The following is a 56,800-nucleotide window of genomic DNA, read 5'->3' on the forward strand; positions in this document are numbered from 1 at the left end:
CCGCCAAGCTCAGCTCGGCGTGTTGAACCAATGACCGGATCAACCGTTATTCAGACAGTCCCCGAAAAGAACCAGCCCTGTCTTAGACAGGTTGACAACTACCGTGCAACGTGTGCAGGTGGCTGGAGCGTGTGTCTTTGTGTCAGTTGGGTTTTGGTGACCATCCGAGCTTTGGTCCGAGATGGGTGGCGATGTCCGTGATGATCTGGAGGTAGTCGGCCTCGTCGAAGGAGAACGGCAGCGCGAAGGCGACCTCCTGCGCCCGCAGGAAGCCCGCATGGGAGAACAGGATCTCGGCGATTTCGTCGGACGATCCGACGATGTCCGGCGCGAACATCATCTGTCGCGGTCCTTGCGGCGACAATGTCCGGTCGAAGCGGGCCGCCGCGTACTCCTTGTATTTTCGGACCTGTTCCGCCGTTGCGGAGTCCGTGGGTATCACCACCAGACCCTGTGAGACGCGGGATTTTTCGGGGTGGGGATGATTGGCCCGGTACGCGTCGATGTGCTGGCCTTGGATCGTCGCGAAGTCGCGAGAGTCGGTTCCCTCGGTGTTGACGACCGAACTGGTCAGATAGTTGAGCCCCTGGCGACCGGCCCAGATGGCCGAGGAGAGCATGCCGCCGTACCAGAGCCGATCGATCAATCCGGGTGAGTGTGGCTGAACGATTCGGGAGAACTGCTCGATACCCACGGTGCCCTCGAAGTCGCTCACCGGCACCCCACGGATGTGGTCCATCAGCCGCAGGACCCGATCCTTGCTGAAGTTCTCGAGGTCGTACGACTCCGGATACAGCTTGGTCTTGAAGTCGTCGTACCGCATCGGCGTACCCACGGAGACGCCAGGATTGACCCGGCCGCCGGAGAGCAGGTCGACGGTCGCGAGGTCCTCGGCCAAGCGCAGGGGGTTCTCGAGTCCGAGCGGGATGACCGCCGTGCCGAGTTCGATCCGCTTGGTGCGCTGGGTGGCAGCCGCCATGACCGCCACCGGAGACGAGATCCCGTATTGAAGGTGCCGGTGTCGCAGCCACACGCTGTCGAAGCCGAGTTCTTCGGCCAGTTCGATGGTGCGCAGGGTCTCCTCGTGGCCGGTTCGCGGGTCCGCGGGGTCAAAGCGCCCGATGGTGAGAAAACCGAGTTTGTCGAGGGTCTGACCTGGCTGTGGCATGTTTCAACCTCCGGCATGCGTCGAATCCGGCTGGCCCGCGATTCCGTGTAAGACGATAGTCGTCGTCTGCTCGACCCAGTCATCGTCGAGGTCCTCGTCCGGACGGAGCAGCAATCGCAGGATGGTGCTCCCGCCGATGACCTCGAGCAGTCGGTCGGGGTCGATGCCCGCCCTGACCTCACCACGCTCCACGGCTCGGTCGAGCCGAAGGCGCATCGCGGCGAACACGCCGTCTTGAAAGCGTTGCATGACAAGCTTGTTGAGCATCGGATCGGCACCGACCTCGCCCAGGAGTCCCGGCAGCGCCGCGCGGGTCACCGGGTCGGTGAAGATCGACCGGGACCCCGCTATCAGCGCACGGATGTCTGTGGTGAGATCGCCGGACTCCGGGATGAGGGTGGTCACCGGGGCCGGGAACGCAGCCTCGTGGACCAGCTGGGCTTTGCTGGACCAACGACGATAGAGCGCGGTTTTCGTGGTGCCGGCGCGTTGGGCCACGGCGGCGAGAGTCAGCGCCGAATAGCCGATCGAGACGAGCAGTTCCGCGGTGGCCCGCAGGATCGCTTCATCGATGCTGCGGTCGCGCGGGCGCCCGGCGGGGGTCTTGTCATCAGGTGGGGTCTCTGCTTTCATTACGCTACCAACCGTATCGTAATTTGCGTCACACTTTCTATGTGGTGTGCAGGCTTCCGGAAGGGCATCGTGGCCACTGAACAACCGCTTGCCGACATGAAACTCCAACGTACGAGTCGAGATGCCTCCACACTTCCAGATCGTCTTGCCGCGTGGCTGTCGACGGTGCTGCCCGGAGGTGTGGTGCCCGACGTCGTGGTAGACAGCGGCATCGACTCCAACGGCATGTCGTCGGAGACCATCGTGCTCGCCGCCACGTGGGAGACCGACGGCGAGAAGACCACCCACCGCTATGTCGCTCGGGTCACCCCGGCGGCTGAGGACATCCCGGTGTTCCCGACGTACCGGTTGGACCATCAGTTCGAGGTGATGCGCTTGGTCGGCGCGTTGACCGACATCCCCGTGCCCCAGGTGCACTGGATGGAACCCACCGGCGATGTGCTCGGGACGCCGTTTTTCTTGATGGATCACGTCGAAGGCCTCGTGCCGCCCGATGTGATGCCGTACACGTTCGGCGACAACTGGTTTCATGATGCAGACGTTGAACGGCAGCGCAGACTGCAAGATGCCACGGTCGAGATCCTCGCCGGGTTGCACTCGATCCCGAATGCGTCCGAGACCTTTGCCTTTCTCGGCGAAGGTGGCGGAGGTGATACCGCGCTGCGCCGTAACGTGAACTGGTGCAAGTCCTGGTACGAGTTCGCGGTACCCGGTATCGGTAGATCACCGTTGCTGGACCGCGCGTTCGAGTGGCTGGACGACAATTGGCCGACGACGGCCGATTCGGCCGACCCGGTCCTGCTCTGGGGTGACGCCCGATTCGGCAACACCCTCTATCGGGATTTCGAGCCGGTGGCGGTTCTCGACTGGGAGATGACCGCACTCGGGCCCCGTGAGCTCGATCTGGCCTGGATGATTTTCTCGCATCGAGTGTTTCAACACATCACGACTCTGATGGGACTGTCGGGGATGCCCGATGTCCTTCGCGAGGAGGATGTCGTCGCGACATACACCGAACTCACCGGGGTCGAAGTCGGCGACCTCAGCTGGTTCTATGCCTATGCCGCGGTGATCTGGGGTTGCGTGTTCATGCGCACCGGAGCGCGGCAGGTGCACTTCGGCGAGATCGAGATGCCCGACGAGGTCGACGGGTTGTTCCACCACCGAGCACTGCTGGAAGAGCTCATCGCAGGAAACGCTCTCTTCTCCACCGGCGAGGGAGATGCCAAGTGATCGGTCCCTTGGATGAGTTTCCCATCCACCAGACGCCGTTGCCGATCGGTCTGGTCGATTCGAGTGATCGAAACTTCTACGACCGCAGCTATTTCAACGCCCACGACCGCACCGGCGACATCTTCGTGATCACCGGTGCCGGGTACTACCCGAACCTGGGCACCAAAGATGCCTTCGTTCTCGTGCGCCGCGGTGACGTCCAGACAGCTGTGCACCTCGGCGATGCGATCGATTCCGACCGCCTGAACCAACGCGTCAACGGCTACCGTATCGAGGTCGTAGAGCCCCTCCAGACACTCAGGTTGATCCTGGAGGAGACCGAGGGCATCGCCATGGACATGACCTGGCAGGGATCGTTCGACGTTCTGCAGGAGCAGCCGCACATCATGCGAACCGGCAGCAAGATCACGTTGCAGGCACAGCGATTTGCGCAGGTGGGCACCTGGAGCGGCGTCGTCTCCGTCGACGGGAGCGACATCGCGGTCGACCCGTCGACTTGGGTCGGGACCCGCGATCGATCCTGGGGCATCCGCCCGGTGGGAGAGCCCGAACCCGCGGGACGGCCGGCGGACCCGCCGTTCGAGGGCATGTGGTGGCTTTACGTGCCGATGCGTTTCGAGGAGTTCGCGATCGTCTTGATCATGCAGGAGGACCCGAATGGTTTCCGGATCCTCAACGACTGCACTCGCGTCTGGCCAGGCGGCCGGCTCGAACAACTGGGCTGGCCGAAGGTCACGATCCGCTATGCCTCCGGTACCAGAGTGCCGACGGGCGCGACCATCGAGTGCACGACGCCAGACGGGTCGCCACTGATCTTGGAGGTCGAGTCCCGGCTCGCGGTGCCGATACATCTGGGCGGTGGCTACGGCGGCGATCCCGACTGGATTCACGGCACCTGGAAGGGGGAGAAGTTCACCGAACGGGTCACCTATGACGTCACCGACGAGGCGAACGCGGGACGGATCATGTTCGGCGTCATCGACCACGTGGGCCGGGCCGTCTGCAACGGGCCCGGCGCCGACGGTGTCGAGGGGTTCGGACTGTTCGAGCACGGCGCGTTGGGCAGGCACGACCCGTCGGGCTTCGCTGATTGGTTCACGCTGGCGCCGTGACCGATCGGTGAGAAGTCGGGTGCCATCTGGTCTACCTCTGCGACGACGAATACCGAACCCGGTCGACGAGGAGAAGAGAATGCGCACGCTCGCCATCACGCAGAACATGACCCTGGACGGATCGATCGAGATGCCCACGGATTGGTTCGATCCGACCGTTGACGATCCAGGCCTGCGCGAGGAGATGCACCTGCAGGATGCGGCGGCGGATGCACTGCTGGTCGGCAGGCAGACGTTCGTCGACTTCCGTGGTCACTGGCCGGCGCAGGAGAACGACACCACCGGCGTCACCGACTATCTCAACGGCGTTCAGAAGTACGTCGTGTCGTCGACTCTGACCGACCCCGAATGGCAGAACTCGACGATCGTAGCCGGAGACCCGATTGCTGCCGTCCGCGAACTCAAGCAGCAGCCGGGTGAAGACATCGTGCTCACCGGAAGCATTCGGCTCGGGCATGCACTGCTCGAGGCCGGATTGGTCGACGAGTTGCGGTTGTTCGTATATCCAGTGGTGCAGGGGCGTGGCCGGGGGTTGTTCCCGGATGGTCGCGAGGCCACCAACGTGACCCTGCTTCAGTCGCGCGCTTTCGAGTCGGGAGTGGTGCTGCTCCGATATGCGGTGGGTTGACGCGATCCCGGTGGGATTCCGTTGATCCGCCTGCCAATGGCGGCCAGTTGACGCAGTTGCGCGCGGCTGAGCCGATCCACGACCAGCTCCCGTACGTTGGCGGCGTAACCGGGGGCCGTCTCTACGACCTTGTCCCAACCGGCTCCGGTGAGTGACGCATTGGTGTACCGGCCGTCCTCTGGGCACGGCCTGCGCTGCACCCATTCTCTCTTCTCGAGCCGCGTCACCACGTGAGACAGCCGCGACAACGAGCCGTTCGCCAACTCGGCGAGCGTGCTCATCCGCAGCGTGCGATCGGGGGCCTCGGACAACGAAGCGAGGACCTCGTATTCGAAATGGGTCAACTGCGCATCGCGCAGCAGCTGCGCGTCCAGGGCATGAGGCAGCCGCGACAGAAGGATCGCCACCTGGATCCAGGCATCCATCTCTTCGTCGTCGAGCCAGTTCGGCTCGGGCTCGTTGCGCATCGCTGAAGTCTAGTCCGAGAAGTTCGCTTGATCCATCATTTGACGCTTCAAGTCAATATCCCTACGATTCACTTGACACATCAAGTCAATCAAAGAATGAGGGCAATCGAGACATGAACAACCCCATCATCCGAAGCACCGGAATCCTGATCGCGCGCATCGGCATCGGAATCGTGTTCCTGGCTCATGGCCTGCAAAAACTCAACACGTACGGATTCGACGGCACCAAGGCGAGCTTCGAGGGGATGGACGTACCACTGGCCCCGGTGTCGGCGTTTGCCGTCACCTGGCTCGAGATCCTGGGTGGTATCGCTTTGATCGCGGGTCTGCTGACGCCCATCGTCGGAATCCTGTTCTTCCTGGACATGCTGGGGGCGTACTTCTTCGCTCACATCGATGCCGGCCTGTGGGTCTCCGATGGCGGCTACGAATTGGTGCTGGCTCTAGGTGCGGGCGCACTGCTCCTCGCGGTCGTCGGCGCAGGCCGCTTCAGCGCCGATGCCGTGCTCGGAACCAAGGTCGGATGGCTCGCCACCGACGGCACCCGTACCCGGGAGACCGTCAACGCCGGTTGAGCACGGTCGGAGGGCGCAGCCGCGGGGTTTCGTTGTCCGAAATGTGGGTATCAATCGGGGATGAATCCGCAGGCCGACGTCGGCACACCCTGATGTCCGTCGACGGCAAAGAACAGACGCCGGGCGATCGCGACGACAACGCGGGGGGACAGCAGACCCCGCTCAACGAACCTCCGCGGCTCCGCACTGACGACAACCGGGCCGCGTCCAGACTCGAACTCTTCTACGACCTCGCCTACGTGCTGGTCATCCATCAGCTCGCGATCGCGTTCACCAAGGACCTCACCTGGCACGGAGCCGCGGTGTTTGCGGGCCTGTTCACGATCACGTGGTGGTCATGGGTGACGATGACGTTGTACGCCAACCGATTCGACACCAATGACGTCATCTATCGAGTCCTCAAACTCAGTGCGACGTTCGCGGTTGCGGTCATGGCGGCGAGTGCGGGATCGGTTCCGTCATCCGGGGTCGTGGCCTTCACGATCGGTTATGTGGCCACCCGCATCGTCCTCGCTGTCTTGTACGCGCGGGCCTGGGTGCACATCGTCGACTCCAGGCCGACCATCAACCTGTACTTCGCGACCACAATTGTCAGTGCACTCCTGTGGACGACGTCGCTGTTCACCCCCGGTCCGATCACGTACGGACTGTGGGCAGCCGGAATTCTCATCGAGGCGTCGGCGCCGTTCGCGGCCACCCGCTGGGGCCCGGACATCCCGCTGCACCTCGATCATCTGCCGGAGCGGTTCGGGCTCTTCGTGATCTTGGTCCTCGGGGAGTCCGTCTCCGCGATCGTCTTGGGAATGCATGACACCCACTGGGCACTGTCCTCGATCGTCGTGGCCGCGTTGGGATTCACCATCGCCGCCGCAATGTGGTGGATGTATTTCGACATCGGAGGGGCCGAAGCCAAGACGCTGCTGCAGTCCGATGACGATGCGCACAGCAGCGGCCGGGCGGACTCGTACATCTACGGTCACCTGCCTTTGACGTTGGGCGCCGCTCTGCTCGGGGTGGGCATCGAGCAGTATGTTCTGCATCCCGTCGGCGAGCTCACCTCTGGTGGTCGCTGGGCGCTGTGCGGTGGTCTGGCATTGTTCGTCGCCGGGGTCTGCATGGTGCTGGCCGGAAGCGCGCGGACGTGGCGAGCGGTCTTCCCGTGGCCTGCGGTGGCCATCCCGGCTGTCGTGGCTGTCGGATTCATCGACAACGCACTCCCGTTCGCCTCTGCCATCTTTCTGGCCATCGGATCCACCATCGCCGTGGTCACCGGCATCATCCGACGAAGGCAGAGCGCCATGAGAACCACGGAGACCTGATGTATCGACGCACTGACCGCGTGGCGACCCGGTGAAGTGGGTAGCCTGACCCGGTGGGGATTCTGACGCCGCTGGCGGTCAAGATAGGTGCGGTCTCGTGGATGCCGAAGATGCTTCCGCTCATCGAGAAGTGCGATGTGCGGCTGCAGGGCGCGACCAAGGGCCGGGTCAGCGTTCTCGACATAGCTGGGCTGCCGAACATCGTCCTGCGGGTACCCGGCCGCAAAACCGGAAACGTGCGGTCGACGCCCTTACTCTGTGTCCCACAGGACGGTGGCTGGTTGATAGCCGGATCGTACTTCGGTAATCCCAAGCTGCCAGTGTGGGTGCTCAACCTCCGCGCGTGCGAGACGGCCGAGGTGGTCCACCGCGGGAAAACGCGCACCGTCTCGTGGCGTGAGATCACCGGGACGGAGCGCGAGCAGGCGTGGCAGACGCTACTCGACACCTGGCCGAACTTCGCCATCTACGAGCAGCGCACGGAGCGGCTGATCCCCGTCTTCTTCCTGGCCCCCGGACTGTCCAAGTCGTAGGTCGGGCAGGACCGGGCGGTGGACATCAACGAGGTGACCGATGAGCTCTATGGTCTAGATCCGGGCGACTTCGTACAGGTGCGTGACGCCCACGTGAAAGAAGCGCGAGCACAGGGTGATCGAGCTCTCGCCAAGGAGATATCGCAGCTGCGCAGGCCGACGTTGGTCGCCTGGATGGTGAACGTGCTCGCCCGCGAGCACTCCGATGACGTCGAGAAGCTCCTCCAGTTGGGCGAGGCGCTGCGTGATGCCCAGCGCCACCTCGCCGGCGATGACCTGCGTTCGTTGACCACGCAGCGGCAGAAGGTGGTTCGAGCGATGGCTCGACAGGCCGGTGAGTTGGCCGTCGACCACGGCCACTCCGCGAGTGAGAACGCGCTCCGAGAGGTCGGGCAGTCGTTGCATGCCGCTCTGGCCGACCCCGACATCGCCGAACAGGTGCGAGCGGGTCGTTTGGTGACCGCAGTCAGCTACAGCGGGATGGGACCGGCTGGGATGGCGGTGGTCGGGGGACGCGCTCGGAAGCCGAAAGCCGCACCCGCAGAGAAGAAGAAGCCGGACCCGGAGGAGATCACAGCGGCGAAGGAGCAGGTCGCCGCGGCCGAGAAATCCGAGCGCGAGGCCGATGCGGCGCTCGAGACGGCCCAGGCCGACGCCGAGCACGCCGCCGATTCGGTGGCTGCCGTCGACAAGCGAGTCGACGAACTCCGGGAGCAGCTCGCGCAGGCAGAACAGGAAAGCCAGTTTGCGAACCGGGCTCATAAGGCCGCCACCGATCAGGTCGAGGCAGCGCAGAGGGATCTGACCTCAGCGCGCGAGGAGTCCGAAAACGCACGCCGGGACCTCGAGGCTCTGGAACACTAGATCAGCGGCCGGCAAGCGCGGCGACCTGCGTGATGGACTCGCGCATCTTGTCCGCCGACACCCGCGGCAGTTTTCGCCGGGCGAGGTACTCGGGATCTGTGACGCGCGACCAATCGCACGTCTGTGTCACGCGCGTTCCGTCCTCGGTAGCTGTCAGCTCCCACTCCCATCGCACCCCGACGGGCGGCCGATCAGGGCGCGCAGGCATCCAGGCGATCACCCTGTCGGGTTCAAATGCCACGACGTGATTGACGACCTCGTAAGGTCTGCCCGACTCATCACGCATCGCAATGGCGAATGTCTCTCCCTCACCAGCGATCCGGGCTGGTGCGTGGGCCAGCTGTAGCATCCCGGAGCCGTCGAGTTCGACGTGTTTCGCCGGATCGGTGAGAACGCTGAACACCGCGGACGGCGTCACAGGTACTTCGACGCTCACCGACAAGTATTTATCTGCCACATCGTCGACCCTACTGTCACAAATCCTTCCCGGGCACAAATCCTTCCCGGGCACAATTCCTTCCCCGGGCACAACTCCCTACTGCGCGGAACTCGGGGTCGAGCGCCGTTCGTACCACTGGGCGACCAGCGTCGAACCGATGCCGTGGATCACCACACTGCCCAGCACCGTCACCGTCATCGCATACAGGGTGTCGTTGGCGATCCGGCCTTCGAGCGCGTTGTATGCCAACAGCCCGAACACGATGGACGCGGTGCCGCGCGGGCCCAGCATGCCGATCACCAGTCGGTCGGTCCGGCTCAGCGTCGTACCCAGCAACGAGAGGTACACCGGCACGATCCGCAGGACGGTCAGCGCTGCGACCGCGAGCACGATGATCTGCCAGACAAACCCGAACTCGAGTACCAGGACTGCAGTGCACCCGAACACAAACCACATTGCCAGAGCAGCGAGCACACTCACATCGTCGACAAGACTGAGCTCCGACTCGGTCGGCAGAGTCGACCGCGCCGCCTTGTAGGCGATACCGCAGATGAATGCAGCGACGAAACCGTTGCCTTGCAACTCGGTTGCCGAACCGTAGGCCAAAAGGGGAAAGATGACCAGGCTGATCCGGATCGATTGTTCGGTCGCGAATCCCCGCGCCATCGATTGGTTGGTCAGCCAGGCAGCGACGACACCGACCACGCCACCGGCGACGATGGCGTAGACCGCTGACGGCACCGCGGTTTCGAGTGCATCTACCCGACCCTCCGCATGTGAATGATCACCCGCGAGGGTCAACGCGAAGACGAACAGCGGTGCAACGATCCCGTCGTTGTAACCGCTCTCGATGTTGAGGACGTTGCGCACGCGCACGGGTATTCGTTTGTCCCGGACCATCGATGAGGTGGGCGCGAGATCGATCGGGATGGCGATGCACGCGATGACCAGCAGGACTCCGATCGACAGACTCGGCAGCAACGCTGCTCCCGCGAGCAGGGCTGCGCCGATCGACAACGGCATCGCGACGAGCAGCAGTCTGACCGAGGTTCGTCGTTCGCCGGCAAAATATCCGCCCTTGACCTCGGTGGCATCGACGAACAGCAGAACCGCCAGGATCAGTTCCACGACCTTTTCGGCGGCAACGGTGTTGAGCGTCTGACCGATGTCGTTGCGAGTGCTGAGCCCGATGGCAATGCCGGCGGTGACCATCAGCAGTGGTCCCGAGATCCGGAACCGCGCCAGGCGTCCGGCAACAAGCGACCATCCGACGATCACCACCAGGGCGATGAGTACGGAAGTGGTCACGATGGTGACCCGTCTCCGTCGCCCCTGAGCACCTGACGATCGTATATGTGGTTACTCAGGCGGGTCAGTTGCCGGCGAGCTTGGCCGAGTTGCTCGTGCAGTACAGGGGGACACCGATGTTGATCAGAGTCCGCGACTTGGATTCGTCGAGACCTGTCTCGTCGGAGATCTTGGTGACCGTGTCATTGAGGCTGGTGCCGTTCGAGAGCTCGTCGCACGCGGTCTGCGCTGCGGCGATCTGGTCTTCCCGACTCCCGAAAGTGGCGTTCTGGGACTCCAGCGCCTGGATGTAACCGTTGTCCTTCACGTCGCCGGCGGCGGTGGAGGCGTTGTCGACGAGTTGTTCGGCACTACTCCGGGCCTGGTCGGTCGCATTCTGTACGTCTTCGCTGCTGCATGCCCCCACGAACAGCACAGTGCCCAGGAATGCGATCACTGCCACAAGCTTTTTCATGTCAATCCCGTTTCGTCGTCGAGTACTCATGAGAACGATAGGCGATTGCCGGGCGGGCGACGACGTCGATCGCCAGCAGCGCGAGTACTGCGACGATTACCGTCACCATGACGACGAGCCCTGAGGGATAGTTCCAGAAGACGAGCACGATGATCGCCACCGCGACCACGGCAACCCGCAACGGTGTCCGGAACCTCGCCGCAGCGGACTCGATCGGATGCGGAACACGGCCCGCGGCATTGCCTCTGGCCGCGTTCAGGCCACGGCCGAAGGCCTCACGCACCGCGGCAGCGGATCCGGATGACCCGGTGAGGTATCCGACCACGGCGATCACCACAGCGAGGACGGCAACTGCACGCAGCGTGGTACGCAGCGGTACGAGGATGGTGTCGATGAGGACCCCTGCCGCTGCGGGAGAGAGCACGTCCGCGGGGACCGCATCGAGATACATCGACCGCCCGATACTGATCGCGACGGCCAGCAGCGCCATGGCGACGGCGAGTGCGATCCCGAAGAGTGAGAACGCCTTTCTCCGGGAACCCCTGGGAGCGGCCCAGATCGCTGCAGCGCCGACCAGGAGTGTCAAGAACGGGAGGATCACCGATGCCTTGTCCAGTGCAGACACCGCTTTCTGAGCCTTGACCAGATCGGGAGACCGGAAGATGACGAATGACTTGTTGATGTCGGGGATCTTGTCGGCAAACGAGAACCCGCGATCTTTCAAGGCATTTCGAACGTTGTCGATGATCGGGCCGAGTTCGATGCTGACGGTGCCGTCGTCGCTGATGGCGATCTCGTCTTTCGTATCCCCGGTCAGAACCGCCGCGAGTCGTTGATGGGCGCGTCTGTTCGCCTCGATCCACAACGTTTCGAACTGATCGGACCTGACCAGCGCCGTGACTGCTTGCCGGATGAACGACTGTGCTTGTGAGGTGAGTACCGGCGCGAGACCGATGACGGCCGGCGGCACGTTGGGTGCGTTCTGGGTCAGCGCGGTCAGTGCGTCCTTGGTGACGTTCGCGATGTCGCCGCGCGCCATGATCTCCGCAGTGATCTGGTCGGCCAGTTCATCCTGCAGAACGGCGTTTCTCGCCAGCGGAGTCACGGTTGCGACGTAGCGGTCGGTGTCGAGGACCTCGCTGCGCGCAAAGCGCGCCAGCACAGCCGAGAACGCCAACACCGCAACCAAGATCAACAGCAGACCGGTCGCCGTCCACCGCAGTCCGCGCCGTTCGTTCGACGCTGCCGCCGCACCCGGGACTCCGGACGCAGCCTGACGCTCGGCGAGTTCGCGCCTGAGACGTTCTAGTTCGGCGCGCTCGGTCGGTGTCAACGGTTCGTCGGCGCTCGGAGCCACCATCGGTCGGCCTCATCTCATCGGTCGGATGCGCCACCGCGCGGCCGACGTCGCCGATCCGGCGGCTCCGCCGAACCCCCTCGGGAACGCGCTTCTGAACTCTGACCCAGGAGCGGCGCCGCCACATCATCCGAATCGGATGAGTAGATGGCGAGCCTCAGTGGCCGGGCAGCACGCAGACCGAGTCGATTCCGAGGACATGGTTCAGGCGCCCGAACGCCAGCCACGACCCCAGACACATGCTCAGTTCAACGATGTGTGTCTGGTTGTATGCCGCGGTCATCCGCGACCAGAAGTCCGTGTCGAGGCCGTGATGGTCGAGCGCATAACGTTCGGCGTATTCGGCGGCCAGTCGCGTGCGGTCGTCGAACGCGTCCGTGGTCCGCCAGTTCTGCACGGCCTCATCGAACGTCGACTCGACCTTCTCGCCATCGCGTCCGGTCCGCCAGTCCTGACAGAACACACAACCGTTGATCTGCGCGATGCGCAGCCGCGCGGCCTCGAACTCACGGAGACCGAGTGTGCTGTCGGAGTACACCTTCAAGGAGAAGTTGGCGGCTGCTCCGCCGATGCCGGGGACCATCTCACCCCAGACATAGTTGATGGGATCCTTGCCCTCGGGAACGTCGATGATCATGCCGGTGCCATCCTCGTGAGTTTGCCGACCGCCGGGACGAGCGGTACGTCGAGTGCGTCATAGAGGCCGGGCCCCGCAGACCTGAGCCAGCCGATGGAGTTGACCAGACGTCCTACCGCGGTGGCGTTGCCACCCGCCGCACGGTTGCCGCCCTCATCTGTGGCCTCCACCGAGATCTCGATGCGCGGGCGGCCTTCGATGATGACCTTGTGGGCACCGTCTCCACCGTCGGGCGGCATCGGCCAGTCTGTGGCACAGGATGGATGGATCCGGGTGACGTGTTCGATGACGATCAACGGCTCACCGCCGACGATTCCCTGCACCTCGAACCGTATGGCACCCTGCGTGCCGGCCTCGAATGTCCCCATGTGCGCGGTTTCGACACCGGCCTCGAGAGGGCGCCGAAGGAGTGTCTCGCGGATTTCGTCGATCTCGACACCGAGTGCGCGGGCGATGAGCCTGATCTGCCCGCCCCACACCATGGTCGGAACCGACGGCGCCACCATCGGTGGCTCGTAGTCCATCGGTTGACCCATTCCGATGAGGTATCGGACGGAGTCGGGTTGGTCATAGGTGGTGTAGTCGAAGATCTCCTGGCAGCGAACCTGCTCTACCGTCGAGGCGAGCCCGCTCGCAAGTATGGGCAGGATGTCGTTGCCCCACCCGGGATCGATGCCGGACACGAACAGCGAGCCACCGCCGTCGGCGATCGCCGCGAGGACCGGGTCCCGCAGTTCCGGCGGCGCAGAGGTGGGGTCGTACAGGGCATAGAGAGAAGGACTGACCACGGTGGCCCCGGCCCGGATGGCGCGGGTGATGTCGGTCAGTGCCTCATCGGGGCGGATGTCGCCGGACGCCGCGTAGACAACGGCGTCGGCGATGGCAAGTGCCTGCGAGATGTCGCCTGTCGCGGCGACTCCCAGCGTTCGTCCGACATCTGCGAGTTCACCGGCATCGCGTCCGGCCTTTGCAGTGTCGTGGACGACGACGCCGACAAGGTCGAGACCCGGATGGGCGTCGACGGCGCGAATCGCTGCGCGACCGACGTTCCCGGTACCCCAGACCACTACTCGAATCGAAGTTGAGCTCATGATCCGACGATATAGAACACGTTCCAGTTTTTCCGGAAGTCGAGATTATCGGAGTCGGTGGAGGTCTGGGAGCGGGTCGACGTCCGAGTGGGACTCAGCCGGATCGGCGCGTAGCTCGTCAACGGAACAAAAAACGAAATCTGATTCAGGATCTCACCCGTTCGAGAAAAGTGCAGACGACTGAATGGAACATGTTCCCCTTTTGAACGTATTCCGACTTACGGCCGATGGGTTATTATTCCGGGGTAAGAACTATTGGTTGGAAAACTCAGCGACTTGCGCGACCTTGGATGGACTGGTGTCGAAATGCGTTCCGAAGATGCGCAGTCACTTGATCGAGTGACAGACATTGGGGCGTGGAGCATGATTGGCTGGTCGGCGTTGGGGGGACGACATTGATGAGATCGGATTCGGGAGCAATCGAATTGATCGCCACACTGCGCCGGTGCCAAGCTGCAGGCGACGCGGACGCCCTCTACTTCTGCGCGGCATGGCTGCACGGGTGCGGGGATCGTGACGCGAACTCTGCGCTGTCCTTGCTCGTTCACGACGGCGACCTGGGAACCGAGGCGATTGACGCCGCGCTACGTCAGCTGGCCCGACAGCGGTTTGAGGACCTGGTGCAATGGTGCATCGAGACCGCAAGCGTCCTGAACGGCGGGGTGCCTCCCGACCCGTCTGTCTGGCTTCCGGGACTCACATACGCACTTCGCCGAGACGATTTCCAACTGATCGCGGGTATACATCGGGTAGCGCTGGCGGATATGGCCCTGCTGACGTGTTCCGATGCGGTGCTGTCCCGTAATGCAACTCATATTCGGGCCTACCAGACGGTGCGAGCCGCTTTGTTGGGCCGGGCAGCTGCTCGGAACTGATCGATAATTGGGTCATATGACCCAGTTCTGGAGGCGCATCTTCTTTGTCGAATACCTTCCGGATACGTGCCGAGGCATTCCTTCAAGATAGTGATTAGTCGGTCTGACAGCGTGAATAATTCCAGATCCTGCCCAAGGACGCGTTTATCCGACTTTCTGGTCTGTGGTGGATTTGTGAAATGGTGGGGTGTTCGTGAATTCACTCATGCGAAATCTTTTCGGAATGGCGCATCGTCGTCGCGGGGGACTGTCGGCGGTGGGTGATTGCCCGCGTACGGTGTGCGTCGGGAGGAGTCATCATGACCACCAGAGATCGTGACGATGACGGCAGGGCGCGTCAGGCGAGGCCGCGTGATGCGCTCGGTCGACCCCTCACTTATGGCGAGAAGGGCGTCGAGCCGGTCTCGGAGGAGCCGATGCCGCCTGAGCAGACCCTCGAGGTCGCGCGCGACCTGGTGTGCGCCGGCCGCCCGTTCTCCGCGCATGAGGTCCTCGAGGTTCGTTGGAAGACCGGACCCGATGGCGAGCGTCCACTGTGGCAGGGACTCGCACAATTGTGCGTCGCCCTCACCCACGCCGCGCGTGGCAACGCGGTCGGTGCCGACCGGCTCCTCAGGCGAGGCGCACGACACCTCGTCGCCTACCGCGAGTCCTCGGGACCACTCTACGGTCTCGACTTGGACGCGGTGATCGGTGAAGTACGCGCCCGAATAGGCGCCGAGTCCGACTGAGGCGTGGAGCGGGAGACTAGGCTCGAGTACGCGCCCGGCGCGCAAGATCAACTGTTGCCGAACGTAGTTCGGTCAATGCGTCGATCGGTTCCGAATAGCCGACCCGGGTATACGCGATGCCCCGGGGAGTATGGACTCGTAAGTCGAGTCCATAGCGATCGGCGCCGGTGCACACGGCCGCAGTGGTATCCGGGAACCCGCCGAGAGTCTGTGCCATCGCCAGCAGCGAATCAGCATGGTCGTCGTTGAGATGGACGATCGCACCCGCAGCACCGGGCGACACCGGATCGGGTGCGGCGGCCGCGTAGTCGGCGGCGCTCGCCGAATCCATGCGTCCGTAGCCGCCGACCCAGCGGACTCTTTCCACCCGCAGTACCCAGATCGAGAAATCACTGAAGTCGATGTAGTACTTCGCGGCCGGCACGCCGGCGAGATGGGCCTCCCGGGCGGCCGTCAATTCATCGCCGGTCGGCCGTTCGACGTGGCCGGCGAGGGTGATCCGGGCACTGGCCAGGGGATCGGCTTCGGCATTCGGCGCGACTATGGCGATACTGGCGCGGCCATCGCCTGCCAGGTTGCGGCCGTGCTCTGCCATGTGCGAAACACAGAGGACGGGAGAGCCCGCGAGCAGACCGTAGGTGATTAAGGACGCCCACGGCGAACCGTCGGACGTGAGGCTCGCGAGGGTGCCGATGTTGCTGGATCCGGCGATCGTGCGCGCCTCTTCGGCAGCGGAGGGCCGCCTGGCGTCGGCGACGTCGCTCAGGGGCGGTGGAACGGAGGGCGCGTCGCCGGGGTCGCCGTGATCGAGAGACATGGTCGAAACGGTACTCGACCGGTCGTGCGTGGTTCGATGAACTCATGACTGATCTGGCGAAGACGGCTCTGGGATCGTCGGTGCTCGTTGTGGCCTGCGATGATGTCGACCGGTCCGGCGCGGCCTACCGGCAGCTGCTCGGCGACGATCTGCGCGTGCGCAACGGATCTGTCGAGTTGACCCGCACCGCCGGGTCACACCGGGCCTTCTTCGCCGTCGACGATCACCTGGCGACGACGACACTGCTGCGTCGCCGGGGAATGGATCTCGACGAGGTGACTCCGACGCGCGCCGTATCTTCAGGTGTGCCGGCGGTGGGTGTGGTGGCTGCGTCGGAGTTGCCATCCGGGCCGGATGCCGGCGATATCGAGTCGATCGACCATCTCGTCTTCAACGCGGCCGACAGGGACGCCGCCGTAGCGTTGTTCGCCGGGTCTCTCGGGCTCGACTTTCGTCTGGAGCAGGCCATTCACGACGGAATCCACCAACTCTTCTTTCGCAGTACCCAGGTGGTGGTCGAGGTGGTGATCGGGGCACAGGGGCAGGATGAGGAGGCGACTGCATCGCTGTGGGGAATCGCGTGGCGGTCTCGCGACATCGGCGAAACCCACCGAGATTGTCGGATGATGGGATGTCCCTGAGTGAGATCCGAGTCGGTCGCAAGCCCGGCACCAGCGTGTTCACCATCAGGGAAGCGGCGTTCGGCCTCCCGACGCTTGTCCTGGGCTGAAGCCGGCGCTGCCGAGTGAGCCTGAGCCCCGGCCACTTTCGGTGGCCGCGTGGTGCACACTCGGTGGCAGCCCGCGAGTGATACCGCCAACGCGGCGCGCCACGAGTAAACTCAGCGCGTCTGCAGGCGGTGCACGTGTGCGGTGAGACAGCGCCTTGCGCGCAGAACTCGACATCGATACGGGGAGCGAATGTTGCGGTTTGCAGGGAGTCCGACGCGGGGAGCAACGTCGCGCTGGAGCCTGCGACGGGAAATTGCGATCACCGTTCGGCTCAACGCGGACAACGTCTGGGTTGCGAGTCTGCCCCCACTGCTCTTCACGCTCACCGCTGCGCTGCGTTTCGAACTCTCGGGATTCGATCTGGCTGTCGCGCTGCTGCAGGGTCTCGTGTGGTCACTGCTCTTCATCTACGTCTTCGACACGGCCAACCAAGCAGGTGGTTCGCAAGAGGACCACACCAACAAGCCGTACCGTCCCATCCCGGCCGGGATGGTCACGCCAGAGGGCATGTGGCGACGGAGCTATGTCAGCTCGGCGATCTTCGTGGCCCTGTCGGCGTTCCTCAGTCCGGTCACCTGCGTCATGGCGATCGTGTGGGTGGCGACCGTTCAGGTGACCCACCACCTGCTCCGGCCGCGGCACTATCGCTACTGGAAGCCCGTCACAACCTGGGTTGGGGCGATCGCGCAGCTCGCGGGCGCCTGGGCCATCGCACACCCTCTCGATGACGTCGGGTGGTATTGGACGGTGGTGATCGCGACGATGTTCATCATCCCGCTGCCGATCGAGGACGTGCGTGACATGCCGGGCGACGAACAGTCCGGACGAGTGACCTACCCGTTGCGTTACGGGGCCGTGCCGGTCCGGCGTTGGTTCGTGGTGATGATGGCAGTGTGGCCGGTCGTGGCGTACCTGCTCTTGTTCCACGGTAGCGGGGCCTCACGCGCGGCCGTCCTCACCGCCGCCGCTCTCATGGCGGCGCTCTGCTGGCCTACCGCGGTGTTGACCGGAATCCGCGATACCTACTCGCGAAACCGGTTGGCATACAAGTTGTACAGCTTTGTCCATGTTGTGCTCGTCGGATGCGCCCTGCTCCTCCTGTCGTGAGCTCGACCCTCCACCGATGAGATCGGGCGGTCCCGGTGGTCTGATGGAGACCAGCTTCGATACGGAGATCACCATGCTTGACAAGACATTCACCGAGACGCTGCAAAAGAGTCCGGCCAAAGGCGGTTGGACCTACATCGTCTGGCCGGACTCGGCGACGTTCTTCGGAACCCGCGGATTGGTGAAGGTGCGCGGCACCGTCGACGGTCACCCGTTCACGAGTTCGTTCATGGCGTTGGGGGATGGCCGGCACAAGCTGCCCATCAGAGCTGACCTCCGCGCTGTACTCGGCAAGGAGGCCGGAGCTACGGTGACCATCCATTTGACGGAGGGGCTCTGAGCCGTCCGCGGCGAGCACGCCCGCGAAGGCGCCGCGAAAACCGGTGAGCAGCTGGCAGTATCAGGAGTCGTGACCAAGAACGCATCCTTCGTCCGTGTCGGCGTCGCCTACCTCCTGGCCTTTCTCGTGGCCGCAGTGTGGCTTGCTGTCGGCCCCGACACGTCCTGGCTGTGGCTCGACACCCTCATCGCAGACCTGCTGGCCACGCTGGTGATCTTCACATTCAGTCGGTTACACAAGAACTCGAGCTTCTACGATGCCTACTGGAGCGTGGTGCCACCGGTCCTGATGATCTATTGGTGGGCGGCTGGCGATGTCGGGCTCGACGCGGTGCACTGCTGGTTGATACTCGTCGTGGTCCTCCTGTGGGCAGTTCGATTGACGGCGAACTGGGCGTACGCCTTTCCCGGTCTCCACCATGAGGACTGGCGCTATGGAATGCTCCGGGGCCGTGCCGGGCGCTGGGAGTTCCTCACCGATCTTGCTGCCATCCATCTGATCTCCACGCTGCAGGTGTTCCTCGGGATGCTCCCGGTCTATGTGGCCGTCACCCGAACGGGTGACCAGCTGATCTGGCTCGCGGGCCTCGCGTTCGTCGTCGGAACAGCGGCCGTGATCCTCGAATACGTCGCCGATGGGCAGATGCACCGGTTCGTCCGCGATCGAAGTCCCGGGGAGGTGATGGACCAGGGTCTGTGGAGCTGGTCTCGTCATCCCAACTACTTCGGTGAGTTCGGTTTCTGGTTCTCTTTGGCGCTCTTCGGGGTCGCCGCAGCTCCCGCCGACGCATGGTGGCTGTTCGCAGGTGCTGCAGCGATGCTGGCGATGTTCCTCGGGGCCAGCATCCCGATGATGGAGCAGCGCAGCCTCGAGCGGCGGCCCGACTACCAATCCGTCATCGACCGGGTGTCACGATTCGTGCCCCGGCCGCCGCGCAAGGTGACGGTGTGAGACGTGCACGCGTCGTCGTGGCGGGTCTGGGCGACACGGGAGTGCTCACCGCGATGCATCTGGCGCGGCACACCGACGTCGTCGGGATCTCGGTCAAACCCGGTCTCGTCAGCGGTCAGGAACTGGGGGTCCGGCTGTCGCGCCCCGATGACTGGAGCCGGGACTACTGGACGTCGTTCGAGCGTTTTCGCCGACTCGATCGGGTACGAACCGTCCACGGGGAACTGACGGGTGTCGATCTGGAGGCGCGGGTGGTCAAAGTCCGGCACGACGACGATTCCGAGTCCACACAGGAGTACGACACCCTGGTCATCTCGACCGGGGTGACCAACGGGTTCTGGCGGCGCCCGACGATGCAGTCATCGGCCGAGGTGGACGCGGAGCTACGAGGCGTACACGATCGACTGGCCGACGCCGAGTCGGTGACCGTGATCGGGGGCGGGGCGGCCGCGGTGAGCAGCGCGGCCAATCTGGCCGCCCGATGGCCCGCCAAGCGGATCGACCTCTACTTTCCGGGCGCCCGAGCGCTACCGCGGCATCACCCACGGGTGTGGCAACGAGTACGGCATCGGCTCGACGACCTCGGAGTCATCTGTCACCCGGATCACCGAGCTGTGACCTGGGCCGGCCCGACGTCCGCGGGCAGTGGCTCGATCACCGACCATCTGACGAGTGGGACGGTGGAGTGGACAACAGGACAGAAACCGGCGACGGCAGACGCCGTCCTCTGGGCGATCGGCCGCGTGGTTCCCAACACCGCTTGGTTACCACCCGACATTCTCGATGAGCGGGGATTCGTCCGTGTCTCGGCTGATCTCCGCGTGCCGGGCCATGAACACGTGTTCGCCATCGGAGATGTCGCGGCCACTGACGAGTTCCGGACATCGGCCCGCAACCGGGCCGACAAATTGCTGGCGCGGAACATCCGGGCAGATCTGGGTGGCCGGAAACTTCATGACTTCCGCGGGAGGCAAACCCTCTGGGGCTCCGTGCTCGGCGCGCAGCCCGACGGACTCGAGGTGTTCAGCCCGGGTGGGCGAAGGTTCCGGTTTCCGGTGTGGTCGGTCGAGCGCGTGCTGCAACCACTGATCGTGAGACGAGGTATCTACGGGGGAGTACGACCGGGGACACGGGGGTGAGACAAAACCGCGACCCGGCGATCGTCACGGCAATCCGGCCAGGAAGAAGCTCAGCACTTCGACAGCCCATGGATTCGAGTTGAGAAAACCGTCGATGGCGACGTCTATTGGAGACACTTCGAAGACCCACTTTCCTCATTTTGTTCCCGGACCCACAACATACTAGTGAGTAACATCCCGCGGGACGAGCGGCGGCCGACGGGGAGCCCCCGCTGGTAGGAATCGAAAGGTCCGGTTCTCCGATCGCCCGGGCAATGGTCTTCCGTGTATGAACGCCGGCCGAGCAATACTGCCGTCGTTATCGATTCGTGACCGGGTAGTCACGGTTGCGCGCCGAAGCGCGTTTGCGGATTGTCTTGTGCGCGTGGGTTTCCTAAGGTCTAAACAGACCGTGTCAGGACGCGGCGGAGTGCTCATCAGTCTGCAGTCAACCCATAGAAGGGCGCCGATCATGACCCTCGATTCTCTGCGCACCAGGACCGACCTCGGCCCAGCCGTGGCGTTCCACCCCGCCAAGTGGTCGTTCGCGATCTCCGTCGAACCCGTCACAGAGACGCATGCGCTGGTGCGCGTCCGCGGCGATGTCGACATGGTGACGGCCCCGCGACTACTGGCCGGCATCAACGAGGCAATCGCCGACCACACCGACATCACCGTCGATCTCTCCGACGTCAACTTCTTCTCCTGCGCTGCGGCCGAAATCGTCTTGGCCGCCTACGCACGGCGACCGGACAGCTTTCGCATCCTGGCCCCGTCCCGAGCAGCGCGTCGAGTGCTCGACCTGTTCGCCGATGACCGCCTCATCTACGACATCGGCGTGGACGCGGCTGCTGTGCACTGACTCTCACTCGGGCTGTACCAGGGTCAGGATCGTGATCTCCGGGGGCGCACCGACGCGGACCGGCGGGCCCCACGCCCCGGCGCCGCGGGTGGTGTAGAGCGTGGTGTTCCCGACACGATCAAGGCCCTGGAGAGAGGGCTGCTGCAGAGGCACGAGATACCGGATGGGCCACATCTGACCACCGTGTGTGTGGCCTGAGAGCTGTAGGTCGACGCCGAGGTCCGATGCTTCCAAGGCCTGCCGGGGCTCGTGGGCGAGCAGGAGGGCGAAAGTGTTCGGATCCCGTCCGGCGAGCGCGGCGTCGAGATCTGGCTCGTAGGGCTTCGGCGACGAGTAATCGTGGATGCCGACGAGGTCGATGGACGCGCCATCCCTGGCTATGGACACGCGTTCGTTTCGAAGGGTGCGCACGCCGAGCCGATCCCAGACATCCAGCCAGCGGCCGCCGTCATCGGCGTAGAACTCGTGGTTTCCGCTGACACCGAAGACTCCCAGCGGTGCATCGAGTTCGGCGAGCGGTGCGAGATCGGCAGCGACTTTCGCGACGGTGCCGTCGACCAGGTCACCGGCGATGACAATGAGATCAGGACGCTGCTCGTTGACCTGATCGACGACCCGCTGAGTGAACTCACGCCCGCGAGTGGGGCCGACATGCAGGTCGGAGACGAGTGCGACTGTCAGCCCGACGAATTCTGGGGGCAGACGTCGCAGCGGAACGCGGACCCGGACGATACGTGGTCGAGCCGCCTCCACCACGCCGTATCCGGCGGTGGCGATCGCGCCGACCGCGACCACGGCGGTGGCGACCTGCAGAACGCGTCGTCGACTTGTCCCCGCCGGCTCATCCGCTGGTTCCGCGGCGGATTCCGGTCCGCGGTGCCGCGCGCGCTGCACCAGACGGACGAGGAGGCAGACCACGGCAATGACGAGGAGGCCGAGAATCAAATAGAACACGGCGGCCAACCACACCATGCCGACAAAGCCGGGGATCCGCGCCCAGCCAGGATCGAAGACCTCGCCGCTACCGGTGCCGATGACGACAAGCGCCCACAATGAGACCAGTGCGGTGTCGACGATGATCGACCACGGACGCCCGAGGCCGGGGGCGCGCACGAGGCGGCGGTGCAACCAGAACGTCACCAGGGCCAGGACCGCCCCGAACATCAGCAAGCGCGTCATGAAACCAGGATCTTCGGGACTGTCATTGGATCCATGGTGGCAGAAGGACGCCAGAGGAATCGATTCGGCCGATCAGCCGGCTGTGGCCTGGGCCCGCATCGTGGTGGGTGGAGCGTTGTCGACCATCTCGTGGGTCACCCGATAGTTGGTCCTCATCCGCGTCATCTCCTCATCGCGCTCACGGTACGCGCGCTTCGAAAGCCGCTCTGGGCCACCGGCAAGGAGTACTCGGCCGCGTCCGGCGACAGCAAGCGCCGGACCGACCCGGGACATCACATGCTTGAGGGGGGTGTCGGGGATCTGCAATTCGTCGGCCGCTGTGTCCCCGATGAAGACCCGCTGCAGGGATTGCATGAGCTTCGACGCCAGCTTCAGTCGGACGGCGTACGGTCCGGGCAGCACGTTGGCCAGCTCTGGGATCAAGTAGTCGTACGTGAGGGCCTGCACGAACTCACGGTCGTCCTGGCCGGGACCGGGAGAGGTGAGGCGGTACAACTCTTCGATCCGAATGTGATCGGCCTCGTCGTGGGGATTGAGGCGTTCGTCCATGCCGATGACGTGTCCCACGTACCGCCACAGGTGGTAGATGTCAGCGAGTTCGCGATCGGAGAAGCGGACGCCCACCTTGTACATCGCTTCGATGGCGATGTGACCGAACTCGGCGAGGGTGAAGGCCATGTAGGGCTGCGGGATGGGAACCCCCCACGCGGCCTCGTCCCAGAACCCGCCGCTCACCAGGGCTCGGCGGACATGGGCGTGGATCACCCTGACGCGAACAGTATAGGTGAAACCGTATCCGTCCCTGCGCATTCCGCCGGGGGAGATGACCTTACGCAGCCACTCGCCGACCTCGACCGAGCGAACCGCGGGCTGCGAGACGTATCGACCGGTGAGTGACAGAGGCTTCCCGGCGATCGTGTTGGCGGCCCCCCGAACCAGGGAGGCTGCGCCCAAGACGATCCCGAGTGCGGCGGTGTGCTGGACGAGCGCATCGGCTGCTCGGTCCAATCGGTCGTGATCGACCCAGTCGGGCTCGGCGTCGAGGACGGCGAACAACGCCCGCAACGATTGCGGCGCATCCGTCACCGCATCGACCCCGCCGGCCAGGGCCGCCCCGACAGCCGCGGTCGCAGAGGAATCCGGGAAAGAGTCGCTCACCACCGCGTCTGCGAGCGGATCAGCGCTCCACATCGCCTCGAGCCACAGCCGTCCCTTGTCTCCGTGATCGGCGACAGCTCGGTCGCCATTCACGAGCTCGGTCGGTATCGGTTTCTTCATGTCTTCAGTGAAACACGAGGAATCCTCACTTACTATTCACTTTTGTGGCGAACTATAGAAGCGGTGCCGACCGCGTTCATGCGCGGGCCAAACCGCGGCAGCAACGTGGAGTCGAGATGCGTGCAAGGTTGCTCGAGACCACCGTCGAACTCCTCGAACGACACCCTGGTGTTCGGCCCAGTACACAAGAGCTGGCGGACCATGGGAACGTCAGTATCGGAACGGTCTACCGCTACTTCGCCGACATGGACTCGATCATCGAGGAACTGCGTGGGTCGGCAATACGTGACATCACGACCGAATTGGCGACAGGTGTAGGTCGCGCGATGGACTTGGAGCCGTTGGTCTCCGTGACCACGATCGTCGAGACCCTCACTTTTGCGTTCGAAAAACATGCCGCGGTGCTGAGGGCTTCTTTCACGTCCGACGAGGCGGAGTTCGGTGACGCCTGGCGCGACGTCGGGGGACCGGTCGCGGCGCTTGCGCGCATTCTGCCCAGCCGACTGCGACCGGATCTCGGGGACGCCGAACTCGATGATCTCGTATTCCTCACGATGGGCGCGACCGCGAGTCTGTGTTTGCGGATCGCATTGCTGCGGTCGCCGACATCGGACCGCCAGGCCCTCATCGGCACCGCGGCGCGCATGCTGCTGGCGGCGTTCGCGCCCTGAGCTCGCGCATCTATTCCGGTCTCGGCCACCAGGGAGGCATCTGGTCTCGAACGGAGTCCGCCCATCGGACCTCGTCGTCGCCGTCCCCGCACACCCATGCCTCCATCGATGCGGTCAGACCGCCGGCAGCGAACGGAATCGCCACGTCCGCATCGACCTCGGCCGCCACCCCATGCGAGATCCAGATCGCCAGCGCCACCCGGAGTCGACGGGTGAACATGTCCGTCAGGGCCCGTCGTAGCGACGACGATCCGTTGGACATGAATCCCGCCCGGAACAACTCCCGGTCCCGGGTGGCGACCCCGTAGGCGGAGGTCAGGGTTCGCTGGAACTCCACCGCGACCTCACTGATCGAGAGTCCCGTCATGTCGGGCGTATCAAGTGGCTCCTCGACCGCCTCGACGAGCATCGCGGTGAGGAGATCGCCAACGCTGGGGTAGTGCGTGTAGAAACTGGTGCGCTGTACGCCTGCGGCCCGACACAGTTCGCTGACCGAGATCTCGTCCAGCGGAGCGGAGTTGACGCTTTCACGCAGAGCGGCGCGCAGTCCCTCGACGGTGCGGACGGTGCGCGGATCCCGAGTTGCCATCAGCGAGTCACGGCATGGTCAGAACGGCCTTGACCGTGACGCCCGATTGAGTGTCGGCAATGGCCTTCTCGATGTCGTCGAACGCGTACCGCGTGATGAGCTGGTCGAAAGGGAACCGGCCAGCACGGTAGAGCGCCAGCAACTCCGGGATGAAGACCTGTGGAACCGAGTCGCCCTCGATGCCGCCCACGAGCGTCTTACCCGCTCCGGAGATCAACCCGAGTGGCAGTACCGCATCCGGTTTTGGCACTCCGAGCAGTGCGATGGTCGCGCCGAAGCGCGTGGAGTTGATCGCATCGGCGACCACCGACGGGATCGCCGTCGTGTCGATCGCGTATGCGGCACCACCGCCAGTGATCGAGTGAATCGTCGCGACGACATCGTCGGAGGCCCCGTTGACCGTGTGGGTCGCACCCAGTTTCGTCGCGAACTCCAATCGCTGGTCGAGGACGTCGACAGCGATGATCGTGGTGGCGCCCGCGATCTGTGCGGCCATGATGGCGGAGAGCCCGACAGCCCCGGCCCCGGTCACCACCACGCTCGCCCCGGCGGGGACGTTCAGTGAGTTCAGAACTGTTCCGGCTCCCGTCTGGATGCCACAGCCGAGTGGTCCGACGATGTCGAGGGGAACATCGTCGGGGATCTTGACGGCGTTGTGCGCGCTGACGATCGCGTGGGTTGCGAACGAGGACTGCCCGAAGAAGGATCCCCGAATCACCTCTCCGTCCGAACCTTTGATCGTGGTGGTCCCGTCCTCGCGGACGCCGGCGACGTTCAGCAGTAGGAAGTTGACGCAGTAGGCCGCTCGGCCGGTGAGGCAGTTGTCGCAGTGGCCGCAGGCGGCGAACGACAGCCCCACGTGGTCGCCGACCACGAATCCGGTGACCGCTGCGCCGACCTGTTCGACGATGCCTGCACCCTCGTGTCCGAGGACCATCGGCAGCGCTGCCGGGATGTGGCCGTGAACCACCGCGAGGTCGGTGTGGCAGAGCCCCGTCGCCACGATTTTCACCAAGACCTCGGTCGGCTCGAGTTCGTCGAGCACCACCTGTTCGAACGTGAACGGGGAATCGACACCGCGCAGGACAGCAGCGTTGGCGGAGGTGGTCATGAGGATCTGCCTTTCTGACTACAGGGGGCCGCAGCAGTGCGGCTCCCCGAGTTTGGACCCACTTTCCGACAGATGTCGAAAAGTCTGTGAACCCGCGAATGCCGGGTTGATCAAGCTCCGACATACGCAGCGAGGTGCTGCCCGGTGAGGGTCGACTCATCGGCCACGAGGTCGGCAGGAGTGCCCTCGAACACGATTCGGCCACCGTCATGGCCGGCTCCGGGACCGAGATCGATGATCCAGTCGGCATGCGCCATCACTGCCTGGTGATGCTCGATGACGATCACCGATTTCCCGGACTCGACGAGGCGGTCGAGCAGCCCGAGCAGATTCTCGACATCGGCGAGGTGTAAACCGGTCGTTGGTTCGTCGAGGACGTAGATCTCGCCCTTACCTGCCATCTGGGTCGCCAATTTGATCCGTTGCCGCTCGCCGCCCGACAGTGTGGTGAGGGGCTGGCCCAGTTTGATGTACCCCAGGCCGACGTCAGCGAGACGTTCCAAGATCTTGTGCGCGGCGGGAAGTTTTGCTTCACCGTCACCGAAGAACACCTCGGCCTCGGCGACGGACATGCCGAGCACCTCGCTGATGTCGCGACCACCGAAGGTGAACTCCAACACGGCCGCCTGAAACCGTTTGCCGTCGCACTCCTCACATCTGCTCGCGACCCCGGCCATCATCGCAAGGTCTGAGTAGATGACTCCTGCGCCGTTACACGTCGGGCAGGCGCCCTCTGAATTGGCACTGAACAGGGCCGGCTTGACCCCGTTGGCTTTTGCAAAGGCTTTGCGGATCGGCTCCAGCAGTCCGGTATAGGTTGCCGGATTGCTACGCCGAGAACCCTTGATCGGCGTCTGATCGACCGACACGACCTCGTCCAGGCCGGTCACCGACCCTTGGATCAGCGAACTCTTTCCAGATCCGGCGACGCCCGTCAGCACGACCAGAACGCCCAAGGGGATGTCCACGTCGACGTCTTGCAGATTGTGCGAGTCAGCACCGCGCACCTCCAGCGATCCACTGGGCTCGCGGACCGATTCCTTCAGGGCCGCCCGATCATCGAGGTGGTGCCCTGTCAGGGTGTCACTGGCCCGCAGGCCCTCCACCGTGCCCTCGAACATCACCTCTCCGCCCTCGGAGCCCGCGCGCGGGCCGAGGTCGACGACGTGGTCGCCGATCGCGATCGTCTCCGGCTTGTGCTCGACCACCAAGACAGTGTTGCCCTTGTCGCGCAGCCGGAGCAGCAGGTCGTTCATCCGCTCGATATCGTGTGGATGCAGTCCGATCGTCGGTTCGTCGAAGACGTAGGTGACGTCGGTCAAGGACGATCCGAGGTGTCGGATCATCTTGGTGCGCTGGGCTTCGCCACCCGAGAGGGTGCCCGAGGGGCGATCGAGTGAGAGGTAGCCCAGACCGATCTCCACAAAGGAGTCGAGGGTCTGCTGCAGCGTGGACACGAGGCCGGCCACCGATGGTTGGTCAAGTCCACGCACCCACTCCGCGAGATCGCTGATCTGCATTGCGCAAGCGTCGGCGATGCTGACTTTCCCTATCTTCGACGAGCGGGCTGCTTCGCTGAGCCGTGTCCCGTTGCACTCCGGGCAGGTCGCGAACATGACCGCCCGCTCCACGAATGCCCTGATGTGAGGCTGCATCGCATCGACATCTTTGGAGAGAAAAGACTTTTGAATCTGCGGGATCAGACCCGAATAGGTCAGGTTGATGCCATCCACCTGGATTTTGGTGGGCTCGCGATACAGCAGATCGTTCAGTTGCTTCTTCGTGAACTTGCTGATCGGTTTGTCGGGGTCGAAATATCCGCAGCCACGGAAGATGCGCCCATACCAGCCCTCCATGCTGTAACCCGGGATGGTGATCGCGCTCTCGTTGAGCGATTTGTTCGCGTCATACAAAGCGGTGAGGTCGATGTCGGAGACCGAACCCCGGCCCTCGCAGCGCGGACACATGCCGCCCGTGATGCTGAACTCTCGACGTTCCTTTGTCTCCCGGCCACCGCGCTCGATGGTCACAGCACCGGCGCCAGAGATCGAGGCGACGTTGAACGAGTACGCCTGCGGTGAGCCGATGTGCGGTTTTCCGAGGCGGCTGAACAGGATTCGCAACATTGCGTTGGCGTCGGTGGCCGTGCCGACGGTGGAACGCGGATCCGCGCCCATCCGTTGCTGGTCGACGATGATCGCTGTCGTCAGTCCGTCCATGACGTCGACTTCAGGGCGCGCGAGCGTGGGCATGAACCCCTGGACGAACGCACTGTAGGTCTCGTTGATCATGCGTTGCGACTCGGCGGCGATTGTGCTGAACACCAGTGAGCTCTTTCCCGACCCGGACACGCCGGTGAACACCGTCAGTCGCCGCTTCGGTATCTCGACGCTGATGTCCTTCAGATTGTTCACCCGTGCTCCCTGGACACGGATCAGATCGTGACTGTCGGCGACGTGCACTTGAGTCGGTGAGATCTTCTTGGTGGTGGCCATGACGTCCGGAGGTCTCCATCTGTGTCGGCGGGGGAGCGAACATCGCTCCGCGGCGAGGTCGCACTGCTCGATCTAACCAGTTCGAACAGTGCGACCAGGGGTGGCTCGCAGCGGTTTCGAACCGCCGGTGAACAGATCGGTGTCGCGATCGATCAGCGCTGTTCCTGGATTCGGATCATGTTCCCAGCAGGATCGCGTAGGGCGCAATCGCGAACGCCGTACGGCTGCTCTGTCGGCTCCTGGACGATCTCGGTACCGCCCGCCTGGACCTTCTCGAAGGTGCTGTCGAGGTCGTTGGTGGCCAGCAGGATGCTGGCGTAGGTCCCCTTTGCCATCATCTCCTCGATGGTGCGACGTTCGGCGTCGGTGGTACCGGGATCGGCGGCGGGCGGGTGCAGCACGATCGACACATCGGGCTGGCCGACGGGACCGACAGTGAGCCAACGCAACCCGTTGTAGCCCACGTCGTTGCGTAGTTCGAAGCCCAGGGTGTCGCGGTAAAACGAAAGAGCGGCCTCGGGATCGTTCTGAGGAAGGAAGCTGGAGTGGATGCTGATGTTCATGCCGGTCACGTTAGTTGCGGTGAGGTGGCCGACGCTTCTCGATTCCTGATCGGTCTCGTCACCTGTTTCGCAACACACGAGGGCATCCCTGCCGTCGCGAGTGCCGCGTCGCGCCGATAGACGCTCGGCGGGACGCCGACCAGCTCCGTGAATCGGGTGCTGAACGTGCCCAGCGAGGAGCAGCCCACCGTGAAGCACACCTCGGTGACACTGAGATCGCCGCGGCGCAGCAATGCCATGGCCCGCTCGATCCGTCGGGTCATCAGGTACGCATAGGGGGATTCCCCGTATGCCCTCTTGAACTCGCGACTGAGGTGCCCGGCAGACATGTTCACACCGCGCGCGAGCGCCTCGACGTCGAGGGGTTGGGCATGCTCGCGGTCGATCCGATCTCGGACGCGGCGCAGCAGAGCGAGATCGCGCAACTGTTGGGCGTCGCGCAACCGCTGAGCGTCGGGGGGTCTGCTGGTCATCTCATTGATCGTGCCACCTGGTACCGATCGGTGGCCAGTGCCGAACGCTCCAAAGTCCTCGATAACGCCAGGTGTGGACACCCCCTCCTGAGTCGAGCGTGTCGTTTCGGTGAAGGTACCTCGCGCGATGTCGCGACAACTACACGCTCGATATGCAGGCGCTCATCTGAATTGTCTTGTATTACCACCTTCGAAGGGGCGAATATTGTGCAGCCGCGTTTATATGTATAGTTGACAATGTCGACGCATATACCGCGACGCGGGATATGCGAATATGGAATTGGTGGATGGGTCGACGGGACACGTCATTGCTGATGACGAATACCAATCGGGCAATTCGGGATGGACGGGGATCAGACGTGAGCAATTTTTCGTGGCCGCTGACACGGGTTCAGCACACCGAAAATGTACATTCGCTTAATTCTGGACGAAGAATCGACAATAGTGATCGTGACAAATCGTTGTTCGATCTGAAAACTTGGGATGGCCATTCGGCGCCCGATTCTGACCGCTGGAACTACAACACCCACTACTATCGGCTGACCGACAGGCTGATGCCTGGTACCGATTCCGTCCTGGACTTCGGATGCGGGGAAGGGATGCTGGCCCGGCGATTGCGGGGTCAATCAGCTCATGTCGTGGGCATCGACCCTGACGAGGACAGTATCCGAGCAGCTCGCGAGCAGTCGGGCGACGACATCGACTACATCTGCGGCGATGCACTCGAGTATCCGTTCGAACCAGAATCATTTGACGCAGTCGTCTCCGTCGCGGTTCTACATCACATCGATGCCGCACGTGGACTTCTACGTATGGCGGAACTCGTCAGACCGGGTGGCACCGTGGTCGTGATCGGTTGTGCGAGCAGTGAACGACCTCGCGATTTGATCATCGACCTCACATCGACCGTCTCTGCGCTCGCGGTACTCAGTCGACACAAATTATGGAAGCACCCCTGCCCCGTTGTCTGGCCGCCACCTGTCAGCTATCGAGAAATGAAGAAGCTCGCCCACGAGTTGCTGCCTGGATCGCAATTTCGGCGGCACCTGCTGTTTCGCTATTCGATCTCGTGGACCAAACCCCTGTGACATGAACTGGTAGTTCAGTAGGAGTACTGTTCCCGAATCTCGGGATCGATCCTGCCGATCACGTTCTCGGCGGCCTCCACGAACGTCGGTACCCAGTTTGTGGCTCCGAGCACGATGGCCGCGTGACCGCCTGCCGCGGAGAACACTTGAGCGCCCGTGATCGACGCGGCCAGCCGGCGCTGTCGGCGACTGGGGATGATCCGGTCCCGAGTGGTCACGACGACGGCGGTCGGCACGTCCACGTCGCCGATCCACGCCGCCGAGTCGAAACGCCCCAGTTCGGCGAGCGCGTGAGGGATCGACCACGCACTGGTGCTGCGGAACTCGACTCGCGTCCAGGCGGCCGAGTCGGCAACCTCGATGGACGGCAGCTCAGGGAGTGTCTGAGCCAGCTGATCCACGTGAGCCAGCGCGAAGCCGGTCAGGGGCATCATGGTCGCGGTCATGAGCGGAAAAAAGAGGCGCTCCCCATGTTTGCCACGGAAGTTTCTCGCTGTCGAGCACAAGACGAGGCCCGAGACCCTGTGCGGGTGACGCCGCCAGGTGAGCTGCGCGACGGCGCCGCCCATCGAATACCCGGCGATCACCGCGCGATCGACACCCAGCGCGTCCAGGACTGCGGCCACGTCGTCGGCGCAATCATCGAACTCGAACTTCGACGACCGGATGCCCCGACCATGCCATCGTTGGTCGAAAGTGACCACCCGATAGTGGTTCGACAGGGCCCCGAACGTCGCCATCCAGCTCAGGTACGCGGTGCAACCCAGGGCGTGCAGAAGCACTATGGTCGGCGCCTCCGGGGTCGGGCCGGGCACGTCGACGACAAAAGTCTGTCCGCGACCCGGCAATTCGAGAATCTGGCCTTCGGGCACACTGTCGACCTCAGGCGGTGAAGGAAGTGCCGCACGAAGTCCGGCTGCGGCTCCCTGGCGTAGGAGGTCGACGCCGGGGCCGGACAGGCGTTGCGCTGCGGTCATCACTGTGCGGACAGTCATTGGTCTCACCCTTTCTGGTGTTGCGTCACAGGTTGCGCAATTGCTCGAGGGCCGGCTCCAGCGCGGCGACAAGCGACGGGAGATCGGGCAGTAGGTCAGGGCAGCTCAGGGCCGCGATGTTGAGGCGACCGGCGTACGACCACGCCGTGATGTTGAGACCGATGCCCTCGATGATCGGCCCGACACTGTAGAGGTCGTGTAGGCGAGATCCTGCGATACGGATCTCGGCGGGCGGACCTTTCACATTGGACACGATCACGTTGAAGGGCGGCGCATGTCGCGCCGCCATCCGCGCATGTGAATACCACCGCAGGAGAGCGCTGAACGGAGCCGGTGGGGTGAACTGGACCCAGTCGGCGAGCATGCTCGGGCCGAGGGTGCGTTGCAGATCTTTCGAGGCACTCGTGATGTTCGAGATCGTATGCAACCGTTCGATCGGATCGTCGACATCGGTTGCGAGCGTGGTGAACAGGTTGGATACCCGGTTGCCGCTGAGCCGCGGTGAACTGCCCACCTCTTCGGTGGAGACCGGCACGCCGGCCAGCAGGGCAGTCGCCGGATGTTCGTCGCGTGCGTCCAACCACGTTCGGAGCGCACCGCCCACGACCGCCAGGACGACGTCATTGACGGTGACTCCGTTGGCCTTGCGAACCTGCTTGACGTGAGCCAGATCAAGCGTGCAGGTGGCGAAGTTCCGCCGCGGGGTCAACGCCCCGTTGAAAGAGGTGCGCGGGGCATCGAGAATCGGGCGGGGGACACTCACGTCGTGCTCACGCCGTCGACTACCAGCAGCAACAGCGCCGCTCGTCGTTCGACCGAGCAGACCATGGATTGTCCCGATCTGCACGGTCGCGTCGCGAAGCGCCAGTTTGATCTGGGTGCCCTTCGCCGGGACGGCGTCGAAGTGCCAGTCCGCGGGGCGGCCGGATCGCCGATCTGCGGTGGGGGTGCCTTCCCGGGGGTCGGCGATGTTGGCGATCAGGGCGTTGGCTGCGCCACCGTCGGCGAGCGCATGATGCAGTTTTCCGATCACCGCGACCAGTCCACCGGCCATCCCTTCGCACACGTGCACCTCCCAGAGTGGGATGTCCCGGTCGAGGGGGGTGCTGCACACCTGCCCGATCAGTGCTTCGAGTTCTGTATGACCACCAGGTGAGGGTAGGTCATGCCGAAATATGTGTCGGCCCGGCTCGAAGGGTCCGTCTGAGATCCACATCGGATGGTTGAGAGCGAATGGAACCGGTAATGGACGCTGTTTCAGAGGCGGCAGGTCGTTCATCCGGGACAGCAGTTGTCGCTGGAGCCCGGCAAATGTGTAGCTGTCGCTGGGCTCCATGATGGCGATCTTGAGCGTGTGCATGTGCATGGTGGGCGTTTCCATGTACAGGTACCCGGCGTCGACGCCCTCCATGCGTTCCATCAGGTATGACCCGGCAGCGCAGCGGTGGTCATGAGGCAGGACCTGTTGGTACACCCGGGTCGCGTACCTCGGGCAGTTCACGTTTGACCACCTTGCCTGTGGCATTACGCGGCAAACTGTCGAGGAAGACCACGTCGCGAGGAGCCTTGAACCCCGCGAGTTGGGCTTTCACATGGGCCTTGAGCTCATCGGCTCCCGCCGACTGTCCTGGACGCAGGACCACGAAGGCCGCCAGACGCTGGCCGTACTGCGCATCGTCGACCCCGAGGACCGCGGCCTCGAGCACCGACGGGTGTTGGTGCAGCGTCTCCTCGACCTCGAGTGGGAAGACGTTCTCTCCGCCCGAGACGATCATGTCGTCGTCGCGTCCGACGACGAACAGCCGGCCTGCTCGGTCCAACGTCCCCATATCGCCGGTGAGCATGAAGGCCCCGTGAAAATCCTTCGTCTCGCCCGAGCTGTATCCCTCGAAATGCGAGTTGCTCAACACAGCGATCTTTCCGACATCTCCGGCGGCCAGCTCCTCGAAGTTCTCGTCGAGTATCCGAACATCGGTGCCTGCTGCCGGACGCCCCGCGGTGTCCGGCGCCGCGCGCAGATCGGCCGGGACGGCCGTGCTGATCAGCCCGGCTTCGGTCGCGTTGTAGCTGTTGTACACCACGTCACCGAAGCGATCCATGAAGTCGCGTACTGCATCTGCCCTCATCCGGGAACCACTGATCGTTGCGAACCGCAGTGTCGCCATCTGATGGTTGTCCAGCACCTCGCCGGGCAGATCCATGATCCGTTCCAGCATCACAGGAACGAGTGCGAGCCCACGCGCCCCGTGCTCGTCGACCATCGCCAACGTCGCCTCTGGATCGAAGCGGCGCCGCATCACCATCGTGCAGGTCATCGAGGCCGCCACCGCCATCTGACCAAAACCCCAGGCGTGGAACATCGGAGCGGCAATGACCACTGTCTGCTCGGCGCGCCACGGGATTCGCTCGAACATGGCTGCGAGGGCGCCCGCGCCGCCGCCGCCAGATCTGCGCGCCCCTTTCGGCGTGCCCGTGGTGCCGGAGGTGAGCAGAATGATGCGCCCGGCCTTCTTGGGCTTCGGAGGTCGGTTCCCGGAGTTGACGGTGATGATCTCATCGATGGTCTTGCCCGCGGAGGTGTCCTCGCACCAGGCGATCAACTCGATCAATCCCTCGATCTTGTCTCGCGCATGCGCAACCAGCCCCGAGAACTCCTCGTCGTACACGATTGTCGTCGCACCCTCGCGCACAAGGACTTCCGCGAGCTGGGGCCCCGAGAACCCGGTGTTGAGCAAGAGAGCGTCGGCACCGGTCTTCGTGGCTGCAGCCAGCGATTCGACCAACCCTCGGTGGTTTCGGCACAAGATCCCGATGGTCGCGGGTTCCCTGGTGTTGCTGTTGGCGAGTGCGTCGCTGCGGTTCTCCAACGCGGCCCAGCTCAGCGACCCGCGCTCGTCGATGATCGCCGTTGCACGCGGACTGCGGGCGGCAGACAGGCCGATACCCGTCAAGGGTGAGGCGCCCAGTCGCAGCAGCGCTGCAATCATCCGTACATACTTGTCAGGGCGTAGCAGCGCGAGAAAACCTGCGCTGCAGAGTATCCGAACCATCCAGATCGTGTGCTTCACCCCATGCGCACCGGTGATGGCAAGGTGCTTCACGCGATTCATCCGATCACCGGGAATCGGCGAGTCCGCGCCATCTCGTCGAGCGCCTGTTGCATCCGATCTCTGACGACCCGATCGACCTCCTCGATGTCGGGATCGTCTCCGAACTCTTCCGTGATGTGAACCGGGTCGAGCACACGGGTCGCGATCTTCGTCGGCAGTGGCAGGTTCGGAGGAAGCCCCAACGAGAACCCGAATGGGAAGCCGAACGTCACCGGTACGAACTTCATCCGGGTGAGGCGATCGAGTTGCAGCAATTTGGCAAGACCTTCACCGCGCGAGAGAAACAGTTGTGCTTCATGCCCTCCGATGCTGACCACCGGCACCAGTGGAACGCCCGCCTCGAGCGCGGTGCGCACGTAACCGGTCCGGCCCTCGAAATCGATCCGGTTGGCGGATGTCGTCGGCCGGAAAACGTCGTAGTCGCCCCCGGGGAACACGATGGTGACGCCGCCTGATTGCAGGATGTCCTGCGCATTCTTTCGGTTGGCGGGGACGAAACCGGTACGGGAGAAGACTTCTTTGGCCGGTCCCAGAAACAGGATGTCGTGGGCCAATACGTACAGCGGTCGTTCGGTGCCGAAGTGATCCCAGAAGGCCACCGCGATGACCGGCACATCCATCGCCATCACACCGCCGGAGTGATTGCTGACCAGCAGCGCGCCACCTTCGGGGATCTTGTCGACACCACGAACGTCTGATCGGAACCACGCCTTGACGGCCACTTTGAGCAAGGGCAGCACCCGCGCCACCCACGTGGGATCCCGCTGGGTCCACAGCGATGCACTATCGGGTTCGTTGACGACGATCGCCTTGTCAGCCATTCATGACCTCACGGTTGGTGTACGGGGCTGGTGTCCGAACAGCGAACGGTGCAGACATCGTCGCCATAGGAACGCTGCATCGGCCGGGTGCTCGTGCGCGAGGCGGTCGGACACCACCGCCAGCGAGAGCGGGTTCGAGACAAGACCTATATGGCTACTCACCACCGCAATGTTCTGCTGGTCCTGGGCATCATCAAGCGCGCAACTGCGCCAGTTCACGACCCCGTCGGTCTTCGAATAGACCGCAGTGCAGGGGACGGGCGTGGGTTGTCGGAGCGTGTCGACGATGTCCCTGGCTTCGGGGGAGAGGCCGTACTTGCGGGCTGCTCTCTCGAACAATGCGGTGGTGCGGGTGATCTCCCCCTGTGGCCGCCAGGGTGACCCCAAGGTGATGACGCGGTCGACCTGATCGGGCCGGAGATGGCCGAGCCATCGCGCCAGCAGTCCTCCGAAACTCCAGCCGACCACGCTGACCGGCCGGCCGTACCGTTCGTGGATGGTGTCGAGCCGGGCGGGCAGGCCCGCGACGATCTCGTCTGTCAGACCGTGGTTGGTTCCGAGCCCCCACCCGTGTACCCGGTAGTCCTGTCTTCTCAGATGTGCGCGCAGCCGTCGGGTCAGAGAATCCGAAGCAGAGAACCCGGGGAGCACCAGGACCGGGCGGCCGCCGCCGACACGTCGTACGGGCAACACGGCATCCAATCCGACCGATACGGGGTATTCGACAGCGACCCGGACCACCTCGAGGGCGGTGAGGGCGATCATCGGTTTGGGCAGCGGAGGGCCGCTTGTACGGTCGCGCGAATCCTCGAAGTCGTACATCCACCCATCCCCCGTTGGCCGAGCTGCCTCCGATACTAGAACGTGTTCTCGTTTTGCGTGACCAGGCTGACTGAATTGCTCCGATCGCGCAAGTCGAACCGCGACGATCGAAATCGACACAGCGTCGGGCCGGCGCTCCGACGGCTGGGTACCGGGTGCGTTTGAACCAGCGCCACGGTGGCTATGGCTGCACTCATGCGCCTGCGATTGCGTCATCGAATGCCCAGCGTCGAGCTCGCCATCGCCGCCCCTGCCGCAGCAGTGTGGGAGGTGTTGGTGGATCTGAAAGTGTGGCCCGAGTGGGGGCCCACGGTCTCCGGCGCCGAACTCGACGGACCAGGACCCTTGACCTTCGGTAGCCGTGGCAAGGTATTGACGCCCGTGGGAGTACCACTGCCATTCGAGATCGACGAGTTCGTCGATGGCCGGGCGTGGGGCTGGCGGGTGGCGGGCGTGCCTGCCACCCGGCACGAGGTGATTCCGACGCGCGACGGTTGCGTCCTGAGTTTCGGCGTGCCCGTGTGGGCCCCGGCCTACCTCCCGGTCATGGCGGTCGCACTGCCGCGCATCGCGCGGCTCGCGACGGCCCGCCGCTCGGCGTAATCATGGGTCGGGGATCCGTCCCGGTTTCGGAGACTGGCGTCAGGCGTTCAGAAGCACCGTCGAGCCTGCACCCTGCGCAATCGCGGCGTCCAGGAGCGTGCGGGCAGTGACGAGATCTTGCAAACCGATCCCGACCGAATTGAAGAGCGTCACCTCGTCGTCCGAGCGTCGACCGGTCTGAGGCGCCACGATGACGTCGCCGAGCTCGACGCGCACGTCGGCGGCGGTCAGATACCCCTCGGCGATGGCCAAGAGCACCTCACCCGATTTGCTCAGTGCCGTTGCGGTGCTGTCCACGATCAGGCGACATTCAGCCATGCCAGGTCCGTCGATCTCTCTGTGGTCCGGTCGCGGCGGTGCCCCCACCGCGTTGAGATGGAGACCGGGCCGGAACCAGGCGCCTTCGATGATCGGGGTCTGCGACGGAGTGAGGGTGCACACGATGTCGGCGGCGGAGACCACTCGCCGTGGGGACTCGGCGTACTCGATCTGTACGTCCAAACCTGTTGTCCGATAGCGGAATCGGTCCACTGTTGCTGCCGACCGCGACCACACGAGAACCTTCTCGATCGGCCTGACGGCACAGATCGCGCGGGCATGCTCGACGGCCAGTGTGCCTGCACCGATCAATCCCAGGGTCGAGGACTCCTGCCGGGCAAGGTGAGCGGTCGCAACCGCGCTCGCGGCGGCCGTGCGGATCGCGGTGATCAGCCTGCCGTCGAGTACCGCTTCACACTCGCCGGTTCGTGCCGACAACAACATGATCGTCGACCGCTGACTGGGTAGTCCGCGGGCTCCGTTAAGGGGCATGTCGGACAGCATCTTGACGACGCTGGCGCCCGATCGGTGGGAGGACGCGACCATCGGAAGAGCTGTGCCACCGTCGATCAGTGGGAGTTGAGCGGGTGCCGGATTGACCGCGTCGCCGGTGGTGAGATCGATGTGGGCCTGTTCGATCACGCGGTAGACCGCAGCGCGGTCGATCAGGGCGTCGATGTCGGAATGGGTGAGGATCAGAGTCATGACAGTGCCTTAGAGGTGATGGAGGTCAGGAGCGACCGGCGTAAGGAACGGTGAGGCAGGTCGGTGCGCGTCTGCCGCCGACGACGCCGCTGATGGCGACGATGGCGATGACGTAGGGCAGCATCACGAGTACGGCATAGGGGATGTCCACACCGACCGCGGGAAGGGCGAACTGCAGCGCACGGGCGACGCCGAAAAAGACGCAGGCCCAGACGATGCCCAGCACCTTCCAGCGGCCGGCGATGACCGCGACCACGGCGAGGTATCCGAGTCCGGCGGTCATGTTCTCGCTGAACGACTGCACCTCGGACAAAGCCAACTGCGCGCCGGCGAGGCCACCCGTCGCAGAGGCGAGTAGCACGCACAGTGCGCGGATCTTGTTGACGGACAGTCCGGTCCAGCCGGCGGAGATGGCATCCTCGCCGACGGCGTCGACCCGGACGCCTGCCATGGTCTGTCCCGAGAACACCAATGCGATGGCGATCACGACGGCCACGCACAGATACCCGAGCAGCGACTGCCCGAACAATGCGGGTCCGACGACAGGAATGTCGGTGAGAACGGGAATGTCGACTCCGGAGAAGCCGGCCACACCCTGTCCCTTTCCGTCGTCGAGCAAGATCCTGGCACCGTAGGTGGTCAGGCCGAGGGCAAGCGCATTTGCGGCTATGCCGACGACGATCTGATCAGCGCGGAATCGCACGGTGAGCAGTGCCTGCACCACACCGAAGAGCAGGGCCGCCAGCACCCCGGCGGCCACGCCGAGGACTGCGGACTCGGTAGTCGCGGAGGCCAGGACACTGGCGAAGGCACCGGTGAGCATCATTCCCTCCATGCTGAGGTTGAGCACCCCGGCCCGTTCGCTGATGGACTCGCCGGTGGCGGCGACGATCAGCAAGATCGCGAAAGCGACGCCACTGGTGAAGATCTGGGTGAGCATGTCGATGTTCACAGGCGTACCTCTTCAGCGGCCTCATCGGTGGCGGCCGCGGGGGAGACGGCCGACGTCTTCTTTCGGGAGGTCGTGGTCCAGAGTGTTGCTCCGGCAATCACGATTATCAGTACGCTCTGCACCACCGTGACGGTGGACGACGGAACTCCGGCTGCCAGTTGCAGATTGATCCCGCCGGCGACGAGAAAGCCGAGGAACACCGAGACCGCCGCCACCGCAACCATCGAGCCGCGGGCCAGCAGGCCGACCACCAGGCCGGTGAAGCCGAACCCTGAAGAGAATCCCTCTGCGAGTACGAAGGGCGCCGAGGTCACCAGGATGCCGCCGGCCAGCCCGGAGAATCCACCGGCAGTGGCCAGACCTACGAAACGAACCTTGTCGACGCCGATCCCGAGTCGCGCCGATGCGCTGGGTGACAGGCCGACCGATCGAAGCCGCAGACCGATGGCACTGTGCCGCAGTACGATTCCGACCGCTGTGATCCCGATGAGGGCGAGAACGATGGCGATGGTGGCCGGGGATCTTGTCAGACCCAGCAACGGCAGATGACTCGCCTCGCCCAAGGCTTCGGACTGGGGGAGTGTCTCGGACGAGGTCACGGGCTGTCGCAGCAGAGCGGGCTCATGGACCACCAGTACGACCAGCGCGAGACCGACGAAGTTCAGCAGCAGAGTGGTGATGATCTCGCTGGTTCCGCGGCGCACATACAGCCACGCCGCGATCGCCGCCCAGCAGCCGCCGGCGAACACAGCCGCCACGAGGGCGAGAACGACACCGAGCCAGACCGGCATCGCGTCACCGACAGTGACGCCGACCGTGGTGGCTGCGATACCGCCGAGGCACATCTGACCTTCTCCACCCACATTGACCAGTCCTGCGCGGTAGGCGACGGTGAATCCGGCGGCGACGAACATGATGATGGCCGCATTGTTCAGTGACGTTCCGATGGCGAAGGGTGAACCCAGGGTTCCTTCGACGAGGGCGTCGATCACCTCGGCAGGACCCGCTCCGGCGCCGGCCGCCAGGGCGAGACCGACGGCGGCGGCGGGCAGTAGTGCCATCGCTGCCACCGCGAGCGGATTGCGAAGCCAGGCCCGCGCGGGTATTGCCCGGCGGCCGAGGGTGCTCATGACGGTCATGCGGCCACTCCCATCATCAGTTCGCCGATGGTGGTGGCTGCCGTTGTGGATCCGGCGTCGACCGAGCCCTCCAGTGTGCCCCGGTACGCGACCACGATGCGCGAACACAGCGCGAGAAGTTCGTCGACCTCGCTGGAGATCACAAGGACCGCAGCGCCGGCGGCAGCGGTTTCGCGCAGGCGCTCGAGGACGAAGGACACCGCGCCGACGTCGAGTCCGCGTGTCGGTTGAGCCGCGACGACCACCCGCAGACCAGGGATCGACAACTCACGTGCCAACACGACTTTCTGCTGGTTTCCACCTGAGAGCGAACCGACCGGGGTATCAAAGCCGTCCGCACGAATTGAGTACTCCGAGATCGCATTCATCGCATCGGCATTCATGGTTCGCCGATTCAGAAGACCCCACCGGCGGTAGGCATGCAGCCTCGCCAGTGCCATGTTCTCCGCGATGGAGAGCTCCGGGATGACGCCTTCGGCATGGCGGTCTTCAGGGACGACACCCACTCCCATCGCAGTGCGCTGGGCGGGGGTGAGTCCTGTGATGTCCGCGCCATCGAGGTGCACAGCACCGCTGTCCACACCGATCGAACCAGCCAGGATCGCTGCCAACTCCGATTGACCGTTGCCTTCGACGCCCGCAATCCCGACGATCTCGCCGGGCCGCACGGACAAGCTCACCTCCGACAGCGCGATGCTGCCGTCAGCTCTGGTCAAGTTGATCCCCTCGAGAGTCAGGCAGGCCGCGTCGGAAGTCGGCCGCGGCGGCGGGACATGCTCAGAGTCGATCGGTTGCGCACCGCCCAACATCAGTTCCAGCAAGGTGCTCAGCGGCGTCTGGGACAGTCGCCCACCGCCGACAACAGCGCCGCCACGCAGCACGGTCGCCGAGTCGGCCGCTCGGCTGACCTCGCCGAGCTTGTGGGTGATGAGAACCACCGACTTCCCGTCTGCTGCGAGGGCGCCGCAGGTGCCGATCAGTGCATCGATTTCTGCGGGGTCCAGAACGGCAGTCGGTTCGTCGAGCAGGATGAGCGACGGTTCACGAAGTAGAGCCTTGACGATCTCGACACGCTGGCGGGCACCGATCGGCAAATCACGCACCCGTGCCTTCGTGTCGACGGTGAGGCCGTAGGTGTCGGCGATACGGTCGAGGCCGCGCCTGATGGCGTCGTGGGGTGGACGGAATCCGTTCCGCCCCAGCAGCAGGTTGTCCTCGACGGTCATCGTGGGTATCAGTGAGAAGTGCTGATGGACCATCGCCACCCCGGCATCGAGGGCAGCCGCGGGCGTTCTCGGACTGTACGTTTCGCCGTCGATGGTCATCTGGCCCTCATCGGCCGCGACCGTTCCGTAGACCACGTTGCACAGTGTCGATTTGCCTGCGCCGTTCTCACCCAGAATGCAGTGCACGGAGCCCCGCTCGACCGTCAAGCTGACCTCGTCGAGTGCGCGAACATTGCCGTACGACTTTCCGATTCCGTCGAGGATCAGCAACGGACTTGTAGCCGGTGTCATCGTCTGGACCGATCTCAGTAGGGCTCGACGGCGCCGGAAGTGAGCGCTGCCTTTGCATCGGTCAGGGCCTTCGTGACCGCGGGGTCGTCGGAGCACGGGATGAAGTCGCTGCCGCCTTTGTCCGTGGTCAGGCCGAACGGCACCTGCGCCGCCGTCCAGGTGCCGTCGAGTGTCGCGTTGACGGCGTACTCGATCTCGGTGCCGATGTCGGTACGAACGAACCCGGCGTAGACGGGGTTCGCGCAATCGCCCGGAATCGGCCCTCCGACCATGCGATTGCCTGAATCCCTGGCCGCCTGTTCGATACCCTGCTTACCCAGATTGACGATCTGTCCGAGGATGTTCGCGCCGCCTGCGTAGGCGGTCCCGGCAGCCTGTTTGGCCTTGGCCGGGTCGTTGAAGTCGCCGACGTACTGCGGGTTCAAGACCTTGACATCCGGTCGGGCGAACGTCGCGCCATTGGAGAAGGCCTGCGCGGCATTGACGATCGCGGGCAACTCGACACCGCCGACGAACCCGACGACACCATTGGGCGACGACGCGGCCGCCACCGCGCCGGACAGGAATTCGGCTTCCGCCTGTTGGGGATCGTAGTAGGCGAGGTTGTCCATCGGCTCGGCATCCGACGGGCCGCCGATTTCCACGAAGTCGACGTCGGGGAACTGTGGGGCGACCTTGCGCACGTCGGCGTCGGTCTGGCCACCGACGGAGATGACGAGTTCGTTCTCGGATGCGAAGCGCTGCAGGGCTTGCTGGTAGTCCGCGGGTGCGACCTGCTCCACATAACTCAGGTCGACCCGGTCGCCGAGCGCCTGCTCGAGCCGCTGGTAACCGAGGTAGCCCGACTCCATGAAACCGGTGTCGGTGACGGACCCGGGGAAGAAGACTCCGACAGAAAGACTTCCGTCACCGGAGTCCGCCCCTGAGGTCCCGCACGCTGACATCCCGATGGTCATGGTGGCGGCCGCAACCAGCGTCAAGGACGCCCGCACCGCGTTGTTTCGGATCTTCACGTTCTTCTCCTGTCGCCGGCCGCCGATTTAGCGGTATACCGTTAGGAGAAGACTCCGGTAGACGTGTTTCCATTCGATTACGGTTCCGTTAGTTATTGGTATACCGCTATCCGGGCTCGGGATAGACTCGCTGGAACTGATCGAACCTGGAATGAGGAGCTGGACACGTGACCGTGGCACAGGGACCGGAATACTCCGGGCAAGATTCAAAATCCCTACGCCAGCGCGCCTATGAAGAACTTCGGCAACAGATCGTCGATCTGAGGTTGGCGCCGGGTTCGCGGCTGGTGGAACGGGACCTCGCAGCGGAACTCGACGTGTCCCGTATCCCGCTCCGCGAAGCCTTGCAATTGCTGCAACAGGACGGGCTGGTGGTGCTCGTTCCAAGGCAGGGCGCCGTCGTGTCACCGTTCGGTGAGAACGATGTGCGCGATCTGTTCGACGTGCGCGAAAGTCTCGAGGTCCTCGCCGCCCGACTCGCCGCCGAACGCGCAGATGACGTCGGCCTGGCGCGGTTGTCCGATCAACTCGAAGCGGCACGAGCAGCTACCGCTCGCAAGGACCGTCCGGCAATTGCGCTCGCGAACGCGCGGTTTCATCAGATGATCGTCGATCTCGCGGCAAACCCGTTGCTCGAGTCCATGTTGCGTCCGCTCGAAGCCCGCACACAATGGCTTTTTCACCTCACCAAGGACCGAGACCCCGGTCGGCAATGTCAGGAACACGAGGAGATACTCGCTGCCATCGCCGCTCGTGATGCGCATCGTGCAGCCGAATCAGCCTTCCACCACGTGCATTCGGGCCGCGAGGCCAGTCTCGCCATGGCGGCGGAGTGGTCGAGCGGGACCATTGATCCCGTCGAAGCGACGAAGAGCCGCCGACGCACCAGGGTGACCTGAGGATCAACCGCCCAGCTACGTTAGCTGGCGGTGGACTTGAACCTCTCCCAATGCAGCGCCTTCATCTCAGCTTCGAGTGGGCCCGCAGGACCATCCACAACAAGCCCTGGCGCGACCGTGTTGATCGACAATCCAGCAACCGGAGATGGGGGAGCGCCCCACTCGTGCAGCCAGGTCGACAATTGAGTCGACGACACTGCGTAGACGATGCGTCCGAGTCCCACCCACGCATGAGCTGCGCTGCACATAGGGCAATGTTCCCCCGAGGTGTACACGGTTGCGCGAGCACGATCCTCGGGCGCCACGTTGTGGACGGCCCACAATGCGATTGTCAGTTCCGGATGTCGGGTGTTGTCACCGTCTTTGACGCGGTTGCGATCCTCGAAGAGGATCCGGCCCGCGTCGTCTATCAGCACGGATCCGAACGGCTCGTCGCCCGCGATCAGGGCTTCGCGCGCCAGCTCGACGCAGCGCCGCAGGTATTCGAGGTCGTCATCAGAAACACTCACTGCGCGAGCCTACGACACACAGATCGACACCGCCCGGCGCTCGGGGCTTAGGCTGGAACTCGACATCACGTCGCCTATCCGAGATCCGGGGAATCCATTGACCATCAAAGAAAATGTCGTCGCACTGTTGACGTCGAAGTCGCCTGCAGCAGAAGCGACCCCGCGCACGCTCGGTCGGGTCATCCTCGGTGCAGCGATGGTGTTCGCCGGTGTAGGGCACCTGACCTTCGCCCGGCAGGACTTTCAGGCTCAGGTACCGGACTTCGTTCCCCTTGATCCGGATGTGACCGTGCTGGCCTCGGGAGTGGTGGAGATCGCCCTCGGCTCGTCACTCATTCTGCTGAAGAGCCGCCGCGCTGCGATCGGTCTCGTAGTCGCGGTGTTCTTCGTGGCTGTCTTCCCCGGCAACGTCGCGCAATGGGCCAACCACCGTGATGCGTTCGGCCTCGACACCGACCAGGCCCGCGCCACTCGGCTGATCTTCCAACCTGTCCTCATCGCGTGGGCCTTGTGGTCGACGGGAGCATGGGACGCGCTACGCGGACGTCGATAGGTTTCTCCTGACCGTTGTGCCATCGACCCCGAGTGTGGGGTCCACCTTGTGTCGATTACTTTTTCGGCGGGGCGGGGTCTACCTCTCGACCAGCAAAAAGTCGAACCGGTAGGAGCACACCGTGGGACTCATTCACATCGAGATGTTCGCGACTCTCGACCTCGTCGGGCAGGCGCCGGGCGGACCCGACGAGGATCCGGAGGGATTCCCGTTCGGGGGCTGGCAGGCGCCGTTGATGGACGAGCTCACCGGTGCGCAGATCGCCGCCTCGTACGAGGGCACCGATGCGCTGTTGCTCGGTCGGCGAACATACGACATTTTCGCTGCGTACTGGCCCTATCAGGAAGGCGGACCGGACAACAGCATCGCCACACTCTTCAACAGCGTCCCGAAGTATGTTGCGTCCCGCGGTTCTGCCGACCTGTCATGGGACGGCTCGAGACAACTCGGTCCCGACCTGGCGGGTGCGGTGCGCGAGATCCGCGAGCGGCACGAACACGTCAAGGTGGTGGGGAGTCTCGATCTGGTGCAGACGCTGTTTCGTGAGAAACTCTTTGACCGCCTGAATCTGTGGGTCCACCCCATCGTGCTCGGCGTGGGCAAGAAAGTGTTCGACGACGGCGCGGTACCAACCAATCTCAGGCTCCTCGAGCCGCCGGCAGCGGCTCCGACCGGCACCGTGCTCTTGCGGTACGGGCGAGCCGAAGGCACGCCGGCTACGGGGGACATGACCGTCGACCACGGCGCTGGTTGAGGCTGCGCCACCACGCTATCCGCAAGGGCTGGTGACATCAATCAGGGCACAGGCGGCGGATTGTCGGGAAGCAAGAGCTTGCCGATCTCCGTACCGATCGGCACTGCGTTGTTGGTGTTTGCGTTGGCCGTCGGCCCGAGTGTGGCGTAGACGATGATCGTCGTCTTCGAGGTCTTCTCGTAGAGGACGACACCGTTGTAGCCGCCGAACGACGGGTTCATGAACAGCCAGCTGTCCAGGTGAACAGTCCCGAAGGCGAAGAACTTCTCAACCGTCAGGGGCCCGATCCCCGCGGTCGAGGGCGCCATCATCTCTTTGAACGCGTTGTCGGACAACACTTCGCCGGTGGCCAGCGCACGGACCCACCGAGCGATGTCGGAAACGGTGGAGTTGGTGTTGCCACTGTTGAGAAACGCCGTCGGATTCCAGAATGCGGAGTCCTCGAACATTCCTCGTTCATTGGTGTAACCGTGCAGGATCGGTTCGGACATCTGCGGCGTCAGCATCACCGTGCTCGCATTCATCCCCAGCGGTGTGAAAATCCGTTCCTTCAGGAGGTCCCCGAGCGGTTTGCCCGATGCCTTCTCGAGCACCAGGCCCAGCAGGCACAGATCGCTGTGGGAGTAGGCGAAGTTGGTCCCCGGCTCGAACAGAGGCGGGCGGGCGTTCGCCAGGTCCAAGATCTCCTGGGCGGTGAAACCCTTCATCGGGTTCTCGTAAAAGATCTTGAGGAACTCGGGGTTGGTCACATAGTCCGAGATGCCTGATGTGCTGTTCGCGAGCATCCGTGAGGTGATCACGTCAGCGCGAGGAAAATCGGGCACCCACTTGGCGATCGGCTCGTCAAGGTCCAGCGTCCCGGCGTCATCGAGTTGAAGCAGGACCGTCGAGAGCATCGGTTCCATCGGCTGTCCGACCCGTAACTGCATGGCAGGCGTGGCTGCTACCCCGATCGGAGAGTCACCGGCAGCCTCGACGACGACCTCTTCGTCGCCGCGCCACACGCCGAATACAGCACCGGTGAGATCGAGTTCGGTGAGCTTGGCACGAACAATGTCCGCGATCTTCGCTGCGTCGGCGTTCACGGCGGGTGTATTCGGCGCCGTCGAGTTCGTAGCTGCGCCGTCGTTGCCGTTTGATCCGCACGAGAGACTCGCCGAAGCGATGACAACGCCGACAGCAACGGCCACCCCTCGGTGAAGCCGGCAACGAGTCGACACACCCATGAGTTCGGTCCCTTCGTGCGCACAACGCGATCGGGGTCGTTGCCAACCGCAATGTCAGCTACGAGTAGTTGATTTTAGATCGTGGCCACACGCCGCAGGGACACTACGGCCAAAACTGCAGCACCCCATGGTTTCTGCTTGTTCTCGGGATATCGCAGGCCGAAGTTGATGGAATGATTTCAGTCATCGAGTACCCAGATGTTGGAGGCACCATGCTCAGCACGATGCAGGACGTTCCGCTGTCGATCGCCCAGATTCTGCGGCACGGGAGCACGGTACATCGCGGTGCGACGGTCACGACCTGGACTGATTCGGGTCCACAACACCGGACCTATGCCGAGGTGGGTCAGCGCTGCGGAGCATTGGCGCATGCTCTACGGGGATTAGGAGTCACGGGTGACCAGCGCGTGGCAACCTTCATGTGGAACAACGCCGAGCACCTGGAGTGCTACCTCGCAGTCCCGGCGATGGGCGCGGTACTCCACACCCTCAACATCAGGCTTTTTCCAGAGCAGTTGATTCACGTCGTCAATCACGCAGAAGACCATGTGATCATCGTGGATCCATCGCTGATCCCGCTTCTACAGCCGCATCTTCCACGACTGAACACGGTCCGGCACGTCGTCGTGACAGGATCGTCCACGGCCGGACTCGACGTGCCGGACGGCGTGCAGGTCCACGCGTACGAGACTCTGCTCGCCGAGCAATCGGCTGAGTTCGAGTGGCCCGATGTCGACGAACGTAGCGCAGCGGCGATGTGCTACACATCCGGCACGACAGGTGACCCGAAAGGTGTTGTGTATTCGCACCGTTCGATTTACCTGCACTCGATGCAGGTGTGCATGAGCGACGGTCCGAACCTCAGGCAAGGTGATCGTGCGCTCGCCGTGGTGCCGCAATTTCACGCCATGGCCTGGGGTTTGCCCTACGCCGCTTTCATGATCGGTGCCTCTCTGATCATGCCCGATCGATTCCTGCAACCGGAGCCACTGGCCACGATCATCGAATCGGAACAGCCGACTCTGGCCGCAGCAGTGCCGACCATCTGGCAGGGCTTGCACCTTCATCTCGAACAGAATCCGCAGGACATCTCGTTCATCCGCGAGGTGCTGGTCGGCGGTTCGGCCGTACCTCCTTCGATGATGCACAGTTTCGAAAACGATCACCAGGTGACTGTGCTGCATGCCTGGGGGATGACCGAGACATCGCCGCTCGGCTCGGTGGCACGCCCACCCGCCGGCGTCTCCGGAGATGAGATGTGGCGATATCGGTACTCGCAGGGTCGTTTTCCTGCTTCAGTGCAGGCGCGGCTGATCGGTGATGACGGTGCCACCATTCCGCACGACGGCCGTGGTGTCGGCGAACTCGAGGTCCGTGGGCCGTGGATCGCCGGGGCGTATTACGGTGTCGCCACGCCGGAGAAGTTCAACGACGGCTGGCTACGCACCGGAGACGTCGGATCCATCACTTCGGACGGCTACCTCACGCTGACAGACCGGACCAAAGACATCATCAAATCTGGCGGCGAGTGGATCTCGTCAGTAGATCTCGAGAACGCGGTGATGGGCCATCCGGCGGTCGCAGAAGCTGCCGTCATCGGCGTACCCGACGAGAAGTGGGACGAGCGACCGCTGGTTGCAGTGGTGCTCCGACATGACAGCACGTCCGTCACAGTCGACGAGCTCAAGGAGTTCCTGACAGACAAGGTGGCCGGCTGGCAGTTGCCCGAGAACTGGGCGCTGATCGACGAAGTGCCGAAGACCAGTGTCGGCAAGTTCGACAAGAAGCGCCTGCGTGCGTCCTACCGAGACGGCGATCTGGACGTGGTCCGGGTCTAGACCCCAGGGACACTGTCACCATTTGCCGTCTCAGCGGCTAACGTCGCGGGTGGGCAAATACACCATGCGGCTGCGGCAAGTACCGGCCGCCAGGACGATGGACATGTCATGACAGTGCAAACTCCGACGTTGCGGGTGGCCGCGTCGCAACCTGTCACTGTCGCAGGTGACGTCGCGGCAAACGCGGTCGCTCACTCCGAGGCCATTCGACGTTGTGCAGCAAGGCTTGTCGTGTTCCCGGAGATGTCGCTGACCGGATACAGCATGGATGCGACGAGTGTCGAGGTCGATGACGCTGCGCTCGATCCTCTCGTCGACGCCTGCCGGGACAAGGGATCGGTCGCACTGGTCGGTGCCGCTGTCCGGTACGGATCGGGACGGGCCATCGGCGTGCTGGCGGTGAGTGAGGGCGGCGCAGAGATCGTCTACCGCAAGATGAGTCTCGGGAGCCAAGAAACCCGGGTGTACGCCCCCGGGTCGACGGCGGCCGTGGTCGAGATCGAGGGCTGGCGAGTCGGTCTCGGGGTGTGCAAGGACACCCGCGACGACGATCACCTGACCGCCACGATCGAGGCAGGAATCGACTTGTACGTCGCCGGCCTGGTGCACCGGCCAGACGAGGTGGCCGAGTTCGACGTCCGCGCGCGGCGCATCGCCGCTCTGGCCGCGGTCCCGGTGGTATTCGCTGGATTCGCTGGTCCCACCGGTGGGGGATACACGCAGACATCCGGGGGGTCGGCCGTGTGGGATGCGGACGGTGCACGCCTGGTGCAGGCGGGTCATCGACCCGGATGCAGCGTTGTCGCTGACCTTCCGGCTCGCGATGCGTTCAGATGATCGTCGCGCGCGAGGGGTGATTCCTCCTGTGGCGATCAGTGATTCTCGGCCGCGTTCTTGGCGTGGAAGCGCGCTTTCTTGTGACGATTCCCGCACGTGTTCATATCGCACCATTTGCGGCTACGGCTCTGGCTCGTGTCGAAGAAAGCGGCTCGGCATGTCGGCGATGCGCATAGAGCCAGTTTTCCGTCCCGCTCGCCCGCGATGATGCTGATCGCGTCGGCGGCGATGACGCCCAGGGCGTCTTCCACACAGGACGCCGAACTGAGCCGCCATTGGCGGTGGCGGTCGGGCGTCAGGGTGGCCGCCGCGCGGCCTTGCACGCTCCGGCCATTGATGACCTCGACTGCGGACGTGGACAGAGGCTCGCCGATCGCAGCCGCGGTCGCGGTTGCGTGAATTGATTCCCTGAGTTCGCGGGCGAGGTCGAGTTGCGCGGCGGTGCAGGAGTCCACGGCGAGGCCGTTCACAGTCAGCCAATCGACGAGTCGCCTCGGCGTGGGAATGCGCTCGACAGGCTCGCCATGTCGCTCCGACAACGTCCCTGTGAAGGAGGTCGCCAGCACGCTACCGAGGCGGAAATCAGGAAACTCAGCGGGCATGGAACCACCTTAGCCGGTTGCGGGGCATTGGCCCGCGTGTTAGAACCGTCTTAGCTGGTTCTCAATATTGCGAACTGGTCCACTGACGATCAGGAGCGCCCATGCCCCAACCCACCGACGTGCAGCCGTTCGAAGCGCGCGCGACCGACGCAGAGCTCGATGACTTGCGTACGCGATTGACCTCGGCACGCCTACCAGAGGCTGAAACGGTCAATCGCGCAGCGCCCGACCCTCGCCGATGGGATCAGGGTGTTCCGCTCACCGACCTCGTCGAGGTCGCCGACTACTGGCGCACCGGATACGACTGGCGGTCGTTCGAAGCGCGCCTGCACGGAATCGGCCAGTTCCGCACGGTCATCGACGGTTTGGGAATCCACTTCCTGCACCGCCGATCCTCGCGCCCAGACGCCACGGCTCTGATCGTGACGCACGGCTGGCCCGGAAGCATCACTGAGTTCATCGATGTGGTGGACGAGCTGGCGGATCCGATGGACGCCGCCGCGCCCGCCTTCCACGTCGTGATCCCGTCCCTGCCCGGCTTCGGGTACAGCGACAAGCCGGCCACCACCGGCTGGGGCACCGAGAAGATCGCGGCAGCATGGGTCGAACTCATGGACAGGCTCGGCTACCGCAAATTCGTTGCCCACGGCGGCGACTGGGGAGGTGTGATCACCACGATCCTCGGTGGCAGATTCCCGTCACACGTTCTCGGCATCCACACAACGACCGCGCAGGCACCGCCTGGGTTGTCGATGGACGGGCTGACGGCGGCCGAACGCACATGGACTGAGGAAACCTCCGAGTTCAAACGGCATCGGGTGGCGTACGCAAAGCAGCAGGCGACCCGGCCGCAGACGATCGGCTACTCGCTTGTCGACTCGCCCGTTGGACTCCTGGCCTGGATCCTCGACAAGTTCGCCGAGTGGACAGATACCCGAGACAGTCCATTCGAGACAATTTCCAGGGACCGGATTCTCGACAACGTCACTCTGTATTGGCTGACGCGGACAGGTGCGTCGTCGGCCCGCATCTACTACGAGAGCCACAATTCTCTCGATCCCGAACTACGGGTAGATGTTCCCTCCGCAATCACTACGTATCCCCGCGACATCGAGAAGTCTCCGCGCCCGTGGGCGCAAGAGCGATTCCGGCAGATCGTTCGATGGAGGGCGCCCGAGACCGGGGGACACTTCCCGTCACTCGAGGTTCCCGAGTATTTCGTCAAGGATCTACAGGAAGGTCTCGCAACAGTGTTGGCGGCCAACGGTCGGTGATCATCTCGGTCATCTCGGTCACCCATGTTTCGTCGAGGGCCGCATCTCGGCGAATCAGGATGCGGAAAATCGCCGTGCCCGCGACCACCTCGGCGAGCATCGGCAGCTGGTCATCGCCGCGGCGCTCCTGACCGAAGCGAGATTCGAAAGCTGTCAGGTTCCCGCCCAGTCTCGCGATCATCATGTTGTGGAGCTCCGGGTCGGCAACGGTGTCAGCGATCAGGCCCGGAAGAGCCAACCGCACCTCGGGTCGGTCGAAGATCACCCGGACGGTCTCGACCAAACCCCTTATCTCAGTGCGGATATCACCGGAACCGTCCGGCGTGGGGATCGCTTCGGCGAACAACACCGCTTCGTGAACGAGTTGCGCCTTGCCTGACCACCTCCGGTAGATCGCAGCTGTGGTCGTTCCGGCGCGGGCAGCGATCGCCGACAATGACAACGCGGAGTAACCCGTCTCGAGGATCAGTTCGCGAGTGGCCGCGATGATCGCGGCATCGATCCTGCCGTCGCGTGGCCGCCCCGGCGCGGACTGCGCCGACCTCTTGCCTTCGTTGCGGCTTTCTGCTGTCATGACTCCAGTATAGTTCCAATACAGTGTGCATCGTATTTGAGGGAGAGCTTGTGAACCTGAGCGCGCTCGACGAGTATCCAATCCATCAGACGCCCGCGCCACTGACCTGGCCGGCCACCTCCGATCGAAACTTCTACGACCGGTCGTACTTCAACGTGCTCGACCGAGCCGGCCGCTTCATGGCGTTGACCGGAATCGGTTACTACCCGCGCCTCGGCGTCAAGGACGCCTATTTCGTCGTCCGCCGCGGGGACACGCAGACCGCCGTACACCTGAGTGACGCCATCGACGACGACCGCCTTCATCAGAACGTCAACGGTTACCGTCTCGACGTCATCGAGCCTTTGCAGCAGATGCACCTGACACTCGCGCCGACCGAGGGCATTTCCGCGGATCTCACCTGGCGCGGTCTGTTTCCCGCCGCACTGGAGAAGCCGCACGAAATGCTCACCGACCGGCGAGTGACGCTGCAGGCGAGTCGATTCGCCCAGGTCGGATCATGGCAGGGCTGGATCGACGTCGACGGCGAACGGCTGGAAGTCGACCATGACAGCAGTGTGGCGAGCCGCGACCGCTCATGGGGGATCCGACCTGTCGGTGAGGCCGAGCCGGCCGGTCGGCCGGATACCGCATTCCGCGGAATGTGGTGGCTCTACCTACCGCTCGCTTTTGACGATTACCAACTGTTCTTGATCCTGCAAGAAGATCCCGACGGCCACCGTAGCCTCTATGACTGCACCCGCCGCTGGCGAGACGGCCGCGTCGAACAGCTCGACGGGGTGCGCGCCACCATCGACTATGCACCCGGAACGAGGATTCCTCGGGGCGCCCATGTGGATTTCATGAACCGTGCAGGGGACCAGATCTCGTTGGACGTCGAATCGAAGTTGTTTGCACCCATCGCTTTCGGATCGGGCTACGGTGGCGACTCCTCGTGGGCGCACGGAAGCTGGAAGGGCGGTCCGTTCGCCGAACGCGTGAGCTTCGACCTGACGGACCCGGAGGTGATGGCCCGAGCGCCGTTCAGTCTCATCGACCATATCGGCGAGGCCGTGTGCACTGAAGCCGACGGAACGGTCAGCAAAGGCGCGGGTTTGTTCGAGCATGGCCTGATCGGCCCACACCACCCGTCGGGATTCTCCGACTGGACCGACGTGGCCAATTAGGCGCCCGGGGATGAAAATCATGACAGCGCTGTTCGGTCCCACCGATGCGGTCGAACGCGCAGAAGTGCTCAAAGAAGCCGGCGCAGCCGGGGTGTTCACGTTCGAAGGACCGTTCGACGTTTTCACGCCGCTGGTGCTGGCGTCGTCCGTGAAGGGTCTCGACGTGATGTCGAATGTCGCGATCGCGTTTCCCCGCAACCCGATTCAGCTCGCACACCAAGCGAACGATCTGCAACTGCTGAGCGAAGGGCGTTTCATCCTGGGGCTGGGCACGCAGGTACGCGCACAGATCGAGAAGCGCTACGGGGCGGAGTTCGATCATCCGGTCGCCCGGATGAAAGAGATGGTGGGAGCGTTGCGAGCGATCTTCGCCACGTGGAATGAGGGGGAGCGGCTGGACTTCCGCGGAGAGTACTACCGCCACACCTTGATGACGCCCACCTTCGTGCCCGGGCCGAACCCGTTCGGACCGCCGCCGATCTATCTCGGCGCGCTCGGGCCTCGGTTGACCAAAGCCACGGCCGAAGTGGCCGACGGTCTGTTGGTGATGCCCTTCGGGACCAAGCGGTTCCTGCACGAGACGACGCTCCCCGCCGTTCGCGACGGACTGTCTGCGGCCGGCCGCAGCGAAGATGACTTCGAAGTGGTGCCTGAGATCATCGTGTCGGTCGGAACCGGGCGAGACGACGACCACGCCTCGACTCGGATGTTGCTGGCGTTCTACGGCTCCACACCGGCCTACCGGCCGGTGCTCGACGCCCACGGCTGGGGCGATCTGCAGCCCGAACTCAACGCGATGTCCAAACAGGGCCGCTGGCAGGAGATGGCCGGCTTGATCGACGACGACATCCTGCACACCATCGCCGCATGCGGCACGCCGTCCGAGGTGGCCTCGCACATCCGCGACCGTGTCGACGGGGTGTCGGACCGGATCTGCCTCTACCAACCGGGTCCCATTGAGGTTGAGGCCCTGGCCGAGATCGTGGACGCTTTGGGTGGATCATGATGCCGCTGCGATTGATCGAGTTCGACGACGTCAGCGACAACCGCTACGGCGGCAAAGCATCCGGTCTCGCCGAATTGCGCCGCCTCGGACTTCCGGTGCCGGTGGGATTTGTCATCGCCTACGCTTCCGAGCAGGTGACCGCCGGTGACGCCGGGGACTGGTTCGCGCGGATGACCGCCGTCGGCGCTACTCCGGTGGCCGTCAGGTCCTCGGCAGTCGGTGAAGATGGTGACGATCAATCCTTTGCCGGGCAATACGATTCCGTGCTCGGTGTCGACTCCGTCGATCACTTCGTCCGAGCCATTCGCGCGTGCGCCGCCTCTGTGCATTCTCGGCGAGTCTCGTCGTACAGCGGACAACAGACCGCCACCATGCATCTGGTGGTTCAGCAGATGGTGGACGCGCGCGCCGCGGGGGTGGTGTTCACCGCGGATCCGGCCACCGGCCGGCGCGACCTCATGGTCATCGACGCCATTGCCGGACTCGGCGAAGCGCTCGTCGACGGCACCGCATCCCCGGACCATCTCGTCCTCGATATCGACGGCAGCCCCGCAGTCCGTGAGGTCGGTGGAACGCCGGTGTTGTCGACCGACGAGATCGCCGACATCCGGGCCGGTGCTTTACGTGCCGCAGAACACTGGGGCAGGCCCATGGACCTCGAGTGGGCGATCGACCAATCCGGGACACTGTGGTGGCTGCAGGCCCGTCCGATCACCACGCTGCCCGGCGATCTGAACGAGATGGATTCGCCTCTCGCAGGGGAAGATCACGTCTACACGCGCTGCAACATCGGAGAGATGATGCCGGGGGCATTCTGCCCGTTGACCGCATCGGTTTCCGGCTTCGCCATCGACTACGCGATGCAGATGACCCAGGTGGTGGCGCGGGCGCAGCAGAGTTATCAGAAGCCATGGCTGCAGGTCGGCTATTTCCAAGGACACATGTTCTTGAACATGACCGAGGGGACAGGACTGAGCTCAGGCCTCCTCGGCAACTCTCTAGAGCAGTTCTCGATTTCGATCTGCGGTCGGGTTGTCGACGAGCTGAAGCCCAAACCGCCGAAACCGTTCATTGCGAAACTGATCAACACGGTTCGGCTCAGCACATACGCATTGTCCGCCGGTCCCGCGATCCGGCGCCTGCAGGACCAAATTGCCGAGTTCCGCATCCCGACCAGTGACGATCCGCGACTTGTGTTGCATGAGTTGGAATCTGGCGTCGAGCGGTATTGCGACATCACGCTGACTCACGTGCGGTCTTCGTCGCGCGCGGCAGTCGCGGCCAACATCCTCGAAGGCGTCTTGATGAAACAGGCGGTCAAGGCGGGACGTGGCGAGGACGAGGGGCGAGCCGACGCAACCCGGCTCATGGCCGGAGCATCCGAGGTCGAGAGTGCCCTCATGCTCGAAGAGCTCGACGCGGTGGTACACGCCGTGGCCGCCGACGCGGTGGCCGCCGAGATGTTCTTGGCCGCGACGCCGGGCACCGCCATCTCCGAGTTGCGAACCTCGGGCGACTCGATCAGTCAGGCGTTGGAGCAGTTCCTTGCTCGTCACGGCCACCGCGGGTATCGAGAACTGTGTATGCGTGACCCATCGTGGGCGGAGGATCCAGAAGGGCTCGGTGCCATGATGCAGGTGATGGTGCGGTCGGCGCTCGATCCGACTACGACCAGGCCGACCAGCATCGACGTCGAGGCGTCCACATCGTCTACCGTCAGGCTTCTTGCACGGTTGGCGCAGGGTGGCGCCCGCGGGCGCGAGGAGACCAAATCGAAGATGGCGCTGATGGCGCACTCGCTCAAGCTCGGTTACCGGCACCTCGGTGAGGTGCTGGCGAAGGAGGGACGACTGCCCGACTCGGATCTGGTGTTCTTCTTCGACCGTGCGGAACTGACCCGCATCGTCGGTTCGGAAGACGTCACCGGACTCGTCCAGAGCGCGGTGAAGCGTCGCGAAGCGCTGGCATTTCAGAGCTCTCTCGAGTTCGCCGATGTTTCTGTCGGGCGGCCCACCCCGCTGATCGCCCGTCCGCAACTTAGTGTCACCGGCGATGAGATCGTCGGCAGGCCCGCCAGCCGTGGTTCCGTGGAAGGCGTGGTGCGCGTGGCGAAATCGATCGTCGACGCGCGCCAAGTGCAGCGTGGTGAGATCCTGGTGGCCCCGGTCACCGACGTGGGGTGGACGCCGTACTTCACGGTCATCGCTGCACTCGTCACCGATATCGGCAGCTCTGTGTCCCACGGTGCTGTGGTGGCGCGCGAGTACGGTCTGCCCTGCGTCGTGAACACCCTGGTCGCCACGCAGGCGCTCAAGACGGGCGATCGAGTTCGAGTGGACGGTGACCGAGGTGTGATCACGCGTCTCGATCGGCCCTGACCTGTTGTACTGAGCGGCGTTTCGATCGAGCGGCGCGCGTGATCAGATTTCCGGGCGGACTTCGATCGCACCCTCTACAGTGAGACTGAGGTCACAGCCGAAGGCTGAGACCGCCACGTCCGACGACACCAGGGGATACGCCAATGACAGTCGCTGCAGACTCGACCAGCGAGGTCCTCCTCGAACCGATGCGCTCGAGTCGAAATACCTGGAACACCCAGGTACGACGACACGCTCTGATGACACCAGATGAGATCGCCGTCAAATATCTCGGTGCCGCAACCACCTGGCGTGACCTCGACGACCGATCGCACCGCTTTGCCGCGGCTCTGCAACACCGCGGCGTCCATTTCGGCGACCGTATCTTGATCGCGTTGCTCAATCGAACCGAA

Annotated in this window: 59 protein-coding genes (1 of these 59 cut by a window edge); 28 read left to right on the forward strand and 31 right to left on the reverse strand. The window is 63.9% G+C overall.

Annotation, left to right across the window (positions count from 1 at the left end):
- Positions 1-142: 142 nt before the first annotated feature.
- Complete coding sequence (locus tag BFL43_RS06975; RefSeq protein ID WP_084891860.1) at positions 143-1,168, reverse strand: LLM class flavin-dependent oxidoreductase; 1,026 nt, start codon at positions 1,166-1,168, stop codon at positions 143-145.
- A gap of 3 nt (positions 1,169-1,171) precedes the next feature.
- Complete coding sequence (locus BFL43_RS06980) at positions 1,172-1,801, reverse strand: TetR/AcrR family transcriptional regulator (protein ID WP_084891861.1); 630 nt, start codon at positions 1,799-1,801, stop codon at positions 1,172-1,174.
- A 96-nt stretch (positions 1,802-1,897) separates the two neighbouring features.
- On the opposite strand from BFL43_RS06980, the gene BFL43_RS06985 reads away from it, so the two are divergent.
- The 3 genes from BFL43_RS06985 to BFL43_RS06995 all read left to right on the forward strand — a co-directional run bounded on the left by BFL43_RS06985 (position 1,898) and on the right by BFL43_RS06995 (position 4,774).
- Positions 1,898-3,034, forward strand: coding sequence for a phosphotransferase family protein (locus tag BFL43_RS06985; protein ID WP_143695155.1), 1,137 nt, complete (start codon positions 1,898-1,900; stop codon positions 3,032-3,034).
- The gene (locus tag BFL43_RS06990; protein WP_084891862.1) at positions 3,031-4,146 is read left to right on the forward strand and encodes a hypothetical protein; all 1,116 of its coding nucleotides are present in this window, start codon (positions 3,031-3,033) and stop codon (positions 4,144-4,146) included. Before BFL43_RS06985 ends, BFL43_RS06990 begins: the two co-directional genes overlap by 4 nt.
- A gap of 79 nt (positions 4,147-4,225) precedes the next feature.
- On the forward strand, positions 4,226-4,774 hold the full coding sequence (locus BFL43_RS06995; protein WP_084891863.1) for a dihydrofolate reductase family protein: 549 nt from the start codon (positions 4,226-4,228) through the stop codon (positions 4,772-4,774).
- Here the strand turns inward: BFL43_RS06995 and BFL43_RS07000 are convergent.
- Positions 4,720-5,241, reverse strand: coding sequence for a MarR family transcriptional regulator (locus tag BFL43_RS07000; protein WP_084891864.1), 522 nt, complete (start codon positions 5,239-5,241; stop codon positions 4,720-4,722). The two genes, BFL43_RS06995 and BFL43_RS07000, sit on opposite strands and share 55 nt — an antisense overlap.
- A 113-nt stretch (positions 5,242-5,354) precedes the next feature.
- On the opposite strand from BFL43_RS07000, the gene BFL43_RS07005 reads away from it, so the two are divergent.
- The 4 genes from BFL43_RS07005 to BFL43_RS07020 are packed head-to-tail and all read left to right on the forward strand — an operon-like array spanning position 5,355 to position 8,532.
- On the forward strand, positions 5,355-5,816 hold the full coding sequence (locus tag BFL43_RS07005; protein ID WP_084891865.1) for a DoxX family protein: 462 nt from the start codon (positions 5,355-5,357) through the stop codon (positions 5,814-5,816).
- Between the two features lie 41 nt (positions 5,817-5,857).
- Positions 5,858-7,135, forward strand: a complete 1,278-nt coding sequence (locus BFL43_RS07010) for a low temperature requirement protein A (protein ID WP_084891866.1) — start codon at positions 5,858-5,860, stop codon at positions 7,133-7,135.
- A 53-nt stretch (positions 7,136-7,188) separates the two neighbouring features.
- On the forward strand, positions 7,189-7,668 hold the full coding sequence (locus BFL43_RS07015; RefSeq protein ID WP_143695152.1) for a nitroreductase family deazaflavin-dependent oxidoreductase: 480 nt from the start codon (positions 7,189-7,191) through the stop codon (positions 7,666-7,668).
- An 18-nt stretch (positions 7,669-7,686) separates the two neighbouring features.
- Complete coding sequence (locus tag BFL43_RS07020; protein WP_084891867.1) at positions 7,687-8,532, forward strand: hypothetical protein; 846 nt, start codon at positions 7,687-7,689, stop codon at positions 8,530-8,532.
- 1 nt (position 8,533) lies between these two features.
- Here BFL43_RS07020 and BFL43_RS07025 read toward each other — a convergent pair whose 3' ends face one another.
- From BFL43_RS07025 to BFL43_RS07050, 6 genes are all read right to left on the reverse strand, one after another.
- A complete protein-coding gene (locus BFL43_RS07025; protein WP_168176548.1) occupies positions 8,534-8,989 on the reverse strand; it encodes an SRPBCC family protein in 456 nt (151 codons plus the stop codon).
- Positions 8,990-9,067: 78 nt separating this feature from the next.
- Positions 9,068-10,279, reverse strand: a complete 1,212-nt coding sequence (locus tag BFL43_RS07030; RefSeq protein ID WP_084891869.1) for a cation:proton antiporter — start codon at positions 10,277-10,279, stop codon at positions 9,068-9,070.
- Between the two features lie 64 nt (positions 10,280-10,343).
- Positions 10,344-10,733 carry a DUF732 domain-containing protein gene (locus BFL43_RS07035; RefSeq protein ID WP_084891870.1) on the reverse strand — a complete coding sequence of 130 codons (390 nt, stop codon included), beginning with the start codon at positions 10,731-10,733 and terminating at the stop codon, positions 10,344-10,346.
- Between the two features lies 1 nt (position 10,734).
- Complete coding sequence (locus BFL43_RS07040) at positions 10,735-12,093, reverse strand: hypothetical protein (RefSeq protein WP_084891871.1); 1,359 nt, start codon at positions 12,091-12,093, stop codon at positions 10,735-10,737.
- 154 nt (positions 12,094-12,247) lie between these two features.
- Entirely contained in the window at positions 12,248-12,727 is a 480-nt protein-coding gene (locus tag BFL43_RS07045; protein ID WP_084891872.1) for a carboxymuconolactone decarboxylase family protein, read from the reverse strand.
- On the reverse strand, positions 12,724-13,818 hold the full coding sequence (locus BFL43_RS07050; RefSeq protein ID WP_084891873.1) for a dihydrodipicolinate reductase: 1,095 nt from the start codon (positions 13,816-13,818) through the stop codon (positions 12,724-12,726). Before BFL43_RS07050 ends, BFL43_RS07045 begins: the two co-directional genes overlap by 4 nt.
- A 398-nt stretch (positions 13,819-14,216) precedes the next feature.
- On the opposite strand from BFL43_RS07050, the gene BFL43_RS07055 reads away from it, so the two are divergent.
- Positions 14,217-14,693 carry a hypothetical protein gene (locus BFL43_RS07055; RefSeq protein ID WP_143695154.1) on the forward strand — a complete coding sequence of 159 codons (477 nt, stop codon included), beginning with the start codon at positions 14,217-14,219 and terminating at the stop codon, positions 14,691-14,693.
- 299 nt (positions 14,694-14,992) lie between these two features.
- Positions 14,993-15,424 carry a DUF309 domain-containing protein gene (locus tag BFL43_RS07060; RefSeq protein ID WP_084891875.1) on the forward strand — a complete coding sequence of 144 codons (432 nt, stop codon included), beginning with the start codon at positions 14,993-14,995 and terminating at the stop codon, positions 15,422-15,424.
- A 16-nt stretch (positions 15,425-15,440) separates the two neighbouring features.
- On the opposite strand, the gene BFL43_RS07065 is transcribed toward BFL43_RS07060, so the two are convergent.
- Positions 15,441-16,241, reverse strand: coding sequence for a DUF2470 domain-containing protein (locus BFL43_RS07065; protein WP_084891876.1), 801 nt, complete (start codon positions 16,239-16,241; stop codon positions 15,441-15,443).
- Between the two features lie 44 nt (positions 16,242-16,285).
- On the opposite strand from BFL43_RS07065, the gene BFL43_RS07070 reads away from it, so the two are divergent.
- From BFL43_RS07070 to BFL43_RS07095, 6 genes are all read left to right on the forward strand, one after another.
- Positions 16,286-16,882, forward strand: coding sequence for a hypothetical protein (locus BFL43_RS07070; protein ID WP_084891877.1), 597 nt, complete (start codon positions 16,286-16,288; stop codon positions 16,880-16,882).
- A 282-nt stretch (positions 16,883-17,164) separates the two neighbouring features.
- Positions 17,165-18,079, forward strand: a complete 915-nt coding sequence (locus tag BFL43_RS07075; protein WP_206186632.1) for a UbiA family prenyltransferase — start codon at positions 17,165-17,167, stop codon at positions 18,077-18,079.
- A 16-nt stretch (positions 18,080-18,095) separates the two neighbouring features.
- On the forward strand, positions 18,096-18,419 hold the full coding sequence (locus tag BFL43_RS07080) for a DUF1905 domain-containing protein (RefSeq protein ID WP_346425950.1): 324 nt from the start codon (positions 18,096-18,098) through the stop codon (positions 18,417-18,419).
- 69 nt (positions 18,420-18,488) lie between these two features.
- Positions 18,489-19,370: a DUF1295 domain-containing protein gene (locus tag BFL43_RS07085; protein WP_084891879.1), complete on the forward strand. Its 882-nt coding sequence runs from the start codon at positions 18,489-18,491 to the stop codon at positions 19,368-19,370.
- Positions 19,367-20,509, forward strand: a complete 1,143-nt coding sequence (locus tag BFL43_RS07090) for an FAD-dependent oxidoreductase (RefSeq protein ID WP_084891880.1) — start codon at positions 19,367-19,369, stop codon at positions 20,507-20,509. The genes BFL43_RS07085 and BFL43_RS07090 overlap by 4 nt, the downstream gene beginning before the upstream one ends.
- A 451-nt stretch (positions 20,510-20,960) precedes the next feature.
- A complete protein-coding gene (locus BFL43_RS07095) occupies positions 20,961-21,350 on the forward strand; it encodes an STAS domain-containing protein (protein ID WP_168176549.1) in 390 nt (129 codons plus the stop codon).
- A 3-nt stretch (positions 21,351-21,353) separates the two neighbouring features.
- Here the strand turns inward: BFL43_RS07095 and BFL43_RS07100 are convergent, their stop codons facing one another.
- Both BFL43_RS07100 and BFL43_RS07105 read right to left on the reverse strand, forming a co-directional pair.
- Positions 21,354-22,529 (reverse strand): metallophosphoesterase, encoded by a 1,176-nt coding sequence (locus BFL43_RS07100; protein WP_084891882.1) that lies wholly within the window; start codon positions 22,527-22,529, stop codon positions 21,354-21,356.
- 72 nt (positions 22,530-22,601) lie between these two features.
- A complete protein-coding gene (locus tag BFL43_RS07105; protein WP_084891883.1) occupies positions 22,602-23,807 on the reverse strand; it encodes an oxygenase MpaB family protein in 1,206 nt (401 codons plus the stop codon).
- Positions 23,808-23,923: 116 nt separating this feature from the next.
- On the opposite strand from BFL43_RS07105, the gene BFL43_RS07110 reads away from it, so the two are divergent.
- Positions 23,924-24,478, forward strand: coding sequence for a TetR family transcriptional regulator (locus BFL43_RS07110; protein WP_084891884.1), 555 nt, complete (start codon positions 23,924-23,926; stop codon positions 24,476-24,478).
- Between the two features lie 10 nt (positions 24,479-24,488).
- Here the strand turns inward: BFL43_RS07110 and BFL43_RS28845 are convergent, their stop codons facing one another.
- The 5 genes from BFL43_RS28845 to BFL43_RS07135 form a co-directional block, all read right to left on the reverse strand.
- Positions 24,489-25,067, reverse strand: a complete 579-nt coding sequence (locus BFL43_RS28845; RefSeq protein WP_084891885.1) for a TetR/AcrR family transcriptional regulator — start codon at positions 25,065-25,067, stop codon at positions 24,489-24,491.
- A 7-nt stretch (positions 25,068-25,074) separates the two neighbouring features.
- Positions 25,075-26,178 carry an NAD(P)-dependent alcohol dehydrogenase gene (locus BFL43_RS07120; protein WP_084891886.1) on the reverse strand — a complete coding sequence of 368 codons (1,104 nt, stop codon included), beginning with the start codon at positions 26,176-26,178 and terminating at the stop codon, positions 25,075-25,077.
- Positions 26,179-26,288: 110 nt separating this feature from the next.
- Entirely contained in the window at positions 26,289-28,673 is a 2,385-nt protein-coding gene (locus tag BFL43_RS07125; protein ID WP_084891887.1) for an excinuclease ABC subunit UvrA, read from the reverse strand.
- A 152-nt stretch (positions 28,674-28,825) separates the two neighbouring features.
- Entirely contained in the window at positions 28,826-29,236 is a 411-nt protein-coding gene (locus BFL43_RS07130) for a VOC family protein (RefSeq protein WP_084891916.1), read from the reverse strand.
- 5 nt (positions 29,237-29,241) lie between these two features.
- Complete coding sequence (locus tag BFL43_RS07135; protein ID WP_084891888.1) at positions 29,242-29,709, reverse strand: helix-turn-helix transcriptional regulator; 468 nt, start codon at positions 29,707-29,709, stop codon at positions 29,242-29,244.
- Positions 29,710-30,170: 461 nt separating this feature from the next.
- Between BFL43_RS07135 and BFL43_RS07140 the strand changes: the two genes are divergently transcribed.
- On the forward strand, positions 30,171-30,797 hold the full coding sequence (locus tag BFL43_RS07140; RefSeq protein WP_276206096.1) for a class I SAM-dependent methyltransferase: 627 nt from the start codon (positions 30,171-30,173) through the stop codon (positions 30,795-30,797).
- A gap of 14 nt (positions 30,798-30,811) precedes the next feature.
- On the opposite strand, the gene BFL43_RS07145 is transcribed toward BFL43_RS07140, so the two are convergent.
- The 5 genes from BFL43_RS07145 to BFL43_RS07165 are packed head-to-tail and all read right to left on the reverse strand — an operon-like array spanning position 30,812 to position 36,545.
- Entirely contained in the window at positions 30,812-31,792 is a 981-nt protein-coding gene (locus tag BFL43_RS07145) for an alpha/beta hydrolase (RefSeq protein ID WP_084891889.1), read from the reverse strand.
- A gap of 25 nt (positions 31,793-31,817) precedes the next feature.
- The gene (locus BFL43_RS07150; RefSeq protein WP_168176550.1) at positions 31,818-33,293 is read right to left on the reverse strand and encodes a wax ester/triacylglycerol synthase family O-acyltransferase; all 1,476 of its coding nucleotides are present in this window, start codon (positions 33,291-33,293) and stop codon (positions 31,818-31,820) included.
- Complete coding sequence (locus BFL43_RS07155; protein ID WP_084891891.1) at positions 33,241-34,902, reverse strand: AMP-binding protein; 1,662 nt, start codon at positions 34,900-34,902, stop codon at positions 33,241-33,243. Before BFL43_RS07155 ends, BFL43_RS07150 begins: the two co-directional genes overlap by 53 nt.
- Entirely contained in the window at positions 34,899-35,723 is an 825-nt protein-coding gene (locus BFL43_RS07160) for a lysophospholipid acyltransferase family protein (RefSeq protein ID WP_084891892.1), read from the reverse strand. Before BFL43_RS07160 ends, BFL43_RS07155 begins: the two co-directional genes overlap by 4 nt.
- Positions 35,724-36,545 carry an alpha/beta fold hydrolase gene (locus tag BFL43_RS07165; protein ID WP_084891893.1) on the reverse strand — a complete coding sequence of 274 codons (822 nt, stop codon included), beginning with the start codon at positions 36,543-36,545 and terminating at the stop codon, positions 35,724-35,726.
- A 219-nt stretch (positions 36,546-36,764) separates the two neighbouring features.
- Between BFL43_RS07165 and BFL43_RS07170 the strand changes: the two genes are divergently transcribed.
- Positions 36,765-37,148 (forward strand): SRPBCC family protein, encoded by a 384-nt coding sequence (locus tag BFL43_RS07170; protein WP_240498114.1) that lies wholly within the window; start codon positions 36,765-36,767, stop codon positions 37,146-37,148.
- A gap of 39 nt (positions 37,149-37,187) precedes the next feature.
- On the opposite strand, the gene BFL43_RS07175 is transcribed toward BFL43_RS07170, so the two are convergent.
- Genes BFL43_RS07175 through BFL43_RS07195 form a run of 5 tightly spaced genes read right to left on the reverse strand, consistent with a single transcriptional unit; the run spans position 37,188 to position 42,792 of the window.
- The gene (locus BFL43_RS07175) at positions 37,188-38,171 is read right to left on the reverse strand and encodes an ornithine cyclodeaminase family protein (protein WP_084891894.1); all 984 of its coding nucleotides are present in this window, start codon (positions 38,169-38,171) and stop codon (positions 37,188-37,190) included.
- Positions 38,172-38,196: 25 nt separating this feature from the next.
- Positions 38,197-39,123: an ABC transporter permease gene (locus BFL43_RS07180; RefSeq protein ID WP_084891895.1), complete on the reverse strand. Its 927-nt coding sequence runs from the start codon at positions 39,121-39,123 to the stop codon at positions 38,197-38,199.
- The gene (locus tag BFL43_RS07185) at positions 39,120-40,253 is read right to left on the reverse strand and encodes an ABC transporter permease (RefSeq protein WP_094647619.1); all 1,134 of its coding nucleotides are present in this window, start codon (positions 40,251-40,253) and stop codon (positions 39,120-39,122) included. The genes BFL43_RS07180 and BFL43_RS07185 overlap by 4 nt, the downstream gene beginning before the upstream one ends.
- Positions 40,254-40,258: 5 nt before the next feature.
- Entirely contained in the window at positions 40,259-41,779 is a 1,521-nt protein-coding gene (locus BFL43_RS07190) for an ABC transporter ATP-binding protein (protein WP_084891896.1), read from the reverse strand.
- 14 nt (positions 41,780-41,793) lie between these two features.
- Positions 41,794-42,792: a BMP family ABC transporter substrate-binding protein gene (locus tag BFL43_RS07195; protein ID WP_240498115.1), complete on the reverse strand. Its 999-nt coding sequence runs from the start codon at positions 42,790-42,792 to the stop codon at positions 41,794-41,796.
- 167 nt (positions 42,793-42,959) lie between these two features.
- On the opposite strand from BFL43_RS07195, the gene BFL43_RS07200 reads away from it, so the two are divergent.
- Positions 42,960-43,691 carry a GntR family transcriptional regulator gene (locus BFL43_RS07200; protein WP_084891897.1) on the forward strand — a complete coding sequence of 244 codons (732 nt, stop codon included), beginning with the start codon at positions 42,960-42,962 and terminating at the stop codon, positions 43,689-43,691.
- Between the two features lie 20 nt (positions 43,692-43,711).
- Here the strand turns inward: BFL43_RS07200 and BFL43_RS07205 are convergent, their stop codons facing one another.
- On the reverse strand, positions 43,712-44,200 hold the full coding sequence (locus BFL43_RS07205) for a nucleoside deaminase (protein WP_084891898.1): 489 nt from the start codon (positions 44,198-44,200) through the stop codon (positions 43,712-43,714).
- A gap of 97 nt (positions 44,201-44,297) precedes the next feature.
- Between BFL43_RS07205 and BFL43_RS07210 the strand changes: the two genes are divergently transcribed.
- Together BFL43_RS07210 and BFL43_RS07215 are read left to right on the forward strand one after the other, a co-directional pair.
- Positions 44,298-44,753 carry a DoxX family membrane protein gene (locus BFL43_RS07210; RefSeq protein ID WP_084891899.1) on the forward strand — a complete coding sequence of 152 codons (456 nt, stop codon included), beginning with the start codon at positions 44,298-44,300 and terminating at the stop codon, positions 44,751-44,753.
- A gap of 121 nt (positions 44,754-44,874) precedes the next feature.
- Complete coding sequence (locus BFL43_RS07215) at positions 44,875-45,507, forward strand: dihydrofolate reductase family protein (RefSeq protein WP_084891900.1); 633 nt, start codon at positions 44,875-44,877, stop codon at positions 45,505-45,507.
- Between the two features lie 41 nt (positions 45,508-45,548).
- Here BFL43_RS07215 and BFL43_RS07220 read toward each other — a convergent pair whose 3' ends face one another.
- On the reverse strand, positions 45,549-46,733 hold the full coding sequence (locus BFL43_RS07220; protein ID WP_084891901.1) for a serine hydrolase domain-containing protein: 1,185 nt from the start codon (positions 46,731-46,733) through the stop codon (positions 45,549-45,551).
- Positions 46,734-46,945: 212 nt separating this feature from the next.
- On the opposite strand from BFL43_RS07220, the gene BFL43_RS07225 reads away from it, so the two are divergent.
- A complete protein-coding gene (locus BFL43_RS07225; protein ID WP_084891920.1) occupies positions 46,946-48,571 on the forward strand; it encodes a long-chain fatty acid--CoA ligase in 1,626 nt (541 codons plus the stop codon).
- 108 nt (positions 48,572-48,679) lie between these two features.
- Positions 48,680-49,408, forward strand: coding sequence for a carbon-nitrogen hydrolase family protein (locus BFL43_RS07230; RefSeq protein WP_084891902.1), 729 nt, complete (start codon positions 48,680-48,682; stop codon positions 49,406-49,408).
- A 35-nt stretch (positions 49,409-49,443) separates the two neighbouring features.
- Here the strand turns inward: BFL43_RS07230 and BFL43_RS07235 are convergent, their stop codons facing one another.
- Complete coding sequence (locus BFL43_RS07235) at positions 49,444-50,010, reverse strand: CGNR zinc finger domain-containing protein (RefSeq protein ID WP_084891903.1); 567 nt, start codon at positions 50,008-50,010, stop codon at positions 49,444-49,446.
- A 101-nt stretch (positions 50,011-50,111) separates the two neighbouring features.
- On the opposite strand from BFL43_RS07235, the gene BFL43_RS07240 reads away from it, so the two are divergent.
- A complete protein-coding gene (locus BFL43_RS07240; protein WP_084891904.1) occupies positions 50,112-51,284 on the forward strand; it encodes an epoxide hydrolase family protein in 1,173 nt (390 codons plus the stop codon).
- Here the strand turns inward: BFL43_RS07240 and BFL43_RS07245 are convergent.
- Positions 51,232-51,858 carry a TetR family transcriptional regulator gene (locus BFL43_RS07245; protein WP_084891905.1) on the reverse strand — a complete coding sequence of 209 codons (627 nt, stop codon included), beginning with the start codon at positions 51,856-51,858 and terminating at the stop codon, positions 51,232-51,234. The two genes, BFL43_RS07240 and BFL43_RS07245, sit on opposite strands and share 53 nt — an antisense overlap.
- 50 nt (positions 51,859-51,908) lie before the next feature.
- On the opposite strand from BFL43_RS07245, the gene BFL43_RS07250 reads away from it, so the two are divergent.
- The 4 genes from BFL43_RS07250 to fadD5 all read left to right on the forward strand — a co-directional run.
- Entirely contained in the window at positions 51,909-53,024 is a 1,116-nt protein-coding gene (locus tag BFL43_RS07250; protein WP_084891906.1) for a hypothetical protein, read from the forward strand.
- Positions 53,025-53,034: 10 nt separating this feature from the next.
- Positions 53,035-54,030: a TIGR03617 family F420-dependent LLM class oxidoreductase gene (locus BFL43_RS07255; RefSeq protein WP_084891907.1), complete on the forward strand. Its 996-nt coding sequence runs from the start codon at positions 53,035-53,037 to the stop codon at positions 54,028-54,030.
- Positions 54,030-56,408, forward strand: a complete 2,379-nt coding sequence (locus tag BFL43_RS07260) for a PEP/pyruvate-binding domain-containing protein (RefSeq protein WP_084891908.1) — start codon at positions 54,030-54,032, stop codon at positions 56,406-56,408. Before BFL43_RS07255 ends, BFL43_RS07260 begins: the two co-directional genes overlap by 1 nt.
- A gap of 143 nt (positions 56,409-56,551) precedes the next feature.
- On the forward strand, positions 56,552-56,800 hold the start of the coding sequence (gene fadD5, locus BFL43_RS07265; RefSeq protein ID WP_084891909.1) for a fatty-acid--CoA ligase FadD5. 1,356 nt of this gene lie beyond the right edge of the window; 249 of the gene's 1,605 nt are visible here — the first part of the coding sequence; its start codon is at positions 56,552-56,554; its stop codon lies off the right edge, out of view.

Source organism: Williamsia sp. 1135 (genome assembly GCF_002095395.1).
Taxonomy (GTDB): Bacteria; Actinomycetota; Actinomycetes; order Mycobacteriales; family Mycobacteriaceae; genus Williamsia.

Bases quoted from the DNA above. Each gene is read 5' to 3' on its own strand.
- BFL43_RS07100 (WP_084891882.1), bottom strand. From the start codon at position 22,529: ATGACGCGCTTGCTGATGTTCGGGGCGGTCCTGGCCCTGGTGACGTTC.
- BFL43_RS07220 (WP_084891901.1), bottom strand. From the start codon at position 46,733: ATGGGTGTGTCGACTCGTTGCCGGCTTCACCGAGGGGTGGCCGTTGCT.
- BFL43_RS07110 (WP_084891884.1), top strand. From the start codon at position 23,924: ATGCGTGCAAGGTTGCTCGAGACCACCGTCGAACTCCTCGAACGACAC.
- BFL43_RS07225 (WP_084891920.1), top strand. From the start codon at position 46,946: ATGCTCAGCACGATGCAGGACGTTCCGCTGTCGATCGCCCAGATTCTG.
- BFL43_RS07175 (WP_084891894.1), bottom strand. From the start codon at position 38,171: ATGACTCTGATCCTCACCCATTCCGACATCGACGCCCTGATCGACCGC.
- BFL43_RS07160 (WP_084891892.1), bottom strand. From the start codon at position 35,723: ATGGCTGACAAGGCGATCGTCGTCAACGAACCCGATAGTGCATCGCTG.
- BFL43_RS07170 (WP_240498114.1), top strand. From the start codon at position 36,765: ATGCCCAGCGTCGAGCTCGCCATCGCCGCCCCTGCCGCAGCAGTGTGG.
- BFL43_RS07130 (WP_084891916.1), bottom strand. From the start codon at position 29,236: ATGAACATCAGCATCCACTCCAGCTTCCTTCCTCAGAACGATCCCGAG.
- BFL43_RS06995 (WP_084891863.1), top strand. From the start codon at position 4,226: ATGCGCACGCTCGCCATCACGCAGAACATGACCCTGGACGGATCGATC.
- BFL43_RS07120 (WP_084891886.1), bottom strand. From the start codon at position 26,178: ATGACCACCTCCGCCAACGCTGCTGTCCTGCGCGGTGTCGATTCCCCG.
- BFL43_RS07035 (WP_084891870.1), bottom strand. From the start codon at position 10,733: ATGAAAAAGCTTGTGGCAGTGATCGCATTCCTGGGCACTGTGCTGTTC.
- BFL43_RS07240 (WP_084891904.1), top strand. From the start codon at position 50,112: ATGCCCCAACCCACCGACGTGCAGCCGTTCGAAGCGCGCGCGACCGAC.
- BFL43_RS07065 (WP_084891876.1), bottom strand. From the start codon at position 16,241: ATGTCTCTCGATCACGGCGACCCCGGCGACGCGCCCTCCGTTCCACCG.
- BFL43_RS07245 (WP_084891905.1), bottom strand. From the start codon at position 51,858: ATGACAGCAGAAAGCCGCAACGAAGGCAAGAGGTCGGCGCAGTCCGCG.
- BFL43_RS07000 (WP_084891864.1), bottom strand. From the start codon at position 5,241: ATGCGCAACGAGCCCGAGCCGAACTGGCTCGACGACGAAGAGATGGAT.
- BFL43_RS07165 (WP_084891893.1), bottom strand. From the start codon at position 36,545: ATGTACGACTTCGAGGATTCGCGCGACCGTACAAGCGGCCCTCCGCTG.
- BFL43_RS07135 (WP_084891888.1), bottom strand. From the start codon at position 29,709: ATGACCAGCAGACCCCCCGACGCTCAGCGGTTGCGCGACGCCCAACAG.
- BFL43_RS07105 (WP_084891883.1), bottom strand. From the start codon at position 23,807: ATGAAGAAACCGATACCGACCGAGCTCGTGAATGGCGACCGAGCTGTC.
- BFL43_RS07045 (WP_084891872.1), bottom strand. From the start codon at position 12,727: ATGATCATCGACGTTCCCGAGGGCAAGGATCCCATCAACTATGTCTGG.
- BFL43_RS07190 (WP_084891896.1), bottom strand. From the start codon at position 41,779: ATGACACCGGCTACAAGTCCGTTGCTGATCCTCGACGGAATCGGAAAG.
- BFL43_RS07060 (WP_084891875.1), top strand. From the start codon at position 14,993: ATGACCACCAGAGATCGTGACGATGACGGCAGGGCGCGTCAGGCGAGG.
- BFL43_RS07050 (WP_084891873.1), bottom strand. From the start codon at position 13,818: ATGAGCTCAACTTCGATTCGAGTAGTGGTCTGGGGTACCGGGAACGTC.
- BFL43_RS07005 (WP_084891865.1), top strand. From the start codon at position 5,355: ATGAACAACCCCATCATCCGAAGCACCGGAATCCTGATCGCGCGCATC.
- BFL43_RS07230 (WP_084891902.1), top strand. From the start codon at position 48,680: ATGACAGTGCAAACTCCGACGTTGCGGGTGGCCGCGTCGCAACCTGTC.
- BFL43_RS06975 (WP_084891860.1), bottom strand. From the start codon at position 1,168: ATGCCACAGCCAGGTCAGACCCTCGACAAACTCGGTTTTCTCACCATC.
- BFL43_RS06980 (WP_084891861.1), bottom strand. From the start codon at position 1,801: ATGAAAGCAGAGACCCCACCTGATGACAAGACCCCCGCCGGGCGCCCG.
- BFL43_RS07255 (WP_084891907.1), top strand. From the start codon at position 53,035: ATGAAAATCATGACAGCGCTGTTCGGTCCCACCGATGCGGTCGAACGC.
- BFL43_RS07260 (WP_084891908.1), top strand. From the start codon at position 54,030: ATGCCGCTGCGATTGATCGAGTTCGACGACGTCAGCGACAACCGCTAC.
- BFL43_RS06985 (WP_143695155.1), top strand. From the start codon at position 1,898: ATGAAACTCCAACGTACGAGTCGAGATGCCTCCACACTTCCAGATCGT.
- BFL43_RS07185 (WP_094647619.1), bottom strand. From the start codon at position 40,253: ATGAGCACCCTCGGCCGCCGGGCAATACCCGCGCGGGCCTGGCTTCGC.
- BFL43_RS07235 (WP_084891903.1), bottom strand. From the start codon at position 50,010: ATGCCCGCTGAGTTTCCTGATTTCCGCCTCGGTAGCGTGCTGGCGACC.
- BFL43_RS07070 (WP_084891877.1), top strand. From the start codon at position 16,286: ATGACTGATCTGGCGAAGACGGCTCTGGGATCGTCGGTGCTCGTTGTG.
- BFL43_RS07095 (WP_168176549.1), top strand. From the start codon at position 20,961: ATGACCCTCGATTCTCTGCGCACCAGGACCGACCTCGGCCCAGCCGTG.
- BFL43_RS07040 (WP_084891871.1), bottom strand. From the start codon at position 12,093: ATGGTGGCTCCGAGCGCCGACGAACCGTTGACACCGACCGAGCGCGCC.
- BFL43_RS07080 (WP_346425950.1), top strand. From the start codon at position 18,096: ATGAGATCGGGCGGTCCCGGTGGTCTGATGGAGACCAGCTTCGATACG.
- BFL43_RS07010 (WP_084891866.1), top strand. From the start codon at position 5,858: ATGTGGGTATCAATCGGGGATGAATCCGCAGGCCGACGTCGGCACACC.
- BFL43_RS07055 (WP_143695154.1), top strand. From the start codon at position 14,217: ATGAGATCGGATTCGGGAGCAATCGAATTGATCGCCACACTGCGCCGG.
- BFL43_RS07155 (WP_084891891.1), bottom strand. From the start codon at position 34,902: ATGAATCGCGTGAAGCACCTTGCCATCACCGGTGCGCATGGGGTGAAG.
- BFL43_RS07145 (WP_084891889.1), bottom strand. From the start codon at position 31,792: ATGACTGTCCGCACAGTGATGACCGCAGCGCAACGCCTGTCCGGCCCC.
- BFL43_RS07125 (WP_084891887.1), bottom strand. From the start codon at position 28,673: ATGGCCACCACCAAGAAGATCTCACCGACTCAAGTGCACGTCGCCGAC.
- BFL43_RS28845 (WP_084891885.1), bottom strand. From the start codon at position 25,067: ATGGCAACTCGGGATCCGCGCACCGTCCGCACCGTCGAGGGACTGCGC.